The sequence below is a fragment of the Mesorhizobium sp. M0768 genome (assembly GCF_040320195.1).
Taxonomy (GTDB): Bacteria; Pseudomonadota; Alphaproteobacteria; order Rhizobiales; family Rhizobiaceae; genus Mesorhizobium.
Genome location: NZ_JAMYPD010000038.1, coordinates 1 through 44,915 on the forward strand (window position 1 = coordinate 1; position 44,915 = coordinate 44,915).

46 protein-coding genes and 1 tRNA gene are annotated in these 44,915 nt (G+C 62.3%); 20 read left to right on the top strand and 27 right to left on the bottom strand.

Translation table 11 applies throughout. From position 1 onward, the window contains the following. Positions 1–107 precede the first annotated feature (107 nt). Positions 108–746: a PAS domain-containing protein gene (locus NKI08_RS29800; protein WP_352774563.1), complete on the bottom strand. Its 639-nt coding sequence runs from the start codon at positions 744–746 to the stop codon at positions 108–110. A gap of 393 nt (positions 747–1,139) precedes the next feature. Between NKI08_RS29800 and NKI08_RS29805 the strand changes: the two genes are divergently transcribed. From NKI08_RS29805 to NKI08_RS29820, 4 genes are all read left to right on the top strand, one after another. Beyond that, on the top strand, positions 1,140–1,910 hold the full coding sequence (locus NKI08_RS29805) for a rhomboid family intramembrane serine protease (protein ID WP_352541382.1): 771 nt from the start codon (positions 1,140–1,142) through the stop codon (positions 1,908–1,910). Between the two features lie 100 nt (positions 1,911–2,010). Then, complete coding sequence (locus NKI08_RS29810; protein WP_023674810.1) at positions 2,011–2,442, top strand: CBS domain-containing protein; 432 nt, start codon at positions 2,011–2,013, stop codon at positions 2,440–2,442. A 189-nt stretch (positions 2,443–2,631) separates the two neighbouring features. Next, on the top strand, positions 2,632–4,131 hold the full coding sequence (gene gatB / locus NKI08_RS29815; RefSeq protein ID WP_352774566.1) for an Asp-tRNA(Asn)/Glu-tRNA(Gln) amidotransferase subunit GatB: 1,500 nt from the start codon (positions 2,632–2,634) through the stop codon (positions 4,129–4,131). Position 4,132: 1 nt separating this feature from the next. Then, positions 4,133–4,621: a GNAT family N-acetyltransferase gene (locus NKI08_RS29820; protein WP_352472754.1), complete on the top strand. Its 489-nt coding sequence runs from the start codon at positions 4,133–4,135 to the stop codon at positions 4,619–4,621. Positions 4,622–4,637: 16 nt separating this feature from the next. Here NKI08_RS29820 and NKI08_RS29825 read toward each other — a convergent pair whose 3' ends face one another. The 5 genes from NKI08_RS29825 to NKI08_RS29845 all read right to left on the bottom strand — a co-directional run bounded on the left by NKI08_RS29825 (position 4,638) and on the right by NKI08_RS29845 (position 9,653). Further along, positions 4,638–4,979: a hypothetical protein gene (locus NKI08_RS29825; RefSeq protein WP_352501642.1), complete on the bottom strand. Its 342-nt coding sequence runs from the start codon at positions 4,977–4,979 to the stop codon at positions 4,638–4,640. Between the two features lie 151 nt (positions 4,980–5,130). Continuing rightward, complete coding sequence (locus NKI08_RS29830) at positions 5,131–6,339, bottom strand: hypothetical protein (protein WP_352774568.1); 1,209 nt, start codon at positions 6,337–6,339, stop codon at positions 5,131–5,133. Positions 6,340–6,490: 151 nt separating this feature from the next. Beyond that, on the bottom strand, positions 6,491–6,790 hold the full coding sequence (locus NKI08_RS29835; protein WP_352472757.1) for a hypothetical protein: 300 nt from the start codon (positions 6,788–6,790) through the stop codon (positions 6,491–6,493). A gap of 93 nt (positions 6,791–6,883) precedes the next feature. Beyond that, positions 6,884–8,284 carry an ArnT family glycosyltransferase gene (locus NKI08_RS29840; protein ID WP_352774570.1) on the bottom strand — a complete coding sequence of 467 codons (1,401 nt, stop codon included), beginning with the start codon at positions 8,282–8,284 and terminating at the stop codon, positions 6,884–6,886. Positions 8,285–8,492: 208 nt separating this feature from the next. Then, the gene (locus NKI08_RS29845; RefSeq protein ID WP_352570906.1) at positions 8,493–9,653 is read right to left on the bottom strand and encodes a helix-turn-helix transcriptional regulator; all 1,161 of its coding nucleotides are present in this window, start codon (positions 9,651–9,653) and stop codon (positions 8,493–8,495) included. Positions 9,654–9,908: 255 nt separating this feature from the next. Here NKI08_RS29845 and NKI08_RS29850 point away from each other — a divergent pair, with 255 nt between their 5' ends. From NKI08_RS29850 to NKI08_RS29860, 3 genes are all read left to right on the top strand, one after another. After that, positions 9,909–10,307, top strand: a complete 399-nt coding sequence (locus NKI08_RS29850; protein WP_352774572.1) for an NADH:ubiquinone oxidoreductase subunit NDUFA12 — start codon at positions 9,909–9,911, stop codon at positions 10,305–10,307. Between the two features lie 171 nt (positions 10,308–10,478). Then, on the top strand, positions 10,479–10,961 hold the full coding sequence (locus NKI08_RS29855) for a DUF2155 domain-containing protein (RefSeq protein WP_352451095.1): 483 nt from the start codon (positions 10,479–10,481) through the stop codon (positions 10,959–10,961). A gap of 88 nt (positions 10,962–11,049) precedes the next feature. After that, the gene (locus NKI08_RS29860; RefSeq protein WP_352593854.1) at positions 11,050–11,418 is read left to right on the top strand and encodes a hypothetical protein; all 369 of its coding nucleotides are present in this window, start codon (positions 11,050–11,052) and stop codon (positions 11,416–11,418) included. Positions 11,419–11,500: 82 nt separating this feature from the next. Here NKI08_RS29860 and aat read toward each other — a convergent pair whose 3' ends face one another. The 6 genes from aat to NKI08_RS29890 all read right to left on the bottom strand — a co-directional run bounded on the left by aat (position 11,501) and on the right by NKI08_RS29890 (position 16,847). Continuing rightward, entirely contained in the window at positions 11,501–12,118 is a 618-nt protein-coding gene (aat, locus tag NKI08_RS29865; protein WP_352774574.1) for a leucyl/phenylalanyl-tRNA--protein transferase, read from the bottom strand. Between the two features lie 14 nt (positions 12,119–12,132). Further along, positions 12,133–13,476, bottom strand: a complete 1,344-nt coding sequence (gene accC, locus NKI08_RS29870; protein WP_023674822.1) for an acetyl-CoA carboxylase biotin carboxylase subunit — start codon at positions 13,474–13,476, stop codon at positions 12,133–12,135. A 19-nt stretch (positions 13,477–13,495) separates the two neighbouring features. Further along, positions 13,496–13,954: an acetyl-CoA carboxylase biotin carboxyl carrier protein gene (gene accB / locus NKI08_RS29875; protein WP_352774576.1), complete on the bottom strand. Its 459-nt coding sequence runs from the start codon at positions 13,952–13,954 to the stop codon at positions 13,496–13,498. 26 nt (positions 13,955–13,980) lie between these two features. Continuing rightward, on the bottom strand, positions 13,981–14,415 hold the full coding sequence (gene aroQ / locus NKI08_RS29880; RefSeq protein ID WP_023717478.1) for a type II 3-dehydroquinate dehydratase: 435 nt from the start codon (positions 14,413–14,415) through the stop codon (positions 13,981–13,983). A 163-nt stretch (positions 14,416–14,578) separates the two neighbouring features. Next, positions 14,579–15,382: a DsbA family protein gene (locus NKI08_RS29885; protein WP_352451092.1), complete on the bottom strand. Its 804-nt coding sequence runs from the start codon at positions 15,380–15,382 to the stop codon at positions 14,579–14,581. Between the two features lie 70 nt (positions 15,383–15,452). Next, positions 15,453–16,847: a M48 family metalloprotease gene (locus tag NKI08_RS29890; protein WP_352774579.1), complete on the bottom strand. Its 1,395-nt coding sequence runs from the start codon at positions 16,845–16,847 to the stop codon at positions 15,453–15,455. Between the two features lie 145 nt (positions 16,848–16,992). Here NKI08_RS29890 and NKI08_RS29895 point away from each other — a divergent pair, with 145 nt between their 5' ends. After that, positions 16,993–18,141, top strand: coding sequence for a pyridoxal phosphate-dependent aminotransferase (locus tag NKI08_RS29895; RefSeq protein WP_352774581.1), 1,149 nt, complete (start codon positions 16,993–16,995; stop codon positions 18,139–18,141). 11 nt (positions 18,142–18,152) lie between these two features. Then, complete coding sequence (locus NKI08_RS29900) at positions 18,153–19,100, top strand: glutaminase (RefSeq protein WP_352472765.1); 948 nt, start codon at positions 18,153–18,155, stop codon at positions 19,098–19,100. 104 nt (positions 19,101–19,204) lie between these two features. On the opposite strand, the gene NKI08_RS29905 is transcribed toward NKI08_RS29900, so the two are convergent. Further along, positions 19,205–22,234, bottom strand: coding sequence for an Rne/Rng family ribonuclease (locus tag NKI08_RS29905; RefSeq protein ID WP_352774583.1), 3,030 nt, complete (start codon positions 22,232–22,234; stop codon positions 19,205–19,207). A 670-nt stretch (positions 22,235–22,904) separates the two neighbouring features. On the opposite strand from NKI08_RS29905, the gene NKI08_RS29910 reads away from it, so the two are divergent. From NKI08_RS29910 to NKI08_RS29940, 7 genes are all read left to right on the top strand, one after another. Further along, on the top strand, positions 22,905–24,167 hold the full coding sequence (locus NKI08_RS29910; protein ID WP_352774585.1) for an N-acetylmuramoyl-L-alanine amidase: 1,263 nt from the start codon (positions 22,905–22,907) through the stop codon (positions 24,165–24,167). A gap of 1 nt (position 24,168) precedes the next feature. After that, on the top strand, positions 24,169–24,351 hold the full coding sequence (locus NKI08_RS29915) for a hypothetical protein (protein ID WP_352457449.1): 183 nt from the start codon (positions 24,169–24,171) through the stop codon (positions 24,349–24,351). Positions 24,352–24,381: 30 nt separating this feature from the next. Next, positions 24,382–26,838 carry a penicillin-binding protein 1A gene (locus NKI08_RS29920; RefSeq protein ID WP_352774587.1) on the top strand — a complete coding sequence of 819 codons (2,457 nt, stop codon included), beginning with the start codon at positions 24,382–24,384 and terminating at the stop codon, positions 26,836–26,838. A 167-nt stretch (positions 26,839–27,005) separates the two neighbouring features. Further along, positions 27,006–28,137 (top strand): peptide chain release factor 2 gene (gene prfB / locus NKI08_RS29925; RefSeq protein ID WP_352451084.1). Its coding sequence is split into 2 segments (ribosomal slippage): positions 27,006–27,071 and positions 27,073–28,137, totalling 1,131 coding nucleotides; the frame shifts between segments, so codons are not numbered across the junction. Positions 28,138–28,610: 473 nt separating this feature from the next. Continuing rightward, entirely contained in the window at positions 28,611–28,997 is a 387-nt protein-coding gene (locus tag NKI08_RS29930) for a hypothetical protein (protein ID WP_031212810.1), read from the top strand. A 177-nt stretch (positions 28,998–29,174) separates the two neighbouring features. Then, complete coding sequence (locus NKI08_RS29935; protein WP_023679923.1) at positions 29,175–29,543, top strand: GFA family protein; 369 nt, start codon at positions 29,175–29,177, stop codon at positions 29,541–29,543. Between the two features lie 174 nt (positions 29,544–29,717). Next, positions 29,718–30,365 carry a YiaD family glycine zipper/OmpA-like lipoprotein gene (locus NKI08_RS29940; protein WP_023679922.1) on the top strand — a complete coding sequence of 216 codons (648 nt, stop codon included), beginning with the start codon at positions 29,718–29,720 and terminating at the stop codon, positions 30,363–30,365. Positions 30,366–30,455: 90 nt separating this feature from the next. Here NKI08_RS29940 and NKI08_RS29945 read toward each other — a convergent pair whose 3' ends face one another. After that, positions 30,456–30,728: a DUF2798 domain-containing protein gene (locus NKI08_RS29945; protein WP_023679921.1), complete on the bottom strand. Its 273-nt coding sequence runs from the start codon at positions 30,726–30,728 to the stop codon at positions 30,456–30,458. A 50-nt stretch (positions 30,729–30,778) separates the two neighbouring features. After that, on the bottom strand, positions 30,779–31,663 hold the full coding sequence (locus NKI08_RS29950; RefSeq protein WP_352774589.1) for an NmrA/HSCARG family protein: 885 nt from the start codon (positions 31,661–31,663) through the stop codon (positions 30,779–30,781). Positions 31,664–31,790: 127 nt separating this feature from the next. Here NKI08_RS29950 and NKI08_RS29955 point away from each other — a divergent pair, with 127 nt between their 5' ends. Then, positions 31,791–32,684: a LysR family transcriptional regulator gene (locus NKI08_RS29955; RefSeq protein WP_352774591.1), complete on the top strand. Its 894-nt coding sequence runs from the start codon at positions 31,791–31,793 to the stop codon at positions 32,682–32,684. A gap of 140 nt (positions 32,685–32,824) precedes the next feature. On the opposite strand, the gene NKI08_RS29960 is transcribed toward NKI08_RS29955, so the two are convergent. Then, entirely contained in the window at positions 32,825–34,420 is a 1,596-nt protein-coding gene (locus NKI08_RS29960) for a DEAD/DEAH box helicase (protein WP_352774593.1), read from the bottom strand. Between the two features lie 346 nt (positions 34,421–34,766). Here NKI08_RS29960 and NKI08_RS29965 point away from each other — a divergent pair, with 346 nt between their 5' ends. After that, positions 34,767–35,417, top strand: coding sequence for an outer membrane protein (locus NKI08_RS29965; RefSeq protein ID WP_352774595.1), 651 nt, complete (start codon positions 34,767–34,769; stop codon positions 35,415–35,417). Positions 35,418–35,487: 70 nt separating this feature from the next. On the opposite strand, the gene NKI08_RS29970 is transcribed toward NKI08_RS29965, so the two are convergent. From NKI08_RS29970 to NKI08_RS29995, 6 genes are all read right to left on the bottom strand, one after another. Then, positions 35,488–36,261, bottom strand: a complete 774-nt coding sequence (locus NKI08_RS29970) for an NAD kinase (protein WP_023679915.1) — start codon at positions 36,259–36,261, stop codon at positions 35,488–35,490. A gap of 461 nt (positions 36,262–36,722) precedes the next feature. Beyond that, positions 36,723–37,484 carry an MBL fold metallo-hydrolase gene (locus NKI08_RS29975; protein WP_352774597.1) on the bottom strand — a complete coding sequence of 254 codons (762 nt, stop codon included), beginning with the start codon at positions 37,482–37,484 and terminating at the stop codon, positions 36,723–36,725. Further along, positions 37,481–38,551 carry an ABC transporter ATP-binding protein gene (locus NKI08_RS29980; protein ID WP_352774599.1) on the bottom strand — a complete coding sequence of 357 codons (1,071 nt, stop codon included), beginning with the start codon at positions 38,549–38,551 and terminating at the stop codon, positions 37,481–37,483. Before NKI08_RS29980 ends, NKI08_RS29975 begins: the two co-directional genes overlap by 4 nt. Next, complete coding sequence (locus NKI08_RS29985; protein WP_352501653.1) at positions 38,548–39,330, bottom strand: ABC transporter permease; 783 nt, start codon at positions 39,328–39,330, stop codon at positions 38,548–38,550. The genes NKI08_RS29980 and NKI08_RS29985 overlap by 4 nt, the downstream gene beginning before the upstream one ends. 2 nt (positions 39,331–39,332) lie before the next feature. Beyond that, on the bottom strand, positions 39,333–40,175 hold the full coding sequence (locus NKI08_RS29990; RefSeq protein WP_352774602.1) for an ABC transporter permease: 843 nt from the start codon (positions 40,173–40,175) through the stop codon (positions 39,333–39,335). Positions 40,176–40,188: 13 nt separating this feature from the next. Next, a complete protein-coding gene (locus tag NKI08_RS29995; RefSeq protein WP_352774604.1) occupies positions 40,189–41,295 on the bottom strand; it encodes a polyamine ABC transporter substrate-binding protein in 1,107 nt (368 codons plus the stop codon). 91 nt (positions 41,296–41,386) lie between these two features. Here NKI08_RS29995 and NKI08_RS30000 point away from each other — a divergent pair, with 91 nt between their 5' ends. Next, positions 41,387–42,001 carry a TetR/AcrR family transcriptional regulator gene (locus tag NKI08_RS30000; RefSeq protein ID WP_352774606.1) on the top strand — a complete coding sequence of 205 codons (615 nt, stop codon included), beginning with the start codon at positions 41,387–41,389 and terminating at the stop codon, positions 41,999–42,001. A 55-nt stretch (positions 42,002–42,056) separates the two neighbouring features. Here NKI08_RS30000 and NKI08_RS30005 read toward each other — a convergent pair whose 3' ends face one another. The 5 genes from NKI08_RS30005 to NKI08_RS30025 all read right to left on the bottom strand — a co-directional run bounded on the left by NKI08_RS30005 (position 42,057) and on the right by NKI08_RS30025 (position 43,999). Next, on the bottom strand, positions 42,057–42,257 hold the full coding sequence (locus NKI08_RS30005) for a DUF2905 domain-containing protein (protein WP_023679908.1): 201 nt from the start codon (positions 42,255–42,257) through the stop codon (positions 42,057–42,059). 48 nt (positions 42,258–42,305) lie between these two features. Then, positions 42,306–42,944 carry a cupin domain-containing protein gene (locus tag NKI08_RS30010; protein ID WP_352541363.1) on the bottom strand — a complete coding sequence of 213 codons (639 nt, stop codon included), beginning with the start codon at positions 42,942–42,944 and terminating at the stop codon, positions 42,306–42,308. 135 nt (positions 42,945–43,079) lie between these two features. Further along, the gene (locus tag NKI08_RS30015; protein ID WP_084641813.1) at positions 43,080–43,277 is read right to left on the bottom strand and encodes a hypothetical protein; all 198 of its coding nucleotides are present in this window, start codon (positions 43,275–43,277) and stop codon (positions 43,080–43,082) included. Positions 43,278–43,542: 265 nt separating this feature from the next. After that, on the bottom strand, positions 43,543–43,782 hold the full coding sequence (locus tag NKI08_RS30020; RefSeq protein ID WP_352774609.1) for a hypothetical protein: 240 nt from the start codon (positions 43,780–43,782) through the stop codon (positions 43,543–43,545). Between the two features lie 141 nt (positions 43,783–43,923). Next, positions 43,924–43,999 (bottom strand) — tRNA-Thr (locus NKI08_RS30025). Between the two features lie 156 nt (positions 44,000–44,155). Between NKI08_RS30025 and NKI08_RS30030 the strand changes: the two genes are divergently transcribed. After that, complete coding sequence (locus NKI08_RS30030; RefSeq protein ID WP_352774610.1) at positions 44,156–44,323, top strand: hypothetical protein; 168 nt, start codon at positions 44,156–44,158, stop codon at positions 44,321–44,323. The last annotated feature ends 592 nt before the right edge of the window (positions 44,324–44,915 follow it).

The following is a 44,915-nucleotide window of genomic DNA, read 5'->3' on the forward strand; positions in this document are numbered from 1 at the left end:
CGAGCGAAATGGCTCAGACTTTGGATACCGATGAAGCACCCTGAAAGGTTTCGCCATGGACAAATGAACTTGCCTTGACGCATCACTCCTCATGTGAGCTTTGGGCATCATTCCTCGCGTCCGCCGTCGAAGACGACCAGGTGACGGATGCGGCGGGCCTGGCCGAGCGCCGAAATCGTCTCGGGCGGGTCGAATTCCGACGGGGCGAGCGAGGGAACCTCTATCGCCGGCCGGTTCCCCGGGAACATCGGCTCCTTGTCGGGATCGACGACGCGGATCGAATCGATCAACGCGTCGAGAACCGGGTCGGCGCCCAGCCAGAAGGGCTTTTCGACGGCATTTATAACACCGAGGCAACGCGGGCTCTCGACACCGCCGTCGAGCGGCAGCGCGAGCAGCTCGAACCTGTTGGAACGGCCGCTGCGGCTGAAACCCTCGTAGGTGATGAGCACCACCGATTTCAGGTCGAAGACGCCATCGGTCAGCTTCGAGATCAGCCGCTGGTCCTTCTCGCGCCACAGCGAAGGGAATGAAAACCCCTTGAGTTCGCGGCCATAGACCGCGCAGAGCCTGGTGCCGGCGAGCCGGAACACCGCTTCGCCGCGCGTGTCCTTTTCCAGGATGAACGTGTCTGCCAGCAGCGACTTGATGTCGGCGGGTTCGACTTCCGAGCGCTTCGGGGCAGGGCGTCCGTCACGCAACCGGTTCCAATAATGGAACAGCGTGATCGATCCGGTGTGGTTCATGCTAATGCTGCTCCGCGCATTCTGTCTTCTGATGTCCCATCGGTGAACAGAAGGGCGCCCTCCGAAGACCTACATGCGTTGCGGAGCAGGATGCGTGCCAGCATCGTTAATACTTGTTCACGGGTCGGGGCGGTTAAGGTTAACAACTGGTTTACGTTGCGCGCCGGCCAGGCCTGTGGCACACCAAAACCACTCCAGAAGCGGTCGTTTTGCGACGATCGGCAGCACTTCAGTCAAGAGTTCAGGGGGAGCAAGGGGGCTCGACCAGCCGTTCAAGGGAAACCTTGGACGGCTTCTTTTTTTGATTCGGGGCTGCTGATTCGCCGTTTGTGATTCGGTTGGCCGTGATCTACATGCTCGCCAAGTCCAATCCAGCGACTGAGTGCAAGCCATATGAGCGACCCAGAAAGCCCACCGGAGATCGAGCAGGGTCAGGGTGGGCCTGCCGCCCGCGAACCGGAGCAGCGCCGCGAACCGGTGTTCAACCTGCCGCCCGTGGTGCTGGCGGTGATCGGCATCTGCGTCGCGGTCCATCTGATCCGGGTCTATTGGCTGACCGACGACCAGGACTTCGAACTGCTTGTCCGGGCTGCCTTTGTCCCCATCCGCTATTCGGGCCGCTTCGATCTGGATTTCTTCGCGTTTTCGAGCCCCTTTACCTATGCCTTCCTGCATGGCGGCTTTGCCCATCTTGCCATCAACATGGTGTGGCTCGCGGCCTTCGGCTCACCGTTGGCCAACCGCTTCGGCGCGCTGCGCTTCAGCCTGTTCTTCGCCGCGACCGGACTGGCGGCGGTGGCGTTGTTCTGGGCCATGCACCCGCTTGGCGAGGCGCCGCTGGTCGGCGCCTCCGGCGCGATTTCCGGCATGATGGGCGCGGCGGCACGCTACGGCTTCCGCATTGACCGATCGTCGGGCAAGGCCGCCTTCGCCGGCCAGCCTTTGCCGATGGCGGCGGTGCTGCGCTCGCGCGGCGTCGTCACCTTTCTCGCCATGTGGATGGTGATCAACCTCGCGACCGGCCTCTTCGGCCTGGCGCCTGGCATTGACGGCCAGATCGCCTGGGAAGCCCATATTGGCGGCTTTCTTGCCGGCTTTTTCGGCCTGCGGTTTTTTGATCGGCGAGAGCAGGTGCCCCGGCAGGCGGACGAGCCGGAGACCTGAGACGGCCGCACTTGAAATGCAACCGTTCGCGGCGCACCATGTTCATCCCAGGGCAAGCCGGCCAGGGCAGGAGCCGGCAGGAAATGCAGAGGAGGACGCCATGACTGTTAAGGCAATTCTCGAGGCAAAAGGCCACGACGTGGTGACGCTCGGGCCGAACGAAAAGCTCAGCGAAGCCATCCGCATGCTTTCCGAACACAGGATCGGCGCGCTGGTCATCACCAACGGCGATCACAAGATCGTCGGCATTCTTTCCGAGCGCGATGTGGTGCGGGTTCTCGCCAAGGAGGGGGCGGCGGCGCTCGACCTTGCCGTCCGCTCGGCGATGACGCCCAAGGTGAAGATCTGCAATGAGAACCACACCGTCAACGAGGTCATGGAGATCATGACCAAGGGCCGCTTCCGCCATCTGCCGGTGGAAAAGAACGGGCTGCTCGACGGCATCGTGTCGATCGGCGACGTGGTCAAGCGGCGCATCGAGGATGTCGAGCGCGAGGCCGAGGAGATCAGGGCCTATATCGCCACGGCATAGGTGACGGCGGCCGGGTTGCCGGCAGGTCGATTTTTCAAGCTGCTATCGCAGTTCGTCGCGGCAGGTGCGGGCCTGTGCCGCGTCGGCGCCTGCGGCTTTGCGCTTGTCTCTTTTGGCGGTTTGCACTAGCGAAGTTGCACAGCAAAATATGCGTTCTCGCATATCCGCAATTTCAGTATGCAGGCCCTTATGAGCATTATCGACACCCGCACGCCCGACGCCAAGCGCCTGGTTCCCGGCGCCACCGGCGACTGGGAGATCATCATCGGCCTCGAGGTCCACGCGCAGGTGACCTCGCAGGCAAAGCTGTTTTCCGGCGCCTCGACCATTTTCGGCGCCGCCCCCAACGCCAATGTCAGCCTGGTCGACGCGGCGATGCCCGGCATGCTGCCGGTCATCAACGAGGAATGCGTCAAGCAGGCGATCCGCACCGGGCTGGGCCTGAAGGCCGAGATCAACCACAAATCGGTCTTCGACAGGAAAAACTATTTCTATCCCGACCTGCCGCAGGGCTACCAGATCTCGCAGTTCAAGCAGCCGATCGTCGGCGAGGGGAAGGTGATCGTCTCGGTCGGCCCGGACCGGCAGGGCGAATTCGAGGACATCGAGGTCGGCATCGAGCGCCTGCACCTGGAGCAGGACGCCGGCAAGTCGATGCACGACCAGCATGCGACGATGTCCTATGTCGATCTCAACCGCTCCGGCGTGGCGCTGATGGAGATCGTCTCCAAGCCGGATATGCGCTCCGCCGATGAAGCCAAGGCCTATGTCACCAAGCTGCGCACCATCGTGCGCTACCTCGGCACGTGCGACGGCAATATGGACGAAGGCTCGCTGCGCGCCGACGTCAACGTCTCGGTGCGCCGGCCCGGCGGCGAATTCGGCACGCGCTGCGAGATCAAGAACGTCAACTCCATCCGTTTCATCGGCCAGGCCATCGACTACGAGGCGCGCCGCCAGATCGCCATCCTGGAGGACGGCGGCAAGATCGACCAGGAAACGCGGCTGTTCGACCCCAACAAGGGCGAAACGCGCTCGATGCGTTCCAAGGAAGAAGCGCACGACTACCGCTATTTCCCCGATCCCGACCTTCTGCCGCTGGAATTCGACCAGGCCTATATCGACGTGCTGGCAAAGGACCTGCCGGAACTTCCCGACGCCAAAAAGGCGCGGCTGATCACCTCGCTCGGCCTGTCGACCTACGACGCCTCGATCCTGGTATCGGAAAAGGCGGTCGCCGACTATTTCGAGAAGGTGGCCGCTGGTCGCGATGGCAAGCTTGCCGCCAACTGGGTCATCAACGATTTGCTGGGTGCGTTGAACAGAGCCGGCAAGAGTATTGAAAATGCTCCGGTTTCGCCCGATCAGCTCGGCGCGGTCATCGATCTGATCAAGGAAGGCACCATCTCCGGCAAGATCGCCAAGGATCTGTTCGAGATCGTCTGGAACGAGGGCGGCGATCCGCGTCAGCTGGTCGAAAGCCGCGGCATGAAGCAGGTCACCGATACCGGCGCGATCGAAAAGGCGGTCGACGAGGTGATCGCGGCCAACCCGGACAAGGTCGAACAGGCGCGCGCCAAGCCGACCATGGCCGGCTGGTTCGTCGGCCAGGTGATGAAGGCGACCGGCGGCAAGGCCAACCCGCAGGCGGTCAACGAGCTGGTCAAGGCCAGGCTCGGGATCGAGTAGGATGTTCGTCCGCACCGCCGGCGAGCGCGATCTTGCGGCGGTGCGCGCATTGCTGGTCGAGACATGGCATGCCACCTATGATGCCATCTACGGCGGGCCGCGGGTCACCGAAATCACCGATGAATGGCATTCTGTCGCCGCGCTCAAAGCACGGCTGATGCGGCCCAACTCGGAGTTCCTGGTCGCCGACGACGGCAAAAACATCGGCGGCATGGCTTTCGCCGCCGCTACCACGGATGCCAGGATCGTCATGCTGAACCAGCTTTACGTGCATCCGGCCTGGCAGAGGCAAGGCATCGGCCAGGCGCTGCTGGACGAGATCGAGGCCAGCTTTCCGGAGGCCCGGACGCTGCGTGTCGAGGTCGAGGAAGCAAACGCTCCGGCTGTCGCCTTCTACCGCTCGAGGGGGTTCTTGCCCGCCGGCAACACGGCCGATTGCGGCGGCGCCTCGGGATTGCCGGCGCTGGTTTTGGAGAAGGCGATCGGCTAGCTCGTTCGCCTGGCGCTCAGTTGCGTTTCTCAGGCAGGTTGGAGCAGCCGGCAGCGAGAAACTCGCACGGCAGGCTGCCGCCGCCGCCCGACGTGTGCGGGGGCGTGGCGGCTTCGATTTTTTCCACCTCGTAATATTTCGAGGTGACGCCCCATTTTTTGACGCCCTGGCACGTCGAGCGCACGCCAACCTCCGTCGCCTTTGCCGCAGTCTTGTAGTAGGTGGTGATCCGGCAGGATTGGCTGACCGGCAGCGCGTTCGCCGGGCTCGTGACCGGCGGCAGGAAGTTCGGGAAGGCAAGCAGCGAGATTGCCGCAATGATCCTGACGGCGGGCATGGTGAGGGGAAGGTGCTGCATCGTTTGTCTCCATCGATGGCGCCGCTCGCTCGTGGCGCAGCGGCGCGTTTGTTCCGGCAAGATCAGGCCATGATGCCGGTGCTGCCGCATCTGCCGCGCGGGGGAAGGCGGTAGCGGGCTGAACCGCCGCCGTCATCCGCGAGCGGCCGCGTCAGGGCGTTTTCGGCTTGATGAGCGTCTTTATCGGAACGGCGACTTTTGGAGGCCGGACCGTACTGGTTCCACCATCGACGGCCAGCCCGCCGCTGTTGAGATAGCGTACCGTATAGTGCAGCTCATAGCCGGGAACTCTGATCCATGTAGGCTTGGGATTGAACTGGTCCGGCGGCCTCGAATACCACTTCGGGATCTGCATGATCTTGGAACCGGCACCGAATCCCGCAGTCTTGGCCGCTACTGCGAAGGCGCTGTCTCTGGGGTCGTTCGGCGGCTGGTCGACATTGCCGATGACGACCAGCGAATCGTATTTTCGCGCGTCCAGCCGTACTGCGGGAACGTTCAGCGCAGCCACGTCGCCTTCGCGCATCGTCAGCGCCTTCTGACGGCCATCCTCATTGGCATAGACGTTGAGGTTTATGGCCTCGGATTCCGCATAGACGACATTGTTGTGGAAGTCGCGGGCTGGCAGGCGTGTGAGGCTGTCGAAGGTCACTTCAACCGTCGGCTTGGCTATGGCGTCCGTCACCACCAGGTTGCGCCGCGGCACCGTCCAGAAGATGAGATCATCGCCGGTGGCCTGCGTGCCGGCATCGGAGCCGTCTATTGCCGAGCATTTCGAATTTGGAACCGGCGTCGTCACCGGCAGAGGTGCCGAAAACGAGCTGCGTACCTGAGCGGCGATGTAATTGCCGACGTTGAAAACGTCTTCGAGGATGTTGCCGCCCTCGAAGCTCGCCGGGCCGGGTTGCGAGCGGATGATGACCTGGCTGGAATCGGTCTGCCAGCCGCTGCAGAAGACGTTGACGTCTATGGGAATGCCGATGTGGCGGTCGGAGGTCACCGGGATCGAGACTTTGATGGTCAGGATGTAAGGAACTTTGACAAACCAGCTGTTCGGCTGGTTCAGCATCTGCGTCGCAAAGCGCGACGGCCGCCATTGCTTCAGCGATTCGATCGATGCGCGTGACGATCGTCCCTGGGCGGCCAGCTGTGCGTTGGTGGCGTCGACCTTGGCTTGCGCCAGGTTGCGGACGGTGTTGGTGATCAGGAACACGCCGAGTTCGGCTTTGCAGGGCCTGTTCGATTGTGTGGCGTTGCATGGGGCAAGTGCCGCACTGGGAACCGGCGGCCCCGACGGCGGCGGCTGGGCGGCCGCGGCGGCCGCCATCAGGCAGAAGAACAGCATCGTGCAGGTTTTCAACATGGTATCCTCGCTCTTTCGGTTGGAAACCACCCTCCGGCTAGACAACACCATTTCTTCGACAGCGGTTCATCGCCCGCATGGGGGACGAACCGCGAAAACATCGGGCCGGCCCAGCGACGTCGAGCCGCCGTCCTTTCGGATTGGATATCTACTGCTTCACGACGCCTTTGGTTGTCGCCATCGGCGCGACGACCTTGGGCTTGGGGGTTTTCGGGCCGGGGTCGACTACCAATGCGGCCGTGCAGGAGCATTTGCCCGAACCGCAGTTCAGGTCGCCCTTGCACATTTTGGAATGCCGCATATCGGTGCAGTCGGCGGTCCCGGAGCAGGAGCAACTGCCTTGCCCAATCGTTCCGGACTGACATTTGAAGCTCCATGCCGGATCGGCGGCAAGGCCGGCCACAGCGAGCGATACGGCAAAAAGCGTCGTCGAGATGAGCTTGCGCATGAATACCTCCCGGTTCATCGAGCGATGGAACCACGAAGCAGCAACGCCTTCATCTCCCGCGCGGGGGACGAACTCGCATACCGGTGACGATCGTCAATGCTGTCCCTTCAGCAGGACGAGATAGCCGCGTTCGACGCGAAGCCGGAACGCGATTTGCCCTGCAGTGCCGGGATCCTTGGAAACCTTGTCGATGACATAGCCGCTGGGATGCGAGCCAAGCCATTCTTCCGGTTTGTCGGTGCTTTCGAACGGCTTTTGCAACCGGGCCAGGAAGCCGACTTCGCCCTGATAGTCGAAAGCCACGGCCCAGTCCGCATCCTTTCGCTCGTAGATGAAGTTGGCGAGCGGCGTCAGATCATAGCGTTTGAACGCGGTTGCCGATGCCACCGCGTGGCCAATGCCGAAAATGACAAGCATGACGATGGCCGAGCTCTTCAGCCTGGCGAGCGGGATCTCCGCCATGAAATAGCCGAACAGGATGACCACGAACGGCAACATCGGAACGACATAATGAGGCTGCTTGCCGGATATCGCGCTGAACACCAGAAACACGGCAGCGAACGAGAATGACAGCAGGCGCAAGGCGCGCAGATCCGGCGACTTCGCGTCGATCAGGCCGCGTATCCGCGTGGGCAGCTTCAACCGCCACACCTCGGGTATGAAGATCCACGGTATGAACATGACGGGCAGCAGCAGCAGATAGAAATAGAACGGCCGGCCATGCGAATTGCGCAAATTGCCGGTGACACGCCCCGCCGACTGGTTCCAGACGAGATCGTAGACGAAATTGCCTTTTGTCAGGATGGTCGCCGGCACCAGCCAGATCGCCACCGGAATTAGTGCGGCGAGCAGGGCCAGGCCCACTCCAGCGAGGAAGTTCGGTGTCGTCAGTCCCGCCCGCCGGTCGCGCCAGAACGGGTAGAACAGGATGGGCGCGCCGATATGGATCAGCACCACTGGGCCTTTCGTCAGCACGCCCATGCCGATGAACAGCCCGGCCAGAACGGCCTGCCAGCGGTTGCCGCTGCGGGCAAAGGCAATCAACGACAACAGCGCGGCGAGCACAAAGACCGTCAGCAACAGGTCGAACAGGATCAGCGTCGAATAGATGACGAACACGCTGCTTCCGGCAACCAGCCAGGGGATGCGCCGCGCGATGTCGTCGCGGCCCGGAAACAGGGTCTTTGCCAACGCCGTCGTCAGCCAGATGACGAGCGAGGAGGCGGCGAAGATGACCAGCATCGCCGCCGGCCGGCTGGCGCCGAAAATGTTCCAGACAAGGTCGATAAGCCAAAACAGCAGTGGCGGCTTCTGCAGATAGGGCGCGAAATTCATCGTCGGGACGAAGATCTGTCCGCTCAGATACATTTCCCAGGTGACGCTGAGATATCGCGTTTCGTCGACGGGCAGCAGTGGCCGGAAAGCGACCGCGATTACGATCAGCCCAAGCAGAAAGAGGTAGGGGAGCAGTCGCTCGGTAGATGTCGGTGTCAAAGATCGAGATCCGCGCCAGAAACCATTTTCATTCCAGCCGAGCATAGTGCCGCGTTTCTGGACCGCGAACGACCGCACCATGATTTTGGCCGAATTGCAACGATGCCGGGTTCGTTTCCCAGATTTTGCGGACGATGGTGTCAAAGGTTTGAAAAACTTACCGGCCGAGTCTTTTGGACCGCTGCCGGTCCGGGGAACCTGAGCAAAATCAACTGGAGCGCAACGGCGGTGACAATTCGCGCATCAACAGTTCGAGCTCGCGCTGATCGCCGGTACCGGTCTTGTCGAAGATCGTCGCCAGCTGCGACTTGACGGTGCCGTCCGAGACGCCGCCGGCCGCGGCAATTTCCTTTCGCGTCAGGCCGGCGGCAACGTGACCGGCGACTCGCCTTTCTGCTGCGGTCAGTCCGAACAGCGCCGCAATGGCGTCCAGCGCCGGGGTCGGTGTCGAACCGGCCGCGGCGATGAAGATCGCTGCGGCGGCGCGTTGCGAGATGCGCGCCGAGATTTCACGCCGCGCCAGCGGCATGACATGGGCCACCGCCGGAACCACCGTCCTGGCCAGGGGAATGTTGATGCCGCAAGGTCCGAGCGCGAATTCGTCGCGCGTGCCAAGCTGGACGGCACGGCCGATCGCGGCGTTGGCGTTGGCATAGGTGAAGGAAAGCTGTCCGCGCACGCAAGCGACCGAGATGTTTTCGGCGAGCAGCGCTTCGGCTGACGGGTTGGCGAAGATGATGGTCATGTCTTCGGCCACAATCAGCACCGGATGGTCGAGGCTTTCGATGATGGAACGGAAGATTTCGGCCTTGCGCCGCTCGGCTTCGAACAGGTCGCCGATGGTCACCGCGCGCCGCACATGCGGTGCCAGCAGGCAGACAAGCTCGATATCCTCGCGGGAAATCTGGCGCCTGTCCTTGTCGGTCACCACCATCAACGTGCCGATCCGGGTCGGCCGCTTCATCAACGCCACCCAGAAGAAATCGTCCAGGCGGTTGGGTTGCACCCATTCGCGCACGATGCGGCTTTCGAGCCATCTCTGCCGGGTATCCGGGCCTTGCAGGGCGTAGATCGAATCGACGGTGAACGGCACGTCGATCTCCATCTTGGGAACCGCCGCATAGAACGGCACTTGCGAGCCGTAGTCATGCTTCAACGGCTCAAGAACTGCGGGATCGCCGCAAGACACCGAAAACCGCGCGGAGCTGCTGATCGTGTCGATGACGGCGAGCATGGCAAGCTGGCCTTCCGCCAGATTGCAGATGGCCTCGAGTGTCGCCTGCCAGCGGTCGACGTCGGCAATCGAATCGTAGATCGCCTCAACGACCTGCGGCAACGCGCGACCGGCCGTGCCCGCCAGCGATGACATGAGCCCCTCTCATTTGCCGCCCTTGAGGCGACGAAGCATCAACTCCTAGAATAACGCTGCGTAAGGTTGCCAACAACCCATTTCATCTGCTTCGGGCGGCCGCGAAAATAGCATGAACGTATCGCTTTCCCGTCAGCCATTTGCTCGCCGGTTGCGGCAAGACCCTTGCCTTCGCAATGCCGTGACGCCATAAGCAGGAACAGGCGCCGCAGCCGCCGCGAGGACTTGCTTCAAGGACTTGCCACGAGGATTTGGATGAAGACTTTCCTTCTGCAGTTTTTCACCTGGTGGAATAGCCAGACATTGGGAACGCGCTTCCACACCTGGCGGCACGGCAAGAAGGTCGGGCAGGACGAGGTCGGCAACGTCTACTATGAGGGCGGCGTCGATTCGGAAGGCCGCACCCGTCGCTGGGTCATCTACCGCGACTATTCGGAAGCCTCGGCGATTCCGCCCGGCTGGCATGGCTGGATCCATCATCGTGTCGACGTTGCGCCGCCAAGCGAAGACTACAAGCCACGCGGCTGGCAAAAGCCGCATGTGCCGAACCTCACCGGCAGCCCCGCGGCCTATCGCCCGAAAGGCTCGGTGCTGACCAACCAGCATCGTCCGCAGGTGACCGGCGACTACGATGCCTGGACGCCTGGTTCGTGATCGATCGCCGCGACACGCGCGCGGTCCCTACGGGGCGGTCCCCACGAGGGCGGTCCCCACGAGGGCGGTCCTTTGTCGCCACAATTGCTGTTTAGCTGTTTGCTGATCCGACAGCAGCAACTAGCCTTGGCGTTAAGAGAATCACCCCGGGCGCAAACCACCGGACCTTGCATGAGCATGTTCAGCCGAATTTTGACGGGCGGATTAACCGCGGTCGTTCTCGCTTCTATGGTGGCGCTTGCTGCTGCGCAGGAATTGGCGCCGCCTGCGCCGGACGCGTCGGTGGCGCCTGCAGCACCGGCAGTATCCGAGCGCATCACCAATCCAGTCGCTGAATTCGCCGGCATCGACAAGATCACCGGCCGTATCATCACCTTCGATGTCTATATCGACGAGACGGTTCAGTTCGGCGCTTTGCAGGTGACGCCGCGCATCTGCTATTCGCGGCCCGAAAACGAAGAGCCGAAGACGGATTCGTTCGTCGAGGTCGACGAGATCACGCTCGACCGGAAAATTCGCCGTATCTTCACCGGCTGGATGTTTGCCGAAAGCCCCGGGATCAACGCCGTCGAGCATGCCGTCTATGATATCTGGCTGAAGGGCTGCAAGCAGAAGTCCGACGTGCCGGCACCCGCCGCCCCCAAAACCAACTAGAATCCGTCAGTGCGCGGCGGATACCGCGCCCTGCGGAACCGCCGCGTTGCCCGAGCGTTGGTGCCTCTCTACGGAGGAGGTTGCCATGATGATGGCCAACAAGAACGAACTTCTCGACATCGAAAGGGGATTCTGGAGCGGCGGTGCCGACTATTTCAAGGCCAATGCCGATACCGACTGCCTGGTGGCTTTCCCGCAGATGGCGCGGGTGATGAGCAATACCGATCTGGCCGCAACTGCCACGGACCCGAACCGCTGGCGCGATCTCGACATCGACCTCAAGGGCATCATCGAGCCGGGCAGCGACATCGTCATGCTGACCTACGAGGCGCGTGCGACGCGGCAAGATGGCGAAGCCTATGCGGCGCTGGTCAGCACCGGCTATGTCCACCGCGTCAATGGCTGGAAGATGATGTTCCACGCACAGACGCCGCTGGTGACGGCAGCAAAAGGCTGACCGGCCGCAAGAGCAATTCCAGGAAGTGTGAACGGCTTTCCGTCCGGAATTGCGTTCCTGTGAAACGATGAGCCATTCCAGGTTATGGAAAAAACATGGCCTCGCCCTTCAGCGCCTCGGCCAGCATCTTCTCGTACTTGCCGCGCGGCACGTCGATTGCACCGAAGCGTTTGAGATGCTCGGTGGTGAACTGCGTATCGAGCAGTGCAAAGCCACGCGCCTTCAGGCGTTCGACGAGATGAACCAGGCAGGCCTTTGACGCGTCGGTCTCCCTAGCGAACATGCTCTCGCCGAAGAACACGCGGCCGAGCGATACGCCGTAGAGCCCCCCGACCAATCGGTCGTTGTGCCAGGCCTCGACCGAATGGCAATGGCCCATCCGATGCAGCTCGATATAGGCTTCGCGGATCGGCGCGTTGATCCACGTCGACCGACGTTCCTCGCGCCTTTCAGCGCAGGCCTCGATCGTCGCCTCAAAGTCGAAATCGATGCGGAACTCGAACAGGTTCTTGCGGATCGTCTTTCTCAGGCTTTTCGGTATGTGGAACCCGTCGAGCGGAATGATGCCGCGCGTCTCCGGCCGCACCCAGAATACTTCGGGGTCATTGGCGCTTTCGGCCATCGGGAAGACGCCGGAGGCATAGGCTTTGAGCAAAAGGTCGGTCGGGATGCGATAACCGGGTGCGTAGGGACGGGTCATCGCTTCGCCCTGTATCACTCGCCTTCGGCCAGGTATTTTTCCAGCCAATGGATGTCGTAGTCGCCATTGGCGATGTCGGCGTTGCCAACGAGGTCGCGAAACAGTGGCAGCGTCGTCTTGATGCCGTCGACGACGAATTCGTCGAGCGCGCGCCGCAGCCGCATCATGCATTCGACGCGGTTGCGGCCATGCACGATCAGCTTGCCGATCAGGCTGTCGTAGTAGGGCGGGATCTTGTAGCCCGAATAGACGCCGGAATCGACGCGGATACCGAGGCCGCCCGGCGTGTGGAAATGGGTGATGGTGCCCGGCGAGGGGGTAAAGGTGCGCGGATCCTCGGCATTGATGCGGCATTCGATGGCGTGGCCGTGGAAGCGGATATCCTCCTGGCGGACCGAAAGTCCGCCGCCCGAGGCGACGCGGATCTGCTCGTGCACGAGGTCGATGCCGGTGATCGCCTCGGTCACCGGATGTTCGACCTGCAGGCGCGTGTTCATCTCGATGAAATAGAACTCGCCGTCCTCATAGAGGAATTCGATGGTGCCGGCGCCGGAATAGCCGAGATCGGCGATCGCCCTGGCGCAGACGCCGCCAATATGCGCGCGCTCCTCGGCATTGAGCGCCGGCGAGGGCGCTTCTTCCCAGACCTTCTGGTGGCGGCGCTGCAGCGAGCAGTCGCGCTCGCCGAAATGCACGCCGCGCCCGGCGCCGTCGCCGAACACCTGCACTTCGATATGGCGCGGCTTCTGCAGATATTTCTCGATGTAGACTGCGTCGTCGCCGAAGGCCGCACCCGCCTCCGAGCGTGCCGTCTGCAGCGCCACCTCGAGATCGGCCTCGCTACGCGCCACTTTCATGCCGCGCCCGCCGCCGCCGGCCGATGCCTTGATGATCACGGGGTAGCCGATCGCGGCGGCAATGCGCTTGGCTTCCTTGTCCTCGGTGACCGCGCCGTCGGAGCCGGGCACCACGGGAATGCCGAGGCGTTTTGCGGTACGCTTGGCCTCGATCTTGTCACCCATGATGCGGATATGGTCGCCGGTCGGGCCGATGAAGGTGATGTTGTGCGCGGCGAGGATGTCGGCGAACTTGGCGTTCTCCGACAGAAAACCGTAGCCGGGATGCACCGCGTCGGCGCCGGTGATCTCGCAGGCGGCGACGATCTGGTGGATGTTGAGATAGCTGTCGCGCGACGGCGGCGGGCCGATGCAGACGCTCTCGTCGGCGAGACGCACATGCATGGCGTCGGCGTCGGCGGTCGAATGCACCACCACCGTCTGGATGCCGAGCTCCTTGCAGGCGCGCAGCACCCTGAGGGCGATTTCGCCGCGATTGGCGATGAGGATTTTCTGGAACATCTTTCGCCTGTTCCCGGCTCTACTCGATCACGACGAGCGGCATGCCATATTCGACCGGCTGCGCATCTTCAAACAGGATCGCCGTCACCGTGCCGGCGCGCGGCGAGGGGATCTGGTTCATCGTCTTCATTGCTTCGATGATCAGCAGCGTCTGGCCTTCCTTGACCTTCTGGCCGATTTCGATGAACGGCCTGGCGTCGGGCGACGGTGCCAGATAGGCGGTGCCGACCATTGGCGAGGCGACGGCGTTCTTCGACACGTCGGGCGTCGCCGGGGCGGCCGCTGTCGCGGGCTGCGCGGCTGCCGGGGCATAGGCCGGCTGAGCTGCGGCGACGGCATGGACGGCCGGCGCCTGCCGCGAGACGCGCACCTTCAGATCGCCCAGCTCGACCTCGATCTCGGTCAGGTTGGTGTCGTTCAGTATGCCCGCCAGGTCGCGGATCAGCTGCTGGTCAACACCGTTCTTCTTTATCGACATTTTCGAGCCTTCTGTTTGTTGGCCGGTCATAGGCGTGCAGCCAGCGCCTGCAGCGCCAGCGTGTAGCCGAGCGGCCCGAACCCGCAGATCATGCCGACGGCGACCGGCGCGACCATGGAGACGTGGCGGAATGGTTCCCGCGCGTGGATGTTGGAGAGATGCACCTCAGCGACCGGCAGCGGCGCGACGGCGCGGATGGCATCGTGAATGGCGATCGAGGTATGGCCGTAGGCGCCCGGATTGATGACGATCGCGGCGGCCTTGTCGGCGGCCTCGTGGATCCAGTCGACGAGGTCGCCCTCATGGTTCGACTGGCGGAAATCGATCTCCAGCCCAAGTGCGGCACCTGCCTGCTTGCAGTCGTCGGCGATCGCGGCAAGCGTCTTGCCGCCATAAATGCCCGGCTCGCGCTTGCCGAGCGCGTTGAGATTGGGGCCGTTCAGGACGAAAACCGTTTTCAAAAAATGCCGACCTTTCCCGGCGCGGCTAAGCCGGCGCGCCGGACCCTCTATAATGGGCATAGACGCTGGCGAAAAGAGCGCAAGTGCGTTCTTTCGCCGTCCACAACAGCCGGAAAACGGCCCGTGCCAGAAACCCGCAGCCTAATCGAAACCCGAATGCTGATCAGAGCGCGGCCTTCGCCGCCTCGATCTTTTCGGCCAGCACTTCCTGGCCAAGCGCGCCGAACACCACCTCGTTGCCGACGACATAGGACGGCGTTCCGGTGATGGCGAGCTTGGTGGCGAGGTCATAGGTCTTGGAGAAGGCCTCGGTGATGCTCGGGTCCTTCATCTTTTCGCGCAGCGCCGCCTCGTCGGCGCCGAGCGACAGCGCCACCTTGATCGCCGCCGCCTCGGTGGCGCGCCCCTGGCCGCCGAGCAGCGCATTGTGGAATTCGCCGTATTTCTCCGGCTTCATCAAATGGAAGGCCATCGAGACGACGCTCGCCTTCTGCGAATCCGGGCCGAGGATGGGGAACTCCTTGAGTACGAAGCGCAGGTCCGGATCGGCCTTGGTCAGCGCGCGCATGTCGTCGATGGCGCGTTTGCAGTAGCCGCAATTATAATCATAGAATTCGACGATGGTGACCTTGCCGTTCGGATTGCCGACAACACCGTCGAATGAGGAATTGAAGATCTGGTCCTTGGCGTCTTTGATGACGCCGAGACTGGCGACGCGCTGTTCTTCCTTCTGCTTGGCCTCGAGTGCCTGCTGGGCTTCCAGAAGCACTTCCGGGTTCTTCAGGAGATAGTCGCGGACGATGCCTTCGACTTCGGCACGGTCGAGCTTGGTACCTGAGGACGTCGTCTGGGCAAGCTGTGCCGTGCCGGCCTTCGCCGTCTGAGGATTGCCGGCGACGAAGCCGAACGCCAGCATGGCGAGAGCCGCTGCCACTCCGGTAGTGCCCAGCAGAATTGCCTTGGTCATGATCCTCGATCCTCTTGCCTGTGTTCGGGTCCGCCCGGTTTGGCTGTGTCGCAGCCTGCGTCCGAAAGGTTCACTTCTTCTTACCTGATGGTGCGTAGTTTATAATGTCCTGCGCGCGAAGCCAGCCCGGCTCGCCCCGCCTCATGCTCTGCTGCGCCCGCATGGCGAAGATTTTCGCATTCTTGTAGTCGCCGGAATAGAAATGCCCTTCGGCGGTTGCAAGCTCGGCGGCCGGGATGTTGCCGAGTTCCCCGTAAGCCTGAGCCAGATAGCGGTATCCGGCGGCGTTTTCGCGATCCCGCCCGAGGCCGGTGTTGATCTGCGCCACCGCCTTCTTCAGCGAATCCTGCGTGCCGATCGCCATCAGCGCCTGGCCGTACGAGACCGGCAGCAGCCCCGATCGCGCCGGATCGAGGCTGACCGACTTGGCATAGGCGTCCGCCGCATTCTTCGGCCGGTTCGCCTTCATCAGGATGTCGCCGCGCAATTCCTGGAAATAGGGATTTTTCGGCTGTTCCTTGATCAACGCGTTGGTCTTGGTGAGCGCCGACGCCAGATTGCCGAAAAGATAGGTCATCTGCGCGTCGCCATAGCGTGAGGCGAGGCTGCCGGGGTTCTTGCGCATCAATCGCGACGCCGCCGCCTGGCCCTGCATGTAGGCGGCGATCTTGATGCGCATCATGTCGTGGCGCTGCTGCAGTGCCGGCGGGTCGACCTTGTCGACGTAAGGGCTCTGCTTCACCAGCACTTCGAGATTGGCGATACGCTCCTGCGGCATCGGATGGCTGATCCTGTAGGGATCGACTTGCGCGCCCGAGAGCGACAATGCGTTCTGGAAGCGGCCAAACGTCTTCAGCATGCCCATGCCGGACTGGCCGGTTGCATTGAGATAGGTGATCGCCGAACGGTCGGCGGTCATCTCTTCGGTGCGCTGATAAGCGAGGATACTGCGTTGCGCCATCTCGCCGCCGCCGGCCACCACGCCCATGCCGGCGCCGGCGAGACCGCGGCTGTTGCTGGTGGCGCCGGCCACCATGGCGCCGGCGCCAAGCAGCGTCGCCAGGATCGCCATCGTCTTGGCGCGCTCGAGCTGTTCTCGCAATTTCTGCTGGTGTCCGCCGGCGATATGGCCGGCCTCGTGGGCAATGACGCCAATGATCTCGTTGGGCGTTTCGGCCGTCATCAGCGCGCCGGTGTTGATGAACAGCCGGCGGCCGGCAACAAAGGCGTTGAAGCTCTGGTCGTTGACCAGCACGATGTTGATGGCGTCGCCCGACAAGCCCGCCGCCTTGAAGATCGGCCGCGCGTAATCGCGCACCAGCGCCTCGATCTCGGCATCGCGCACAACCGGCACATTCTGCGCAAAGGCATTGACCGAGCCGGCTATGGCGACCACCACGGCAAGCAAAAGCGTCGCGAGGGCGCGCGCTGTCCTGGCGATCGTCGATTTGGGTCGGCTCAACATGGCAGGTCCACTGGTAGACGAGTGGGCGAAGGATGAAAAGTCGGCAGCCTAAACTTACCGAACTTGTGATCCCCACACCAATCGGGCATTTGTGCGGCGCGGCCAGCATGGCCGGCACGTGCGGACAAGTGTGGTGGATTGAAAAATGGTTGTTTCGCTTTCGCGCCGCGGCGCGGTCGAACCGTTCCATGCCATGGACATCCTGGCCGAGGCGAATCGGCTGAAAGCCAAGGGCCTGCCGGTCGTTTCCATGGCCGTCGGCCAGCCTTCCGATCCGGCGCCGGCCGGGGTTCGCGAAGCGGCGGCCAGTGCCCTGAAAGCAGGCCGCATCGGCTATACCGACGCGCTGGGCCTCGCCGGCCTGCGCAAGGCGATCGCGGCGCATTATGGCGAGCATTACGGGCTTGACGTTTCGCCCGAGCGGATAGCCGTCACCACCGGATCGTCAGCTGCCTTCAACCTCGCCTTCCTGGCAATGTTCGATCCAGGCGACCGCGTCGCCATCGCTGCGCCCGGCTATCCTGCCTATCGCAACATCATGGCCGCGCTCGGCATCGACATCGCCGAGATCGAGTTGGACGGCGCCGCCTATCTGCATGCCGAGCACCTGCAGGCCGTGCATCGCGAAAAGCCGCTGAAGGGCGTGCTGTTCGCCAGCCCCGCCAATCCGACCGGCGCGGTCATTCCCGCCGGCGATCTCGAGGCGCTGGTCGAGACGGCGCAAGAGCTCGGCATCGCCGTCATCTCGGACGAAATCTATCACCGGCTGGCCTATGCGGCGCCCGACACGACGGCGCTTGCTTTCGGCCCGGATGTGACGGTGATCAATTCCTTCTCGAAATATTATTGCATGACCGGCTGGCGCATCGGCTGGATGGTGCTGCCGCAGGAACTGGTGCGGCCAGTCGAGCGCATCGCCCAGAGCCTCTACATCTCGCCGCCCGAACTGTCCCAGATTGCCGCCATCGAGGCGTTCAAGGCGACGCCAGAGCTGGAAGCGGTGAAGGCGCGCTATGCCTGGAACCGCGAGCTCCTGATGCAACGCCTGCCGGAGCTCGGCTTTGCTTTGGCCGCGCCTATGGACGGCGCGTTCTACGCCTTCTGCGACGTCACCAGGCACACCAATGACAGCATGGCGTTTGCGCGCCGGATGCTTGCCGAGGCGCATGTGGCGGCGACGCCGGGCCGCGATTTCGACCCGCTGCAAGGCCATCGCACGATGCGCTTTTCCTATGCCGGCAGCCACGACGACATGGTCGAGGCGATGGCGCGTATCGAACGCTGGCTGAAGTAGCGGGGGCGACGATGCCGGAGCTTGAACAGGCGCCTCAACTTGAACAGGCGTTGCGCGAGGTCGCCGCCGAAATGGCGGAGCGTACCGATCGCGGCGACGTCGCCAGCTATATTCCCCAGCTCGGCAAGATCGATTCGAAAAAATTCGGCATTTCCGCGGTGACCAATGACGGCCGCGTGCTGACCGCGGGCGACGCCGACGAGGCGTTTTCGATCCAGAGCATCTCAAAGGTGTTCACGCTGACGCTGGCGCTCGGCAATGTCGGCGACGCGCTGTGGCAGCGGGTTGGGCGCGAACCTTCGGGCAATCCGTTCAACTCGATCGTCCAGCTCGAGCACGAGAACGGCATTCCGCGCAATCCATTCATCAATGCCGGCGCCATCGTCGTCTCCGACATCCTGCTTGCCGGCCATCAGCCGCGCGAGGCGATCGGCGAGATCCTGCGCTTCATCCAGTTCCTGGCCGATGACGACACCATCGTCATCGACCGCGAGGTCGCGGCGTCCGAACGCGCCACCGGCTTTCGCAATTTCGCGCTTGCCAATTACATGAAATCGTTCGGCAATCTCCACCATGCGCCGGAACTGGCGCTGGGCGTCTATTTCCACCATTGCGCTATCGCCATGAGCTGCCGGCAACTGGCCCTGGCCGGCCGCTTCCTCGCCAATGGCGGCAAGAACCCGGCGACCGGGCATTCCGTCGTCTCGGCAGAGCGCGCCCGCCGCATCGGCGCGATGATGCTGACCTGCGGCCACTATGACGGCTCCGGCGACTTCGCTTTCCGCGTCGGCATTCCCGGCAAGAGCGGCGTTGGCGGCGGCATATTGGGGATCGTGCCGGGGGTCGCCTCGCTTGCCGTATGGTCGCCAGGCCTCAACGCCAACGGCAATTCCAGGCTGGGTTCGATCGCGCTGGAAAAACTGGCGAAGACGATGAACTGGTCGATCTTCGCGCCATAGTCACCATAGTGTTGTCGCCTGAATTGGGGCAAAAAATCCCGCGCAGCCGATCGGCGACGCGGGATTTTTTTTAATCAGAAAGTCTGGCTAATGCGCGGAAAGGCTTAGAAAAAGCCCTTCCGTTGCCACCAGCCGGCACGCTTCGGCTTGTCCTCGGCCTTTGCTTCCTCGGTCTTTGCCTCGTCGGCCTTTGCCTCGTCCGGGACGATCGAGGAGACGACCGGCACGACCGGAGCATCCACCGGTACGGGCTTGCGCCGCGACGGCCGGACCTTCGGCGTTTCCTCGGCAGCCGCCACTTCGGTCTCCTGCGACACCGGCGCGGGGGTCTCGCCGGAAGCCACGGAGGCGGCCTCGGCAGCCGATGTCTCGGCGCCCGCAATCTCGGCAACTGCATCCGCCGCAACCTTCTTCGGCTTGGCGGTACGGCGCGGCTTCTTCGGCTTTTCGGCGCTCGGCGTGTCGTCGTTCGCCGGAGCACGCACCGCAAGCTCTTCGGCCGGCGGCGCACCTTCCGGCTCGCCGGTCACGGGCTGTGCTTCCGACACCGCACCTTCCGTCATGGCGGCCGGCTCGCCGGCGCTGGCTTCGATCTCGCCTTCGCCCTCTTCGCGGCGATTGCGCTTGCCGCCGCGCTTGCCGCGCCGGCGCTTCTTGCCGTGACCGTCGTCCGCCGCTTCCGCCGTTTCGGCAACACCGGCCGGCGCTTCACGTTCCGCTTCGGCACCTTGATCGCCGGCGGCGACGAAGGCATCGTCTATCGGCGCCGAAACGGAAGCACCTTCCACAGCAGCGCCATGCTCGCGATCGCCATGTTCGCGTTCCCCGTGCTCACGATCCCCGTGTTCACGATCCCCATGTTCACGATCCCCATGTTCACGATCCTTGCCGCCGCGCCGTCTGCGGCGCTTGCGGCGCTTGCGATCGCGGCCTTCGCCGTCCTCGCCGGACCTTGGCTGCTGCGGCTGCTGGGCAGGGCGTGGCTGCTCGGCCTGCACCGGTGCCTCGTCTTCCTCTTCGATGACGATCTCGTCCTCGGGTTCTTCCGGCTCGACATAGGCCGGGAACGTGCGCGCCTCGACAAAGCCTTCCGGCTTTTCGGCCAGCGCGCCGCGGAAGATGGCATAGTGTTGTGCACCGACCGCGTCATCGGCTTCGATGGTGATGGTCACGCCGAAGCGGTGCTCGAATTCCACCAGCGTGCCGCGCTTGTGATTGAGCACATAGAGCGCGGTCGCCGCCGGCGTCCGCACCGTGATGTGGCTGCGCGAATCCTTGAGCAGGAATTCCTCGATTGCCCGCACCACCATCAGCGCGACCGACGAATCGGAGCGCACATGGCCGGTGCCGCCGCAATGCGGGCAAGGCTTCATCGTCGATTCCAGCACGCTGGCACGGATGCGCTGGCGCGACATCTCCATCAGGCCGAAATGCGAGATGCGGCCGACCTGGATGCGGGCACGATCGTTCTTGAGGTGATCCTTCAGCCGCTTCTCGACGGAGCGGTTGTTGCGGTTCTCCTCCATGTCGATGAAGTCGATGACGATGAGGCCGGCGAGATCGCGCAGCCTCAATTGCCGGGCGACTTCCTCGGCGGCTTCCAGATTGGTGTGAAGTGCGGTGTCCTCGATCGAGTGCTCCTTGGTGGAACGGCCCGAATTGACGTCGATGGCGACCAGCGCTTCCGTCTGGTTGATGATGATGTAGCCGCCGCTCTTCAGCGTCACCTGCGGCTGCAGCATGCGGTCGAGCTGCGCTTCGATGCCGTTGCGCACAAAGATCGGCGTCGTGTCGCGGAACGGCTGAACCACCTTGGCGTGGCTCGGCATCAGCATGCGCATGAAGTCCTTGGCCTCGCGGTAGCCTTCTTCGCCGGAAACCAGGATCTCGTCGATATCCTTGTTGTAAAGGTCGCGCACCGAGCGCTTGATCAGGCTGCCTTCCTCGTAAACCAGGGCAGGGGCCGTGGATTGCAGCGTCAGATTGCGGACGTTTTCCCAAAGCCGCATCAAATATTCGTAGTCGCGCTTGATCTCTGCCTTGGTGCGGCTTTCGCCGGCCGTACGCAGGATGACACCCATGCCTTGCGGCACTTCGAGATCGGCGACCACTTCCTTCAGCCGCTTGCGGTCCTGCGCATTGGTGATCTTGCGCGAAATACCGCCGCCGCGTGCCGTGTTCGGCATCAGCACCGAATAGCGGCCGGCCAGTGACAGGTAGGTGGTCAGCGCTGCACCCTTGTTGCCGCGCTCTTCCTTGACGACCTGCACCAGCAGGATCTGCCGGCGCTTGATCACTTCCTGGATCTTGTACTGGCGACGGACCGGCTTGCGGCGGTTGCGCACTTCTTCCAGCGCGTCCTCGGCGCCGACCGATTCGACCTCGTGATCGTCCGGATGCGAGGATTGCACCTCTTCCAGCATGCCGCGATCATTGTCTTCGGAGGTTGCTTCGCCGCTTGTCTCGGCCCCGCTTGTCTCGGGCCCGCTTACCTCGACTTGCGGGACGGCTTCCGAGATTACGTCGGCATCGACGCTGGCAGCGATGGAACTGGAACCGCCTTCGGACGGCTCGGTCTCACCGCGATCGGCGGCTTCATCGCTCTGCCCGGCGGCACCCTCGCTCTGTCCGGCAATGTCGGACATGGTGTTGTCGTCAACGGCATCCAGCTTTTCTGCGACGGCATCTTCGCCGTTCTCGCCATTCTCGCCGTCGGCCGCGCCTGCCTCGCGCCTGTGCTCGCCGCGGTCGCGGCTCTTGCCGCCGCGCCGGCGTCCGCGCTTGCCACGGTCGCGGCTCTGGCGGTCCTCGCCTTCGGCGGCTTCCTCGTCCTCTTCGTCCTGGGCTTCCTGTGCTTCCGCACGCAGCAGCGCCTGACGGTCGGCGACCGGAATCTGGTAGTAGTCGGGGTGTATTTCACTGAAGGCGAGGAAACCGTGACGGTTGCCGCCATATTCGACAAAGGCTGCCTGAAGGGAAGGTTCGACGCGCGTTACGCGGGCGAGATAGATGTTTCCTTTGAGCTGCTTCTTGTCCTGGGATTCAAAGTCGAATTCTTCAATACGGTTACCGCGAACGACGACAACGCGTGTTTCCTCCGGGTGGGAGGCGTCTATCAGCATTTTGTTGGGCATTATTTCGTTTCCTCCCGGCAGCCGTCGGCCGCAGCTTGCGAGGCAATGCCCGCTGCCGTGGACCTGGAACATGGGTGCCGGACAATTGAACGTCCGCCGGCCGCTGCCTGAGCGTCATGGCGGTGCCGCCCGCAGCCGTAGTGGCGCGGTTTGTTGCGGACCTTTCCATGATTGCGCTTGAAGCCATCGTCACCAGCAGAACCTTTTGAACCAAAGCCCGGAAAAAACCGGACCAGCTTGTTTGCTCATACAGAGCCGGCACGGGACAATCCCGGCCGTTTTGCTCACGCAGGCGATTCCCCCGCCACGGGAGCACGCCTGCGAAAATCGTCGCGATCACCGATGCCTTCTTCGCCTGAAGCGAAAGGAGCCGTCTTGCGTCTGACCTGTAGCAGGAAGCTGCGGAGGAGGACGGTTCCAGGATTGCAGTGATCCACCATCGCTTTTATGATTTGGCGGGTTGGAAGGCAACCCCGATTCCCGATGCCGGCAAAAAGCCGTTCCGCAGCGGAAGCCCCGGTCCCCAAGTCTTCCATGAAAAGGCTTGGTTAACCTTCTCTGGATACCAATCGTTAATCGAGTTCGCGGCCTGCCGGGCATTTTGACAAGCGACAGCGCACTTCGACAAGCGATCGGGCATGACGCCAAAACGGGAGCGACTGGTAGAAAGATGGGACTGGCAGGCGTCGCAGACAAGGGCCGTCATCATGGAGGCTGGTTCTTCCGTACCGTCTGCCTGCTGCCGCTGATCCTGGCTTGCCTGGTCTTTTCGCCGCTTTCGCGTGCTGCCGACGCACCGCTTGGTGCCACAAGCTACAAGATGGCCGGCGATGCCACCAAGATGCGCATCGTCATCAATTTCGACCGCGAGCCCGACATCAAATGGTTCCTGCTGCGCGGCCCCGATCGCCTGGTCATCGATCTGCCGGCCACGAGATTCGCCTTCAATGCCAAGGATGTGAAGCCGCGCGGGCTTGTCCGCGCCGTGCGTTACGGCGAACTCGGCGAGGGGAAATCGCGGCTGATTCTCACCGGCAAGGGACCGTTCGCCGTCGACAATCTCGACGTGCTCAAGAACGGTGACGGCAACGGCTACCGCATCGCCATCGACATGTCGGCGGCCTCGCAGCGGGAATTCGACGCAGCGCTCGCCAATCAGGCGCTGACCACCGGTTCGACGGTCTCCGCCGACAAGGCCGGCAGGGTCGGTACCGGGCCGGTCTCCAATCCGGGCCATCGTTTCACCGTCGTCGTCGATCCCGGCCATGGCGGCATCGACGGCGGTGCCGAGGGCCTGAACGGGACGGTCGAAAAGAACGTGACGCTCGCCTTTGCCATGGAACTGCGCGACAAGCTCGCCGCCAGCGGCAAATACGACGTGTTCCTGACGCGCGAAACGGACGAGTTCCTGCGGCTCGACGACCGCGTGCGCATTGCCCGCCAGCATGAGGCCGACCTGCTCATCTCGATCCATGCAGACACGATCAGCCTCAAGGGCATTCGCGGCGCAACCGTCTACACCGTGTCCGACAAGGCTTCCGATCCCGAGGCGCAGGCGCTTGCCGACCGTGAAAATCTTTCCGACCAGTTCGCCGGCATGGAGATCAAGGACGACAGCAAGGAAGTGACCGATATCCTGATCGACCTGATCCGCCGCGAGACGCATAATTTTTCGATGAGCTTCGCCCATACTCTCGTCGGCCAGCTTTCCACCAGCGTCGGTCTGATCAACAACCCGCAGCGTTCTGCCGGCTTCAAGGTGCTGAAGGCGCCGGACGTTCCATCCGTGCTGGTCGAACTCGGCTATCTGTCGAACGCCAAGGACGAAGCGCAGTTGCTCAGCGCCGATTGGCGCAACAAGGCGACCCAGAGCATAACCAACGCCGTTGCCCTGTTTGCTTCGGCCAAGAGCGGAACGGGGGCCGGAGGCTGAAATGTCCGCCGGCGCCCACAACCTGAAGCAGCGTTGCACGGCGACAACACCCTGTGCTTTTATTTCCGGCATTCGAAACCGAAATCCCGCGCTGCCGTATTTTGCCCACATGGTCGCGACATGGATTTTGCGATTACGGTTTGGGATCGTCCCGAAAGCTTGCGTGAAGGGCGGCTTCGTTTAGGAAATTCCCGAACCAAGGACTGGAGCGGGTATGATTCGTCTCATTGGCTATTTCTTCGGCATCGGCACGACGCTGGCCCTTTTGGTCGCGGCGGGCGTGGCGATCTATATCGGCCATTTGTCGAAGGACCTGCCCGATTACGAGGTGCTGGCCAAATACGAGCCGCCGGTGACGACCCGCATCCACGCGTCGGATGGCGCGCTGATGGCCGAATATGCGCGTGAGCGGCGGCTTTATCTGCCGATTCAGGCGATCCCGGATCGTGTCAAGGCGGCCTTCCTGTCGGCCGAGGACAAGAATTTTTACAATCACCCCGGCATCGACGTGACCGGCCTTGGCCGGGCCATTGTCGTCAACCTGCAGAATGTTGGTTCGGGAAAGCGCCAGGTCGGCGCCTCGACGATTACCCAGCAGGTGGCGAAGAACTTCCTGTTGTCTTCAGACCAGACCTACGAGCGCAAGATCAAGGAGATGATCCTCGCCTTCCGCATCGAGCAGGCCTACTCGAAGGATCGCATTCTCGAGCTCTATCTCAACGAGATTTTCTTCGGCTTCGGCGCCTATGGCGTCGCCGGTGCTGCGCTCACCTATTTCGACAAATCGGTGAACGAGCTCACCGTGGCCGAAGCCGCCTATCTCGCCTCCCTGCCGAAGGGGCCGAACAACTACCATCCCTTCAAGCATGCCGATCGCGCCTTGGAGCGCCGCAACTGGGTGATCGACCAGATGGTCGAGAACGGCTACGTCACGCATGAAGAAGGCGAGAAGGCCAAGGCCGAGCCGCTCGGCGTCACGCCGCGCCGCACCGGCAACTATCTCTTCGCCGGGGAGTATTTCACCGAGGAAGTGCGTCGCCAGATCATCGCGCGCTACGGCGAGAATGCGCTCTACGAAGGCGGCCTTTCCGTCCGCACGACGCTCGATCCGAAGATGCAGCTGATTGCCCGCAAGGCCATGCAGAACGGACTTATGAAGTTCGACACGCTGCGCGGCTACCGCGGGCCGGTCACGAGCATCGACGTTTCCGGCGACTGGGGCGTGCCGCTGGGCAATGTCAAGCGGTTGGAGGACGTGCCGGAATGGTCGCTCGCCGTCGTGCTCGACAGCTCGGCCACCGGCCTGTCCATCGGCCTGCAGCCGACGCGCCAGATCTCCGGCGAAATCGTCAAGGACCGCGTCGAAGGCACCGTCAGCAAGGAAGACATGAGCTTCGCCATGCGCCACGTCGTCGACGGCAGGACCGTCAAGGCGAAGTCGCCGGCCGACGTGCTGAAGCCGGGCGACGTGATTTTCGTGCAGAAGAACGACGGCTCGGACAACAGCTACACCTTGCGCCAGGTTCCCGAAGTGGAAGGTGGCCTGATCGCCATGGACCCGCATACCGGACGCGTCCTGGCCATGGTCGGCGGTTTCTCCTACGCGCAGTCGGAGTTCAACCGGGCGACGCAGGCCATGCGCCAGCCGGGGTCGTCGTTCAAGCCGATCGTCTATTCGGCCGCCCTCGACAATGGCTATACGCCCGCCTCCGTGATCATGGACGGGCCGATCACCATCCAGAGCGGCAACACGACCTGGACGCCCAAGAATTACGACGGAACGGTGGCCGGCCCGGCGACGTTGCGGTCCGGCATCGAGAAATCGCGCAATCTGATGACGGTGCGGCTTGCCAACGACATGGGCATGAAGCTGGTCGTGGAATATGCCGAGCGTTTCGGTGTCTACGACCACCTGGCGCCGTATCTGCCGATGGCGCTGGGATCCGGCGAGACGACGGTGATGCGCATGGTGTCGGCCTATTCGATCATGGCCAATGGCGGCAAGTCGATCAAGCCGTCGCTGATCGACCGTATCCAGGACCGCTACGGCAAGACCGTCTTCAGGCAGGACGAACGCGGCTGCTCGAACTGCAACGCCGCCGAGTGGCAGAACCAGCCAGAGCCGGAGCTGGTCGACAATTCCGAGCAGGTGCTCGATCCGATGACCGCCTACCAGATCACATCGATGATGGAGGGCGTCGTGCAACGCGGCACCGGCGCCACCATCAACGAGCTCGGCCGTCACATCGCCGGCAAGACCGGAACGACCAACGACGAAAAGGATGCCTGGTTCATCGGCTATACGCCGAACCTCGTTGTCGGCCTCTATATGGGCTACGATCAGCCGAAAGGCCTTGGCAAGGGCGCGACCGGCGGCGGCCTTGCCGCGCCGATCTTCAAGGATTTCATGCGCGTGGCGCTGGACGGCACGCCCAATGTCGACTTCAAGGTTCCGGACGGCATGAAGCTGATTGCGATCAATCGCAAGACCGGCATGCGAGCCAACGCGGGCGACGCCGGAACCATCATCGAAGCCTTCAAGCCGGGTACCGGTCCCGCCGACAGCTATTGGGTGATCGGCATGGGTGCGGACGGCTCCAACGCCACCGGCGGGGCGCTGTCGCCGCAGGCCAACCAGGCCATCCAGTCGGGCGGCGGCGGGCTCTACTGACAATCGCTACATCGGGTCGGGCCGGTTTGACGATGATGGTCGAGCCGGTCCATTCCGCTTTACAGGGGCCGGTACACTACAGGGGCCGGCGCTTTACAGGAGACCGTGCCGTCCCTATGTATCGCGCCATCAAACCGCCATCCAGCAACAGGACAGAACAGCCAGCCATGCGCGCGGAAACGCAAAATATTGTCGACGAGATCAGGCAGGCGATCACCCTGCTGAGGAGGCATCTTTGACTGGGACCAAGCCATAAAGCGGCTTGAGTACCTGAACGTCCGTGCCGAGGATTCGAGCCTCTGGAACGAGCCGCTGGAAGCGCAAAAGCTGATGCGCGAGCGTCAGGGCCTCGAGGAAGGCATTGCCGCGGTCAAAGGCCTCACCCAGGCCCTGGAAGACAATATCGGGTTGATTGAGCTTGGCGAGGAAGAGGGCGACGAGGGCGTCATCGCGGAGGCCGAAGCGGCGATCCGCTCGATGCGCGGCGAGGCCAAGGCGCGCCAGATCGAAACGCTGCTGTCGGGCGAGGCTGACGCCAACGATAGCTATCTGGAAGTCCATGCCGGCGCCGGCGGCACCGAAAGCCAGGACTGGGCCTCGATGCTTCTGCGCATGTATACGCGCTGGGCCGAGCGCCGGCGCTTCAAGGTCGAGGTGCTTGAAGTGCATGACGGCGAAGAAGCCGGCATCAAGTCCGCCACGCTGCTGATCAAGGGCCACAACGCCTATGGCTGGCTGAAGACGGAATCGGGCGTGCATCGTCTCGTGCGGATTTCGCCCTATGACAGCAATGCGCGCCGCCACACCTCCTTCGCCAGCGTCTGGGTCTATCCCGTCATCGACGATACGATCGACATCGACGTTTCCGAATCCGACGTCCGTATCGACACCTATCGGTCGTCGGGATCGGGCGGCCAGCACGTCAACACCACCGATTCGGCGGTGCGCATAACCCATCTCGCCACCGGCATCGCGGTTGCCTGCCAGGCCGAGCGCTCCCAGCACAAGAACAAGGCCAAGGCCTGGGAAATGCTGCGCTCGCGGCTTTACGAGGAAGAGCTGAAGAAGCGCGAAGCGGTGGCGAACGCCACCGAAGCGTCGAAGAGCGATATTGGCTGGGGCCACCAGATACGGTCCTACGTGCTGCAGCCCTATCAGCTGGTGAAAGATCTGCGCACCGGTGTCGAGAGCACCAGCCCGTCGAGCGTGCTCGACGGCGACCTCGACGATTTCATGGAAGCCTCGCTGTCGCAGCGGATCGAAGGTGGCGCCGGCGAAACGGTGGCCGATATCGACTGAGGCCGCCGGGCACCAATCCGGCAGGAATGTGGGTTCATCACGCGAGAGTTACGGCCATCGCGCGAGAGTGACGAGCTCTCAATTTGCACTTACCTGTCGTTCTACAACTTTGTTTTTCATCGGATTTTTCAAAAATCGATTTCCGCTTTTGACGCGGATGCCGCGGGCCGCCGGTGCCAAGCCTGGAACCAGCGCGAGCCAAATCCCGTTATTGGCGATCCCGCTGCCGGGGTTGACCAGGTTTCGTCAATCAGGACGGCAGGTTGGTTCCGGCTGCAGAGGTCGGCGTTCGGTTGCGACAGCAATTGCTTGCGCCGACCAAGGAATCAGCCCAGCATTCATGCGCTGGGGAGGAAAAAAGCATTTATGGCCGGACGCGGCGTATCTGCGACCTGACGATCCGGCCACTGGGAAGACACGTTCCGGGAACGGGCAAGCGAAATGCTTGACAACCGTTGATAGGAACTGCGCTCATGCCTGCTCTCACAACCAGACCGGCCCCAGTCGCCCGCACGGCGCGCCGACTCCTGAATTCACTTGTCGCGGCAGTGGTTTTGATAGCTGCCGCCATTCCATTTGCGGCGCCTGCTCTGGCGCATGATGCCAAGCCGACCGCGGCCATGCCGCAAGGCTGGAGCTATCCCTTCTCCTGCTGCTCGGGCTATGATTGCCGCGAGGTCTCTCAGACATCGATCAGCGAACGTCCCGAGGGCTATGTCATCAAAGGAACCGGGGAAGTCGTGGCCTATAGCGACAAGCGGATCAAGAATTCGCCCGACGGCGAATATCATTGGTGCTCCGTTGCCGGTGCCAATGACGGAAAGACCATCTGCCTGTTCGTGCCGCCATCGTCCTACTAGCGCATGACGCCCAAAAGCTTGCCCACGGGTTGACCCGAGCGTGTGCAGCGGTTTTGGATCGATGGGCCTTCGATCTGTGCATCGCAGGCTCACAAGCCTGCTGACCGGCAGTTGTCAGGAGCGTTTCTTTATGCTGCCTTTGCCGTACGGGGCGGCGGCATTGTGAGGGACCAATTCATGACCATCAAGGCAAGCTGCCACTGCAAGGCGACGACGTTCGAGGTCTCGCAAGCGCCGCAGACAGTGACGCGATGCACCTGTTCCTTCTGTTCAAAACGCGGTTCGTTGTGGGCCTATTACACCCCGTCGCAATTCAGGCTCACCAGCCCGCCGGAGAATGTTTCATTCTACCAGTGGGGATCGAAAACCATAAAACACGGTTTTTGCGCCACCTGCGGCTGTGGGACCTTCACCGAGACGCCGGACTGGTCGACAGGCGAGCCGAATTTTGACAATCCGAAGATCAGCGTGAACTCGCGGCTGTTCGACGATTTCGATCTCGACAAGGTCGAAGTGGTGGTCATCGACGGCAAGAATCTCTGGTAGCCGGTCGAATTGCGGTGGTCGCGCGAGCCGCTGCAGGCGTGTGGAATTGAGCCGGGGAAAGCCGCGGCAGCGGCTTTTGCTGGTCCGTTTTTCGCCGCATTTCATGGTACAAGTCGCTGGAAGGGCTGATGCGGTGCGCCGTTGCGCGGCCGTGGAATGGAGAGGGACCACCATATGAAAAAGATTGTGCTCGCCGTCGTGGCGACGGCTGTGCTCGTGAGCGCATGCACCACCGATCCCTACACCGGGGAACAGAAGGTTTCCAACACCGCTGCTGGCGCCGGTCTCGGTGCTTTGGCGGGTGCCGGGCTCGGCATGCTTGCCGGAGGTAACGACCGCCGCAACGCGCTGATCGGCGCGGGCATCGGCGCGCTTGCCGGCGGTGCCATCGGTGCCACCATGGACCAGAACGAGGCCGAACTGCGCCGACAGCTTCAGGGCACCGGCGTCAGCGTCACCCGCACCGGCGACCAGATTATCCTCAATATGCCGTCCGACATCACCTTCAACGTCGACCAGGACGCGGTGAAGGCCGGTTTCTATCCGGTGCTGAATTCAGTGGCCCTTGTGCTGAAAAAGTTCCGCCAGACCACGGTCGACGTGTTCGGCCACACCGACTCGACCGGCGGCGACGAGCACAATTTCGACCTGTCGCAGCGCCGCGCCCTGGCGGTCGCCAACTATCTGTCTGGGCAGGGCGTCGATTCCCGCCGCTTCGCCGTCACCGGCTTCGGCAAGACGCGTCCGATCGCCTCCAATGCGACGGCTGCCGGCCGGGCTCAGAACCGCCGCGTCGAGATCCAGCTGTCGCCGCTCACCTGAGGCAAGCACATGAACCGAGAGCGGCCCCGCAAGGGGCCGCTCCAATGGTTATGCCGGGCCACCGACCGTCGGCGCCCTTCGTTCGTGATGTCAGGACCGGGCCGGCTGATCGACAATCGCGGCAACGATCCGGCGCACGATCGGAAGCACAATCAGCAGACTGGGAAACGCGACAAGCCATGAAGCGCCCCATGCATAGCTCCAGGCCGCTATAAACCCGTTCGTCCAGCCTGCGCCGATTGCCGTCGAAACCGCCGAGACAATCGAGGACATCAGAATCGAAAGAACCAACGGCATCACCACCGCGCCGTAGGAGGGCGGCAGCTTTCTCAACTTGAAGGCTCGATCCGGTGATGCTTGCATCGAAATCTCCCAATCAGAAAAAATGTGCGTCAGCGTTACTGTGAGGACGATCAGGCGGCATATGCCGTCTGCAGCGCCAATTCCCGAATGAAGCTTCGCAGCGAACGCGGCTCGCGGCCAAGCACGGCACGCAACGTCAGGCTGTTCCCGCCGAGGCCGTATTTGGCGTAGTGGCTGTGTACTTTGGCCAGCATCTGCAACTGCCGGTCGGTATAGGGAAGGCGGGCCTTCGCCGCCCAGTCCTGAAATGTCGGCTCGCCCGCCGAAACCGGCCGGCCAAGCGCTTCGCTCATCATGGCGACGACCTCTTCGCGGCTGTGCATACCGTCGGCGCACAGCTCGAGGGTCGCATAGGACAAACGCGCTTCGGTCAGTGCGATTGCCGCCACTTCAGCCACATCGCGATAGTCGACGCGGGCGAGCTTCGCCGTCCTTGAAAACGGCTCGGCGAAAACGCCGTGCTCGACGACGGACGGCCAGGCCGGCGCGATATTTTGCATGAAATTGGCCGGGTGCAGAATGGTGTACTCCATGTTCGTCGAATAGAGGGCAGCTTCAACGGGTACCTTGCTTGCATGGTTTTCCAGCCTCGTATTGGTCGGCTGGATCACCGACGAAAAGACGAACTTTCGAACGCCTGCTCGCGCCGCCGCCTCAACCATGGCAACCCCCATGGCGGCTTCGTCGGGAGCAAAGGCCGGTCCGATGTGAAAGACACCGTCGATACCTTCCACGGCCTGCTCAAGGCTCTGACGGTTGCGCAGATCTCCGATCGCGATTTCGGATGCGCCGGCTTTCCGGGCTTTTTCGGCACTCGCGGCGTCACGAACAAGCGCTCGAACCCTGGCATTGCGGCGGACGAGTTCAGGCACCACCAAACCGGCAACGCGGGCTGCGGCGCCTACGACCAGGACCGTTGGACTGGGTGTTCGCATGACGATCTCTTTCCTTCGACTCTGCCTTTCGGCGTGTGCAGGGAAGATAAAATCTCGCGAACTTCGTTACAATTGATCGATGTTGCGATAGTTTCTCCCGATTTTCGGCAGAAAGGAGCGATGAGCGATGAGCCGGATAGATGATTTCGAAGCCTTCATTGCCATTGTCGAGCATGGCAGCCTGACGGCTGCCGCACGCCGGCTGAACCGCTCACTGCAGTCGGTCAGCCGGTCCCTGGCGACATTGGAGGAATCAATCGGGGTCGAGCTTCTGCACAGGACGACACGCCGCTCGACGCCGAGCGAAGCCGGAGCGGCCTTTTTCCAGCGCATCAAACCCGCCGTCGAGGAAATTAACGAAGCCAGGCTTCAGGCGGCCAATCGACGGTCGGAGCCATCGGGCATCCTGCGTGTCAGTGCCCCGGTTCTGTTCGGCCCGGACTTCCTCGTGCCGGTTATCGCCGACTATATGCGGACATATCCCCGGGTCGAGGTTGACCTCAAGCTTTCCGATGAATTTGTCGATCTCGATGCTGAGGGTCTCGATCTGGCGGTAAGAATCGGCAATTTGCCGGATTCCAATTTACGTGCGAAGCGCCTGGGCGCGCTGCGGCGCGTGGTGTTCGGCGCACCTGCCTACTTCCAGCAACACGGCCGACCGGCCCATCCGCTCGAATTGCGTGAGCATCAATGCATCGTACGAACCGTCGACGGCCGCCCAGGCGAATGGATGTTTCAGATTGAAGGCAAGCCCCGGCCGGTGAAGGTCGCGGGCACCTTCCAATCGAATTTGATGATATCGATCTATGCGGCCGCGGTTCACGGATTGGGTCTGGGCTACTCGCCGCTTTGGCAGGTAAAGCACCTGGTGGACGATGGCCGCCTGGAACTGGTTCTAACCGAATTCGAGCCGGTGCCGGTGCCGATACACGCCGTGTGGCCGGAAGGCAGATCATCCTCGGCCAAAGTCCGCGCTTTTCTGGACCTGCTGGCATCCCGCCTGGAGCTCAGGGATCTTTAGCTACATAGCGAGCCTAGCGGCATATGGGTCGCCGGCAGCACCAAAATCGACCGCCTCGCAGCAACGCCACAAGATTACCGAGAGCAGTACTTCTCAAAAGAGGGTGCTTCGCGCGTCGGGGGGACCGCGCGCGAGCCGTGTCAGACCTTGGCGACGATCCGCATGAAGGCCGGCATGTCGTCGCCGAAGCCGACGGTCGCGTCATTGTCTTCCTGGCGCTGGCGGGCAGGGCGCTCGCGCTGCGGCCTGGTGTCGCCCCGTTCCGGCGCGCGCCGTTCGTTGCGATCGGGCGAAGCCTTGCGTTCAGGTGAAGCCTGGCGCTCGCTGTTTTCCGAGCGGATCGCCTCTTTGCGGGTACGCCGCTCGTCGATGTCGGCGACGGTGGCTTCGGCCACGATCGGCTGTTCCGCGCTAACTGCTTCCGGCGCTGCTTCTTCGCTGCGCTTGGCGTGGCGTTCACGCGGTTTGCGCTCGCCCCTGTCCTTGGCGTCATCCTTGCGACCGGCACGGCGTGGCGCACCGCGGCCACGGCGCGGGGCCTCATCCTCGCCGCCTTCGCTGGCAACGACCGTCGACAAATCGCCGTCATGCCACTCGATCTTCGTGCCGATCAGCCGCTCGATGGCGTCGATGTATTTGGTGTCCGACTTGGTCGCGATGGTGAAGGATTTGCCCGAGCGCCCGGCGCGGCCGGTACGGCCGATGCGGTGGACGTAATCCTCCGCGTGGATCGGCACGTCGTAATTGAAGACATGGCTGACATCGGGAATGTCGAGGCCACGCGCCGCGACATCCGAAGCAACGAGGTAGCGCAGCTTGCCGTCACGGAAATTGGCCAGCATCTGCATGCGCGCGCGCTGGTCCATGTCGCCGTGCAGGGCGCCGGCGTCGAAGTCATATTTCAGCAGCGAGCGGAACAGCTCCGATACCTCGATCTTGCGGTTGCAGAAGATGATGGCGTTCTTCAGCTCGGCATCCTCGGCTTTCATCAGATTGCGCAGCGTCTCGCGCTTGTCCCATGGTTTCGGGCCGGATTTCACCAGCCGCTGGATGATGTTGGTGGCGGCCGATGCTGCCTTCGACACTTCGACGCGCACCGGTGCGTGCAGGAATTTCTCGGTGAGCTTGGTGATTTCCGGCGGCATCGTCGCCGAGAAGAACAGCGTCTGCCTGGTGAACGGGATCATCTCGCAGATACGCTCGATGTCGGGGATGAAGCCCATGTCGAGCATGCGGTCGGCCTCGTCGATGACGAGGATCTCGACGCCGTTGAGCAGGAGCTTGCCGCGCTCGCGATGGTCGAGCAGGCGGCCGGGGGTCGCGATCAGCACATCGGCGCCGCGCTCAAGCTTCTTGTCCTGCTCGTCGAAGGACACGCCGCCGATCAGCAGTGCGATGTTGAGCTTGTGGTTCTTGCCGTATTTGACGAAGTTTTCCTCGACCTGCGCGGCGAGCTCGCGCGTCGGCTCCAGGATCAGCGTACGCGGCATGCGGGCGCGGGCGCGGCCCTTTTCCAGCCGGGTGAGCATCGGCAGGACGAAGGACGCCGTCTTGCCGGTGCCGGTCTGGGCTATGCCCAGCACGTCCTTGCCGAGCAAGGCGTGCGGGATGGCGCCAGCCTGGATCGGCGTCGGCTCGGTGTAGCCGGCATCGGTAACTGCGGAAAGGACCTTCGGCGACAGGCCGAGGTCTGCGAAGGTCAACGCTTCTTGAGCGATCTGGGTGTCTGAGGACAAGTTTGGCTGTCTTTGGCTGGTTCGGGGGCGCAACATATGCAGTCGCGGCAAGCGCCGCGCGCCTGCAAGATTGGTATTGCAGGTAGGCGCAAGCCCACGATTTGTCAACACAAACGGGCGGCATTGGCGCGATTGTGAAGTCGTAACCTTAATCGCGATGTTATCGCTCGCCGATGCCGCCTGTCCAGGAAGGCAACAGTTTCCGCACCAGCGCAAGTGTTGCCGATCAGCAACGCCCGGCTACATTCATCCCGGTTGCACCGCAAAGTTGCTTTTAGGATTTGAACAGGCGCAGAAAACTCGGCACGAAGGACCCATCCATTTTTCTTAGTCGAGGGGCGACATCATGAAAAAACTTCTTCTCTCTGCCGCATTTCTGGCAGTTGCCTTGACGCCGGCGATGGCGGCCGATGTCGTGGAATTGCCGGTTGCGTCAACATACAACTGGACGGGCTTCTATCTAGGCGCCCATGTCGGTGGCGGCAAAAGCAAGGTAGACTGGGAATTTACCGCTTTCGGGACGACGGCTGATCACGATGGCAGCGGCGCTATGGGCGGCGCCCAGGTCGGTTACAATTTTCAGAGCGGAAACATAGTCTATGGCGTCGAGGCGGACATCTCGGCCGCCAAGATCGATGGCGACACGGATTGTCCAAACCCGGCTTTTTCTTGCGAGTCCGATGTAAAGATGCTCGGTTCGTTGCGTGGTCGAATTGGCTATGCGATGGACAGGCTGCTGATCTACGGTACCGGCGGCCTCGGCTTCGGCACCGTTGAGATTAGCACCAGTCCGGCCACTAGCGACACCACGAAGACCAGAGCAGGCTGGACGCTGGGCGCGGGCCTGGAATATGCCTTTGACGATCATTGGTCGCTCAAGGGCGAATACAAATATTTCGACCTGGGCAAAGCCGACTATACAACCGGCTTCGACGAGAATGTCGAACTGAAGGTGCACATACACACCGGTGTCATCGGCCTGAATTACAAGTTCTGATCGCAGCGAACGGCTGCGGCCAGATTTTTTCAGCAATAAACCCGGCCTCGTGCCGGGTTTATTTTGCCGTTCAATACCTGAACTGTTCGGCGAGAATGCGCTCGTTCCACGAATGGTTGGGATCGAACAGCAGCGTCGCCGTTGCCGTCGGCGATTCCCTCACCGTGACCGTCGTCACCGCCTTGACCTCGGTGTGGTCGGCGGCGGCATTCACCGGGCGCTTTTCCGGCTCCAGAATGTCGAAACGCACGATCGCCTTGTTGGAGAGCAGCGCGCCGCGCCAGCGGCGCGGACGAAACGGGCTGACCGGGGTCAGCGCCAGCAGCGGAGCGTCGAGCGGCAGGATCGGCCCGTGCGCCGACAGATTATATGCGGTCGAGCCGGCCGGCGTCGCAATCATCACGCCGTCGCAGTGCAATTCCTCCAGCCGCTCTTGCCCATCCACGGTGATGCGGATCTTGGCCGTCTGGTACGACTGGCGCCAAAGCGCGACCTCGTTGATCGCGAGCGCCGAAATCGTCTCGCCTTCGGCCGTCACTGCCTGCATCTCCAGCGGACGGATCGTTTCGGCAACGGCCGCCGCGATGCGCCCGGTCAAGCCGCTGGCGCGGTATTCGTTCATCAGAAAACCGATGGTGCCACGGTTCATGCCGTAGACCTTCTTTCCCGTGCTCATCGTCTCACGCAGGGTCTGCAGCAGAAAGCCGTCGCCGCCGAGCGCCACGACGATCCCGGCTTCTTCGACGGAGGCCTGGCCGTAACGCGCAGAGAGGCTTTCCAGCGCTGCATTGGCGTCGGCTGTACCGGATGAGACGAAGGCGAAACGGCTGGCGGTTTTGCTCATGGCTCTCAACGACAACCGATTGGCGACGACCGTCTGGCGATCGATTGGCGGCGACCGGTTGCTGGGCCGCGCCAGCGCCGGGTTAGCATGGGTGGGCATTTCTGCAAAGGGAGGGAGGTGCCTGGAGATGGCGACCAAACAAGCCGCACTCGCGCATCATGTCGGAGGACAAAATGATGTGATGGTTAAGACTCGCCTTAAACTCTCGTAAAGCCATATCGATCATGTTAGCCGGCAGCGGACGGGCGGCGTGGGGGCTAACCAGTCGAGGCCGATCTATTGCCGCTGGCACGCTTGATTATTGTCTTCCTGATGCTGGCAAGTTTTGCCCTGGCTTTCGCGGAACTGGTGCGCCAGGCGGAGGAAAAGAGCTTTAGACCCGAGCCCACGGCCTCGCGCTGCGGCGACGCGGCGGGGACACCCTGTCCGCAAAGGGCGCTTTGACGCCACAGCGCCAGTGCTTATCGGGCTTGCAACAGATGGCAGCCGGCCTGGCGCTTTTGCGCGAGATACTCGTCGACAAGCTGGCGATAGCGGACTTTGCCGAAGCTCGGGAAATGGCCGCCGTGCACGACCGAGACATCGAGATCGCGCATGCGCAGCAGCGTTTCGACATAATCGTCGATATCGGAGTGATAGACGTCGTCGATCAGCGGGCCGTCATAGATGATGTCGCCGGAAAACAGGATGCCCGTCCTGTTTTCGTAGAGCGCAATGCCGCCGGGTGAATGGCCGGGCGTGTGGATGACCTCGAAGGCACGGTCGCCGAGATCGACCATGTCGCCTTGCTCGAGCAACCGGCCGGCTGGTGCGGGCAGGATCTGGTAGCGCTTGGTGTCCCAACCTTGCGGCATGCCGTCGAACATCTCGTCAGTGGCATAGCGGTCGGCAACCGTCCATTCGTTGCGTGGATCGGCGAGGATTTCGGCCTCGGCCGGGTGCACGCAGCGGTCGGGAAATTCGTGATGGCAGCCGATATGGTCGAAATGCGTGTGGCTGGCCACGCAGGTGAGCTTGCGCTCCGTGACCAGCGGCACGTGGCGGCGCAGGCTGAAATGGCCGAGGCCGGTATCGAACAGAAGATCGCGGTCGCGGCCGCGCACATGCCAGATGTTGCAGCGGAAGAACGGCTTGATCCACGGCTCGTGGATCAGCGTCACGCCATCGCCCATGCGGATAGTTTCGTACCAGTCAGGAGCGTCGATGATTGGAAGCGTGCTCATGTTTGGTCCGCAAGCAGGATGATGTCGCCAGCATCGCACGATACCGCGACAACGTCGCCCGGCTGGACGGCCGATGCGGCCGCGACCTTGGCGATGAAGTGCAGCGCCGGGTCGGTCGTGGAGATCCCCAGCACACGCTTGAAGCTGCCCTGGAAGACGACGTCGCTGACCTTGACCATGCCAAGCGCCACAGCACCGCCTGCAGCGCCGAGAACAAGATGCTCCGGGCGGATGGCCAGCGCAACGGCCAAGCCGGGCGGCAATGTGCCGGGCAGCGAGAGCGACCCAAGCTTCGTGGTGACGGTGATTTTGCCGCTCTTCGCCTCGGTCACCGTTCCCGATAACAGTGTGCTTTCGCCCATGAAAGTCGCGGAAAAGCGCGTCGCTGGCCATGCATAGACGCGCTCGGGCGGTCCTTCGTCCTCGATGCGCCCGTCATTCATCACCACGCAATGATCGGCCAGCGCCATCGCCTCTTCCTGATCGTGAGTGACGTGGATGAAGGCGGTGCCGACGCGTTTCTGGATCGCCTTCAACTCGTCCTGCATCTGCCGGCGCAATTTCAGGTCGAGCGCGCCGAGCGGCTCGTCGAGCAACAGCACCGCCGGCTCGACCACCAGGGCGCGCGCCAGTGCCACGCGCTGCCGCTGACCGCCGGAAAGCTGGTGCGGCTTCTTGTCAAAGGCAGTGGCCAGCCCAACCAGCGCCAGCGCCTCGCGCGCCCTTGCTGCCCGGGTTGCGGCATCGACACCCCGCATGCGCAGGCCGAAGCCGACATTGCTGCCGACGCTCATATGCGGGAACAGAGCATAATCCTGGAACACGGTCGTCGTCGGCCGCTTCGCCGGTGGCACGGCCGTGCAGTCCTCGCCGCGGATCAGCACCTTGCCCTCGCTCGGCGTGACGAAGCCGCCGAGGATGGACAGAAGCGTCGTCTTGCCGGAGCCGGACGGCCCGAGCAGGATCGTGTAGCTGCCAGGCTCGATCGTCAGCGAGACGTTCTTCAGCACGGTGTGCTGACCGAAGCGATGCGAGACAGAGCTTATATCGACCAGTGGCGCGGTCATGCCGGCTTCCTTCGCAACAGCATCAGCTCGAACAATACCACCAGCACGATGGAGACGGCGAAGACCAGCGAGCCGACGGCGTTGGTCTTGGGATTGAGGCCGGAGCGCAGCAGGTTCCAGATCTCGACCGGCAGCGTCGTATCGAAGCGCGTCAACAGGAACGAGATGACGAATTCGTCCCAGGAGAAGGTCATCGACAGAAAGAAACCGGCGAAGATCGCCGGTGCCATGACAGGCACGGTGATCAGCAGCAGCACCTTCCATTCGGGCGCGCCGAGGTCGCGCGCGGCGCGCTCGATGTTGATCTGGTGGTCGCCCATCTGGCTGTAGACGATGGCAAAGCAGAGCGGCAGGTTGATCACGACGTGGCCGATGCCGGCGGCAGTGAGCGACTTCGGCACGCCGGCCCAGTTGAACAGCACCAGCAGCCCCATGCCGATGATGAGATAGCTGACGGTCAAGGGCAAGGTGATCAGCCCGCGCATCAGGCCCGAGCCCGGCAAAGCGAAGCGCGCAAAACCCCAGGCGGAGAGAAAGCCCAACGTGACGGCGGCAGCCGAGGAGACGACCGCCACCAGCAGCGAATTGACCAGAGCCGAAGTCAGCCGCGTGTCGGCGAGCACTGCCTCGTACCAGCGCAGCGACGGTCCGGTGAAGGGCGGGATCGGAAACGACGTTGCCTGCAGCGAAAACAGCACCAGAACGATGACCGGTAGAAAGATGAAGCCGTAGATTGCGATGGCGTAAAGGCCGGAGACGAGGCGGATGAGCGCGCGCATGGTCAGGCCCGCTCGATCTTCAGCCAGCGGGAGCAGGCGAGATAGGCAATGGTGACCACCGCCATCAGGATGATCGACAACGCCGAAGCGAGCGGAAAGTCGCCGCGCCGGCCGATCTGCATCATGACGAGCTGCGGCATCAAAAGCTCGTTGTTGCCGCCGAGGATCTGCGGCGTGATGTAGTCGCCGATGCACAGCACGAAGGTGAGGAAGGCGCCGACCATGATACCGGGGAGCGTCAGCGGCAGAACGACATGCAGGAAAGTCCGAACCGGCCCGGCGCCGAGGTCGGCGGCGGCCTTGCGATAGCTGGGGCTGAGCTGCTTCAGATTGGCGAAGATCGTCAGCGTCAACAGCATGACGAAGAAATGCACGAAGCCGATGACGGTGGCCAGCCGCGTATTGGCGAGCTGCAGCGGTTCGCTGAACAGGCCGGAGCCGGTCAACGCATGGTTGACGACGCCGTTTTGCGCCAGCACCAGCAGCCACGAATAGGAGCGCACGACATAGGAGGTCCAGAACGGCAGCACCGCCAGCACCAGCGCCAGCCGCTGCCAGCGCTCCGGCACCTGTTCGGCCAGGATCCAGGCAAAAGGATAGGCGAGCAGCACCGAGATCACGGTGACGATCGCTGTGACCTGCAGCGAGTTCACCATCGCCTGCCAGTAGGACGGATTGGCAAAGAACTGGCTGTAGTTGGACAGCGTGAAGCCGCCGCCTTCATGTGCCGTCAGGCTGGATACCGCCATGGCGACGAAGGGCAGCACAAAAAACAGCAGCGTCCAGCCGAGCGCCGGCGTGACCAACGCCCAGGGCAGGGCACGCCCACTGTTGACGGCGTTCACGACCGGCAGCCGGTCATTGCGCCTGCAGCATTTCGGTCCAGACGTCCTGCATCTTCTTGTCGAGGTCGGCGTTCGGCGCAGGATAGGACTGGGCGCGGGCGAGGAATTCCGGCTGCTCGTCAAAGCGCAGGATCTTCTTCTGCTCGTCCCTCAACGCCGCCTTGCTGTTGGCCGGCATTCCCCAATAGCAGGACGAGGTGGCGAGCCGCGCCTGGCCTTCGGGGCTCATAATGTACTGGATGAATTTAAGCGCCAGCTCCTTGTTCTTGGAATCCTTGAACATTGCCAGCGACTGCGACCACAGCACGGCGCCTTCTTTCGGGATAGAGAAGTCCAGGGCAGGGTTTTCCTTGGCCAGCCCCGCCGTCACCCATTCGCCGCCGCCGACCAGAATGTCGACCTCGCCGGTCGCCAGCGCCGTCTGGCTGGCGGTCATTTCGCCGACCAGCTTGGCGTTGGCCTTCATTTTGAGCAGCTCTTCCTTGATGGCGGGAAGGTCGGCTTCGGTCAGGTCCGCCGTCTTCTTGCCGATCGCCAGTGCGGCCATGCCGATGACCGGCAGGTAATAATCGTAGATGGCGATCTTGCCCTTGTATTTGTCGCCGGTCAGCGCGGCAAGCGACTGCATGTCGGCCGGGTCGACCTTGGTCTTGTTGTAGCCGATCGTGTTGTAGCCGAACTTTTCGGTGATGCCGTAACGCTTGCCGTCAACGACGGTGGAGCTGTCCATCTTCACCTGCGGAAACAGGTCGGCCAGCGGCAGCTTGTCTTCCGGCAGCGGCTCGAACAGGCCTTTTTCGACGCCGCGCGGTACGTCGATGCTGTCGATCACCATCACGTCCCAGTCGCCGGGCTGCGATTGTTCGACGATCGCCAGGCCGGCGCCGGTGCCTTCAAACTCCTTGACATTGACCTTGACGCCGTTCGCTTCCTCGAATGGCTGCAGCAGCGCCGGATCGGCGTGATCGCACCAGATCAACGCGTTGAGATCCTGCGCCTGAGCGAGGCTGCCCGCCGCCAGCAGCAGTGCTGCCGCGGCACACGCGCCTTGGAGATGGCTCTTCAGAACGGAAAGCGGATTCCTGACGGTTGGATTGGGGGTCTTTGGATTAATGGACATCGAGTGTTCTCCCATGCCTTTTTGGCTTGTAGGAAAAAATTGAACCAATTCTAAAATTGAGTCAATTCTGTTTTTGTGGCAAACAGCCGCTATGAGCGGATTGCGGGCAAGGCAGAAGGCGGATCGGCACCGCCGCATCATCGAGGCGGCGGCGGCGCTTTTCCGCGATGCGGGTTATGAAGGCGCCAAGATCGAGACCATCGCCGCGCAGGCCGAAGTCTCGGTCGGTACCATCTACAATTACTACCAGAACAAGGGTGATATCCTCGGCGCCATCGTCTCGATGGAGGTCAACGAGGTGCTCAATGCCGGGCGCGGCGTCGTCGCCAACCCGCCGGCCAATGTCGGCGACGCTCTCGATACGCTGCTCGGCATCTATATCGAGCACTCGCTGCATTATCTCAGCAAGGAGATGTGGCGGCAGGCGATGGCGATCTCGACGCAACTGCCCGACAGCCCGTTCGGCCAGGCCTATACCGGGCTGGACCGCGCCCTGACCGAGCAGATCCGCGCGCTGATTGCCAGGCTGCAGGCGCTCGGCCTGGTACGCCGCGACATCGACGGGCCGGCGCTCGGCGAACTCATCTTCAACAACATGAACATGATGTTCATCGAGTTCGTGAAACGCGAAGGGGCGAGGATTGCCGAGCTGCGCGCTGCAATACGCCGGCAGAACAGGATATTGGTGGCGGCGATCGGAGTGTAAGAAGATCAAGGGCGAGTTGGGCCTGCAACACAACTCGCCGCAGCCGGAGCATCGCCTACCGGTTGATCAGCCATAGAATGGCCGAGAGCACGATGCTGACCAGTATCCCCGTGGTGATAGGGACATAAAGCCTGAAGTTCTCACGCTCGATCACGATATCGCCGGGCAGCCTGCCAAGGCCGGTCCGAGCCAACCAAGGCCACAGCAGGCCTATGGCAACTATGCTGAGACCAACCACGATCAGAGTTCGCGACATGGCAGCATCCTGCCGATAAAAATGCCGGACGCCTAGTATGGACCCGGATCACCCAGCCGTTAGGCCTGCTCGAGCGAGGATTTCAGGAGCCGGCATGACATGCCCGTGCGGCTTGCAGTAGACGGGGTCGATCGCGTGATAGCCAAGCAGATGGCCGAGTGGCGCCAGGATCGCCAGCGCCACTCGCTGAATCGCAGGTGGCGGGTGCGTGAAGACGATCACGTCGGCAAATTCCCTGGCGATGACTGCTGCCTGAAGCGGCGAAGGTCTACCTTTTCTGTCTACCTTGCCGGCATTGGCCAAGCCGAAGAGCATGCCGATCAGCAGCTCGAAACGGTTCGGGTCGACATTGTCCGCACCTGGCGCCCGGTCGACTTCGACCAGGACATGCGCTTCTTCGGTTTTGCTGCTGTTCCACCAATCATGTGCGACGCCTGCTTCGACCGTGGCGGATTGGCCAGGCTCCAGGGACAAAGTTTTCCCGGCGATGCAAGCGTCGAGACGGCCACGGAGGACGGTAAACCGTTCCGTCAGGTTCGGGTGGAAGTGCTCGCCCACCACTGCGGCTCCCGGCCGGGCGGTCAGATGAGCGATGCCAGGTCCCTGGCCGCGGTCTTCGGTGCCACGCAGGATGACCGCATATTCGCCGGTCACCTTGTTCTCGTAGACATCTCCACAGCGTGACATGGATCGGTTCCGGAGTTTCAGAGCACCACTGCCCGGCAACTCTATCGTCAACGGCTTGGTCGTTCAACGACGCTCCAACGGGCGATTGCGGAAACACCAGTTTCCGGCTCTTCGTCAACGCGGGCGATCAGCGCTCTACCGAACATGCTTAGGCGGCCGCGCTCGCGGAAACGGCACGACCGTCAGTGGCGCCTTGCGGAATTCCGCGATGGCTATTTCTTCAATCAGCGCGTCGAGGGCCTCGTTGACGCGTCGGCTCGTTTCATCCGCGCCGCAGAGGCGGTTTTGTGCGCACTCCAAAAGCTCGCGCGCCGCGGCGAAATCACTTCGCATGACAACACCCTTTGGTTTTTGGCCCGCCGCACCGACATTGTCGGCGCGCTTAATTGAGCGAGTGCTAATATACACAGGAGCAATTTAATCGAATGCTGTTAAATGGCTCGGAGCCGGAGAGGGGCCGAAATGATGGCTGTAAGGGCCAGGCACTAATGGGCTCGGCGTCTCTTGGTATGAGATGCCAAAGCGCAATCTGGCGTCAGATTAAGCCGGCAATTTCACGCGACGTTTGTGGTTCCCCGACGGGACGGAACGCGTGGCCCTAAAACGGTCTTGGGCGGCTTAGATATTCTCTGGCGGCGGCAATCTGGCGCCGGTGCTCGCGCAGGAAGGCTGCGCCGAAACAAATGGCGAAGGCCAGTACCGAAAGGCTTGTCGTTGCTCTTGATGTTGGATCGGGGTCGGGACTTGTCAGCAAACGAAAACCGAACGCGAGGGCGAAGACGATAAGGCCGCCAAACATCCCGTTGATGAAGGGGGCGGTCGTGCGTTTCTGCTCCAACGGAAACTCCCATGGTTTCCGATGCAGTTATATGCGTTTGAATTGATGTGCCACCGCTCTTGACGGCCCGACCCTGTGGAAATCGGGGATGACCAGATATCGATGCGCGTTGGGAAGTCCTCGCAAGCAATCCTTGCTTGCTGGTGCCCCCGGACGGAATCGAACCGCCGACCTTCGGTTTACAAAACCGCTGCTCTACCAGCTGAGCTACAAGGGCACGGCGCTCCGGTTACCATATCTGCCGCGCCAGTAAAGACAAAACTCCGTTTTCGGCTGCCGCGAACGCGCCGGTTCTGCCGCCAGGGCGTCCTGAAAACGGCCAATTCGCTTCCTATATTGATGGAAGGTGCAATCGCATCAGCGAGGCAGTCGCATGATCAGGTTTGTCATCATTCTCCCGCTCGTCGTCGTGGCCTGGGTTTTCCTGGTGAAGCTCATCAAGGACCTGAAGCACGCCAATATCGACTGGACCGGCGTCACCACCATCATCGGTTTCATCGCGCTCGCCTTCTGGCTTCGCCACATCACCGGGATGGGGTGAGCGCGAGAGTGAGTAGTGAAACCGCGAATTCTCACTACTTACCAATCAAAACGAAAATCACTAAGAACCGCTCACTAAGAATTCTCAGAACCTCCGAACCTTTCGCTGCCGCGCCGCGACCGATCTCCAGAGGCGAATGATCGCCTTATTCAAAGATCGAGGAGATCATCATGTCCAAGCGCAGTCTTACTGTAAGCGATGTGCTCCTCACACATTGCTCGGATAATTCGGCCGCTCGGTGTCAGATGCCATTGGCCGCCGAACCTTATGGCAACGTGCGTCACTACCAGTCAGTGGCGACGATTTGAGGCCGTTGATACTGCGAAACATTTCGATATGCTTCCTTTCAAGCCATAAGATTGTCGCGCAGCGCCTGTGTTGGATTTTCAATGCCGAGAAGAAAGCAATTTAAGGGAATTTGCCACGATATTCTTGAAAGCTTTGTCAGTAGATACAACGTAAGCGCGATTTTCCCTGCACGTTGACGCCGGCGCTTTCGACGGATGGCCTTCGAATTGGGAACGGTATCTGGTCTGATCAGACTGCTGTTGCTTTGGCGAAGTTGAAGGGCAGCAGATCGTAGATATCAGCG

Coding starts and splice junctions, on each gene's coding strand:
- NKI08_RS29805 (WP_352541382.1), top strand. CDS start 1,140: ATGAGCGACCCAGAAAGCCCACCGGAGATCGAGCAGGGTCAGGGTGGG.
- NKI08_RS29825 (WP_352501642.1), bottom strand. CDS start 4,979: ATGCAGCACCTTCCCCTCACCATGCCCGCCGTCAGGATCATTGCGGCA.
- NKI08_RS30030 (WP_352774610.1), top strand. CDS start 44,156: ATGATCAGGTTTGTCATCATTCTCCCGCTCGTCGTCGTGGCCTGGGTT.
- NKI08_RS29885 (WP_352451092.1), bottom strand. CDS start 15,382: ATGACCAAGGCAATTCTGCTGGGCACTACCGGAGTGGCAGCGGCTCTC.
- NKI08_RS29855 (WP_352451095.1), top strand. CDS start 10,479: ATGAGCATGTTCAGCCGAATTTTGACGGGCGGATTAACCGCGGTCGTT.
- NKI08_RS29980 (WP_352774599.1), bottom strand. CDS start 38,551: ATGACCGCGCCACTGGTCGATATAAGCTCTGTCTCGCATCGCTTCGGT.
- NKI08_RS29890 (WP_352774579.1), bottom strand. CDS start 16,847: ATGTTGAGCCGACCCAAATCGACGATCGCCAGGACAGCGCGCGCCCTC.
- NKI08_RS29970 (WP_023679915.1), bottom strand. CDS start 36,261: ATGAGCAAAACCGCCAGCCGTTTCGCCTTCGTCTCATCCGGTACAGCC.
- NKI08_RS29945 (WP_023679921.1), bottom strand. CDS start 30,728: ATGCAAGCATCACCGGATCGAGCCTTCAAGTTGAGAAAGCTGCCGCCC.
- NKI08_RS30000 (WP_352774606.1), top strand. CDS start 41,387: ATGAGCGGATTGCGGGCAAGGCAGAAGGCGGATCGGCACCGCCGCATC.
- NKI08_RS29845 (WP_352570906.1), bottom strand. CDS start 9,653: ATGTCATCGCTGGCGGGCACGGCCGGTCGCGCGTTGCCGCAGGTCGTT.
- NKI08_RS29950 (WP_352774589.1), bottom strand. CDS start 31,663: ATGCGAACACCCAGTCCAACGGTCCTGGTCGTAGGCGCCGCAGCCCGC.
- NKI08_RS29800 (WP_352774563.1), bottom strand. CDS start 746: ATGAACCACACCGGATCGATCACGCTGTTCCATTATTGGAACCGGTTG.
- accB (WP_352774576.1), bottom strand. CDS start 13,954: ATGTCGATAAAGAAGAACGGTGTTGACCAGCAGCTGATCCGCGACCTG.
- NKI08_RS29930 (WP_031212810.1), top strand. CDS start 28,611: ATGCCTGCTCTCACAACCAGACCGGCCCCAGTCGCCCGCACGGCGCGC.
- NKI08_RS29995 (WP_352774604.1), bottom strand. CDS start 41,295: ATGTCCATTAATCCAAAGACCCCCAATCCAACCGTCAGGAATCCGCTT.
- NKI08_RS30010 (WP_352541363.1), bottom strand. CDS start 42,944: ATGTCACGCTGTGGAGATGTCTACGAGAACAAGGTGACCGGCGAATAT.
- NKI08_RS29860 (WP_352593854.1), top strand. CDS start 11,050: ATGATGGCCAACAAGAACGAACTTCTCGACATCGAAAGGGGATTCTGG.
- NKI08_RS29915 (WP_352457449.1), top strand. CDS start 24,169: ATGTCCGCCGGCGCCCACAACCTGAAGCAGCGTTGCACGGCGACAACA.
- NKI08_RS30005 (WP_023679908.1), bottom strand. CDS start 42,257: ATGTCGCGAACTCTGATCGTGGTTGGTCTCAGCATAGTTGCCATAGGC.
- NKI08_RS29900 (WP_352472765.1), top strand. CDS start 18,153: ATGCCGGAGCTTGAACAGGCGCCTCAACTTGAACAGGCGTTGCGCGAG.
- NKI08_RS29810 (WP_023674810.1), top strand. CDS start 2,011: ATGACTGTTAAGGCAATTCTCGAGGCAAAAGGCCACGACGTGGTGACG.
- aat (WP_352774574.1), bottom strand. CDS start 12,118: ATGACCCGTCCCTACGCACCCGGTTATCGCATCCCGACCGACCTTTTG.
- NKI08_RS29935 (WP_023679923.1), top strand. CDS start 29,175: ATGACCATCAAGGCAAGCTGCCACTGCAAGGCGACGACGTTCGAGGTC.
- NKI08_RS29975 (WP_352774597.1), bottom strand. CDS start 37,484: ATGAGCACGCTTCCAATCATCGACGCTCCTGACTGGTACGAAACTATC.
- NKI08_RS29835 (WP_352472757.1), bottom strand. CDS start 6,790: ATGCGCAAGCTCATCTCGACGACGCTTTTTGCCGTATCGCTCGCTGTG.
- NKI08_RS29965 (WP_352774595.1), top strand. CDS start 34,767: ATGAAAAAACTTCTTCTCTCTGCCGCATTTCTGGCAGTTGCCTTGACG.
- NKI08_RS29985 (WP_352501653.1), bottom strand. CDS start 39,330: ATGCGCGCGCTCATCCGCCTCGTCTCCGGCCTTTACGCCATCGCAATC.
- NKI08_RS30015 (WP_084641813.1), bottom strand. CDS start 43,277: ATGCGAAGTGATTTCGCCGCGGCGCGCGAGCTTTTGGAGTGCGCACAA.
- NKI08_RS29920 (WP_352774587.1), top strand. CDS start 24,382: ATGATTCGTCTCATTGGCTATTTCTTCGGCATCGGCACGACGCTGGCC.
- NKI08_RS29910 (WP_352774585.1), top strand. CDS start 22,905: ATGGGACTGGCAGGCGTCGCAGACAAGGGCCGTCATCATGGAGGCTGG.
- gatB (WP_352774566.1), top strand. CDS start 2,632: ATGAGCATTATCGACACCCGCACGCCCGACGCCAAGCGCCTGGTTCCC.
- accC (WP_023674822.1), bottom strand. CDS start 13,476: ATGTTCCAGAAAATCCTCATCGCCAATCGCGGCGAAATCGCCCTCAGG.
- NKI08_RS29895 (WP_352774581.1), top strand. CDS start 16,993: ATGGTTGTTTCGCTTTCGCGCCGCGGCGCGGTCGAACCGTTCCATGCC.
- NKI08_RS29905 (WP_352774583.1), bottom strand. CDS start 22,234: ATGCCCAACAAAATGCTGATAGACGCCTCCCACCCGGAGGAAACACGC.
- NKI08_RS29955 (WP_352774591.1), top strand. CDS start 31,791: ATGAGCCGGATAGATGATTTCGAAGCCTTCATTGCCATTGTCGAGCAT.
- NKI08_RS29850 (WP_352774572.1), top strand. CDS start 9,909: ATGAAGACTTTCCTTCTGCAGTTTTTCACCTGGTGGAATAGCCAGACA.
- NKI08_RS29820 (WP_352472754.1), top strand. CDS start 4,133: ATGTTCGTCCGCACCGCCGGCGAGCGCGATCTTGCGGCGGTGCGCGCA.
- NKI08_RS29940 (WP_023679922.1), top strand. CDS start 29,718: ATGAAAAAGATTGTGCTCGCCGTCGTGGCGACGGCTGTGCTCGTGAGC.